Consider the following 45,708-nt stretch of genomic DNA (forward strand, 5'->3'; position numbering starts at 1 on the left):
TCGACAAGGTTGTTTGCGTTGCCGCTTGCCCTGTCGATGGAGGCGCATTATAGGGAACAGATTCTTTCTGGCAACCCCTTATCTGCAATAAAATTGCAAAAAACAGCACTTTTTTAGTTATTCATATCCAACCACAGCTTTTATACAAACTTATCCACAGAAACACCCTTCTGGTTGCTAGAATGGCCGAAAACAAGGAGGCCAAGATGGACTTGCGACTGAGACCCTACAAGGGAAAACGCCCGCAACTGGGCAAAGGAGTATATGTAGATCCCTGCGCGACACTGGTGGGCGATATCGAGCTGGCCGACGACGCCAGCATTTGGCCCATGGTGGCGGCACGGGGGGATGTGAACCATATCCGCATCGGCGCCCGCAGCAACATTCAGGATGGCACCGTATTGCACCTGACTCGCAAGAGCGCCAGCAACCCGACCGGCTATCCGCTGCTGATCGGTGAGGATGTCACGGTCGGCCATAAGGCGATGCTGCACGGCTGCACCATCGGCAACCGGGTGCTGGTCGGCATGGGTGCCATTCTGCTTGATGGCGTCGTGGTTGAAGATGATGTGATGATCGGCGCAGGTTCGCTGGTGCCACCGGGCAAGCGACTCGAGTCGGGCTTTCTATATATAGGGAATCCCGTCAAACAGGCTCGCCCGCTCAAGCCCGCCGAGATCGCCTTCCTCAAGACCTCGGCCGACAACTATGTGCTGCTCAAGGATGAGTATCTGCAAGAGACCTGATAGGGCTGGCAGAAACAGGAAGCCCGGCATAATGCCGGGCTTCGCTTCTTATATAGCTATATAACCGTGCAGAACGGCTGACCGGAAATCAGTGAGCCTGATCCCAGTTGTCACCGGTGCCCGCCTCCACCAGCAGCGGCACATCTAATTCGGCTGCGGCAGACATCTTCTCCTTGATGATGGCGATGTACTCCTCCAGCTTCTCTTCGCGGATCTCGAACACCAGTTCATCGTGTACCTGCATCAGCATGCGGATCGACTCATCTTCAATCCCGCGGATCCAACCATCCACGTTGATCATGGCGCGCTTGATGATGTCGGCTGCCGTACCCTGCATGGGGGCGTTGATGGCGGCCCGTTCGGCTGCCTTGCGCAGACCAGCGTTGCGGGACTTGATATCCGGCAGATAGAGGCGACGGCCGAACAGGGTCTCGACATACCCCTGGGCTTCCGCCTGCTGACGGGTACGCTCCATATACTCCAGCACGCCCGGGTAGCGCTCGAAGTAGAGATCCATGTACTTCTGCGCTTCGGCACGACCGATCCCCAACTGCTTGGCCAGACCGAAGGCGCTCATGCCGTAGATAAGGCCGAAGTTGATCGCCTTGGCGCTGCGGCGCATGTCGGTGGTGACCGCATCGAGCGCCACGCCGAACACCTCGGCGGCAGTCGCCTTGTGGATGTCCTTGCCCTCGGCAAAGGCGGTCAGCAGCCCCTTGTCACCGGAAAGGTGCGCCATGATGCGCAGCTCGATCTGGGAGTAGTCCGCCGCCACCAGCTTGTAACCGGCGCTCGGGATGAAGGCCTGACGGATCCGGCGCCCCTGCTCGTTGCGCACCGGGATGTTCTGCAGGTTGGGATCAGATGATGACAAACGGCCCGTAGCCGCCACCGCCTGATGATAGGAGGTGTGTACCCGACCGGTCCGGGGCTTGATCATCAGCGGCAACTTGTCGGTGTAGGTGGACTTGAGCTTGGCCAACCCACGGTGCTCCATCAGAAGGCGCGGCAGCTCATAGGTCTCCGCCAGCTCGGCCAGCACCTCTTCCGCAGTGGATGGCGCACCCTTGGGGGTCTTTTTGATGATCGGAAGCCCCAGCTTGGTGAAGAGGATCTCCCCCAGCTGCTTGGGCGAGGAGAGGTTGAACTCCTGCCCGGCCAGCTCATGGGCCTGCTTCTCCAGCTCCGCCAAGCGCAGCTCGATCTCCTGGCTCTGCTGGTGCAACAGCTTGGGATCGATGGTGGTGCCGAGCAACTCCATCCGCGCCAATACCGGCAGCAGCGGCAGTTCGATCTCGCTGAATACCTTGGCAAGGCCCGGCACGGCCTCCAGCTGACCCCACAGGATCTGGTGCAAGCGCAAAGTGATATCAGCATCTTCCGCCGCATAGGGAGCGGCCTGCTCCAGCTCGATCTGGTTGAAGGTGAGCTGTTTCACCCCTTTGCCTGCGATATCTTCAAACGAGATGGTCTCGACTCCGAGATAACGCTTGGCCAGCGAATCCATGTCGTGACGGCTGGCGGTAGAGTTGAGCACATAGGACTCGAGCATGGTGTCGTAGGCAATGCCCTGCAGGTCGATGTCGTGGTTGAGCAGCACGTTGCGATCGTACTTGAGGTTCTGCCCCACCTTGAGACGGGTCGGATCTTCCAGCAGCGGTTTGAGCTTGCCCAACACCACGGCCTCGCTCAGCTGTAGCGGCGCCCCCAGATAGTCATGGCCAAACGGCACATAAGCAGCCTTGCCCGGCTCAACCGCGAAGGAGACGCCGACGATCCGCGCCTCCATATAGTCGAGACTGGTGGTTTCGGTATCGAAGGCAAACAGCGGTGCCGATTTCAACTGTTCCAGCCAGCCGTCAAACTCGGCTTCGTCCAGAATGCAGCGGTAGTCGGTTTCGATGGCGGCAACCGGAGCAGCGCTCTCATCGCCAGCTTCGTCCTGTCCGGCGCTCTCGCTCCCCTCTTCACCACCGGATTCCAGCTCCTTGATCAGGTTGCGCAGCTCGTATTCGCGATAGACCGCCAGCAGGGACTCCTTGTCGACCGGCTTGAGCAGCAGCTCTTCCAGACTCTGTTCCAGTTCGACGTCGGTCTTGATGGTCGCCAGTCGATAGGAGAGACGAACCTGCTCCTCCTGCTCGCGGAACTTGTCGGCGAACGCCTTGGAGCCACGAAAGCCGAGCGCGGCCACCTTGTCGAGGTTGGCAGCAATCTCGTCGATGCTGCCAATCCCCTGCAGCAGGGCCAGCGCGGTCTTCTCGCCGACACCGGTCATGCCGGGAATGTTGTCGACCTTGTCACCCATCAGGGCCAGATAGTCGATGATGAGCTCGGGCGGTACGCCAAACTTCTCGATCACCCCTTCCCGATCGGTCTTCACATCTTTCATGGTGTCGATCAGGGTGACATGGTCGGAGACCAGCTGCGCCATATCCTTGTCACCGGTGCTGATCAGTACCGGCAGCTGCTTCTCGGTCGCCTGGCGGGCCAGGGTGCCGATCACGTCGTCGGCTTCAACCCCTTCCACCATCAGGAAGGGGAAGCCCATCGCCTTGATCATCTGGTGGATAGGCGCGACCTGGCTGCGCAGATCGTCCGGCATGCTGGCACGGGTCGCCTTGTACTCGGGATAGATGTCGTCGCGGAAGGTCTTGCCCTTGGCATCAAACACCACGGCCACATGACAGTCAGGATATTGCTTGCGCAGGCTGCGCATCATGTTGGCCATGACACGGACGGCGCCGCTCGGCAAACCGGTCGATGTGCGCAGATCAGCCTGCTGGGAGGCGAAGAAGGCGCGGTAAAGATAAGAGGAGCCGTCGACCAGAATAAGGGGATTGCTAGGGGCCATGAAATCGTCCTGCCAGAGATAAACAGCCGCTAGGATGCCACAGGGCCCCCCTCACACCAAGGGGCGCAGCAACAGCACACAGCGCCTGATTAAGGGACTCAGTCTGTGGATAACTCTGTGTTCAAAAATGGGACGCATCAGAGCGCACAGTGATAAAACTGTGCATAAGAATATAAAAACCCATTAAAAACAATGCATTGAGATCGTAAAAACCGATCGCGAGACAGTTAGAATGATCTCGATCAATGTGGAAAAAGATTTAAGGGAGTAGGTACGGCAGGATCCAAAACGAAACAATCCTAGCACAGCAAGATGACTTGACCAGCGGAGGGTGAGCGATAACCATACAAAAGTACAACAATCCATCCTGGCTCACATTTTCAACAACGAGGAGTTTGCCATGAAAAAAGTGGCCGTGATTTTGAGTGGCTGCGGTGTCTTTGACGGGGCCGAAATCCACGAGGCCGTCATCAGCCTGCTGGCGTTGGCCCGTCAGGGAGCCGCCGTCCAGTGCTTCGCCCCGAACGTGGCGCAGCTCCATGTCATCAACCACCTGACCGGTGAAGTGAGCGAGGGGGAGAGCCGCAATGTGCTGGTCGAAGCGGCCCGTATCTGCCGTGGCCAGATAAAGGATGTGGCCGAGCTGGATGCGGCCGATTACGACGCGCTGCTGGTGCCCGGCGGCTTTGGCGCGGCCAAGAACCTGTGCGACTTCGCTATCAAAGGGGCCGAGTGCCAGATCCAGCCCGATGTGCTGAAAGCGTGCCAGAGCTTTGCCAACGCCAACAAACCGGCCGCCTATATCTGCATCGCGCCCGCCATGATCCCGCTGATCTATGGTGCCGGTACACTGGCGACCATCGGCCATGACGAGGGTACCGCCAACGCCATCGAGGCGATGGGTGGCAGCCATCTCAACTGCCCGGTCAACGAATTCGTGGTGGATCAGGAGCGCAAGGTGATCTCCACCCCCGCCTACATGTTGGCCAGCAACATAGTGGAAGCTGCAGACGGCATCGAGAAGACAGTCAAGCAGCTGCTGACGCTGTAATCCCCTCCCTGCCAAAAACAGACGGGCCGCTCATGGAGCGGCCCGTTTTCAATTCTGCCTGAAGGCGATGAATTAGATGGTTTCGCCCATCTGATCCATTTTGCCCAGCAGGGCACGCAGACGCTCCTGCCATGCAGTGTGCTCGTTGCGCAGCTGATGGTTCTCGTCTTGCAGCTTGCTGTTCTGCTCTTTCAGCTCGTCCAGCTCCATCTTCAGCAGGGAGATGTTGTCGACGGCGGATTGTACTTTGGATTCGAGTTGCTCAAGGACTTCTAGTGACATATGCATACCTGTATGTTCAATTGCGATGCCCCACAGAGGGCGATTCAAGCGCGTGAAGCCAGCATACCCCGAGCGCATCGGCACAAACAAGCCAGTGCGCTGTAAAATGCGCCTTCCATAGATGTATTGTCTAAATATGCGTCTATTTTTCTCGCATCCTGCGCCAGAGCCGCGACAACACTCGGAACAGTACGTAAAAGGCACCGCCACCCGCGCATCATTTGCACCCTCTCGACGGAATCGCCGTTATCCATGCAAGGCGATATAAGCCCCTAGCAACAGACAGGCGACGACATACATCAGCAGGCCGTAGAGCAGGTTCCAGCGCAGGATCAGCCCGGCACTGAGGTTGTAGCGTGAGGCCAGCGCCAGATTGGATCCGGAGAGCGGACTGGTGCCAGTAGCAAGCCCCCATCCCAGAAGGAAACACATGCCGAGCAGGCTGGGATCCGGCGCCAGCGGCCAGAGCAGCGGCGCCAACCCGGAGATACTGATGAGCGGATGCACCCCGACGATGGCCACCAGCAGAATCAATAGCAGGGTGACGGATGCCTCAAGCCAGCCAAAGTGGTTGAACAGTGGCAAGCCGTGACCGGCACCGAGATCAATGACCGACAGCGCACTGTTGATGCCTGCCGCCAGCAAACCGGCCCCCAGAAACAACACCAGCTGACCGCCGATGGCGGGGAAGCGCTCCACCACCTGCCGCTTGAGGGCCGCCTTGCGCCCGGCCCTCGGCATAAAGAGCAGCGCCAGCAGCGGGGCCACCAGCGCGATCACCGCCAGAATGCCGAGCTGGGGCCAAATCTGCTTGATGAGCAGCACCAGCAGCGCCAGCGTGACCGGCAACCCCAGAGTCTGCAGCCGCAGCGGATAACCGGCAAAGTCGGCCACCCCGATCCGCTCCACCTGCCAGGCGGTCAGCCCCATCGCCAGCAAGGCGGCGAGGATCCCGAACGGCAAAATATAGGAGAGCTGCAAGCCCGGCGCATAGGTGAGCGCTACCGCCATGGCGACAAAGAAGGGCGACCAGAAGGCAGCGGCACAGAAGATCCGGCTCAGTACCATCACCTGACGCCGCTCCAGGGTGCCATGGCGCTCCAGCCGATCGCCGATGATAAAGAGCACCGAGAGGTTGATGACCGCCCCCAGCAGATTGAGGCTGGCCATGGTGCTCCACAGCCCCTTGCGTCCGGTCCAGGAGGTGGTGCCGGTCAGCAAGCCGGAGGTGGCAAGGTTGAGGGTGCTCACCGCGGCAAACATGGTGAGCATATTGATGTTGGGCAGCAGCCAGTCACCGGCGGTGAGGGTCGCTCCCTGCCACCAGGAGAAGAAGAGCAGCAACAGCGCCGCGCCATACAGGGCCAGCGCCTGCCGCTTGGCGGCCCCCACCAGCCAGGGCCAGGTGAGCAGTGATGCCCCCCAGGCCGCCATGGCCGCAGGCCAGGGGGAGAGCCCCAGATAGAGATGCAGCAGGTTGAGCAGCCACATCCCCAAAATCAGATAACCCGACCAACGTTTGGCCATCGACTACTCCGGCCGGGAGATCAGAGACACTGATCCATATCCAGTGAAGGCTTGTCGCACTCCGGACGGCCGACGATCTTGGCGGGTACGCCAGCGACCGTGGTATGAGGCGGCACCGGGTTGATCACCACGCTGCCCGCGCCAATTTTGGCGCCCACGCCCACTTCGATATTGCCGAGCACCTTGGCGCCCGCCCCTATCATCACCCCTTCGCGGATCTTGGGATGGCGATCGCCGCTCTCCTTGCCGGTGCCACCGAGGGTCACGCTCTGCAGGATGGAGACATCATCTTCAATCACCGCTGTCTCGCCGACCACTATGCCGGTGGCGTGGTCGAACATGATCCCCTTGCCGATACGGGCGGCCGGGTGCACATCCACCCCGAACACCACCGAGATCTGGTTTTGCAGATAAAGGGCCAGCGAGCGGCGCCCCTGACGCCACAGCCAGTTGGCGACCCGATACCCCTGCAGGGCATGGAACCCCTTGAGGTAGAGCAGCGGGGTGGAAAAGAGATCGACCGCAGGATCGCGCTCCTGCACGGCGCAGATGTCGGCCGCCACTACCGTCAGCAGCTCGGGCTCGCTGCGCAGGGCCAGCTCGATCACCTCGCGCAGGGCGATGGCGGGCATGGTGGCGCTGTCGAGCTTGTTGGCCAGCTGGAAGCTGAGGGCCGAACGCAGATTCTTGTGATTGAGAATGGTGGAGTGGAAGAAGCTGGCCAGCATCGGCTCCTGGGCCGCCATGCACTCCGCTTCTTGCTGAATTTTGTGCCAGGTTTTGGCAACCAGTTCATCCATGTTGCAGCCTACTGTTGTTCTGGGTGAGGGCTCTGTTGTTCTTTTGTCAGCACCGAGATGGGGTCCATGTGGATGATGACATCCATCCGCTCGAATGCCTGGCGTACCGCCAGCTCGGCTTCATCGGCGATCTGATGGGCCTTGACCAGGGGGATCTGATCATCCAGTTCAAGATGCAACTGTACGAATCGGGTCGGCCCGGATTGACGGGTGCGCAGGTCATGTACACCGTGTACACCTTCTACGGCACAGCAGAGCGCCATTATTCTCGCTTGTTCTTCCGCTGGCAACTGACGATCGAGCAGGGCCTGCACCGACTCGTAGCCGATGTGTCCCGCCCCCCACAGCAGGAATAGCCCGATCAGGATGGCAAACAGGCCGTCGGCCCAGTACCACCCCTGCCCCGCCAGCACCAGCGCCAACAAGACACCGGCATTGAGCAGCAGATCGGAACGGTAGTGCAGCATGTCAGCCTTGATGGCCACGCTGTTGGTCTTGCGAATAACGAAACTCTGGAAGCTGACCAGCAGCAGGGTCAGCACGATGGAGCCGCCACTGACCCAGAGACCCGCCTCCAGCCGCAGAATAGGCGCCTGATTGAGCAGGGATGAAATGCCGTGCATCACCAGCAGCAAGGCGGAACCGGAGATAAAGGCCGACTGGATGAGGCCCGCCAGCGACTCCGCCTTGCCGTGACCGAAACGGTGCTCGTCATCGGCGGGGGCCAGCGCATAGCGAATGGCCAGCAGGTTGATGATGGAGGCACTCACATCCATGAAGGAGTCGGTAAGCGACGCCAGCAGGGTCGACGAGTCGGTCATCAGCCAGGCGATCAGTTTGCCGATGATCAGCAAGGTAGCGGTGGTGACCGCCGCTATGCTGGCAAAGGTCACCCAACGGGAATATTGTTGATGGCTCAAAACCGGCTTTCCTCTGGCGATGAAAAACTTATTATACCCTGACCCCGGCGTCAGTTTGGCGCGAAAATCTGCGGAATAACACCAGATGAACAGAATACTCCTGGTCGACGACGATCTTGAATTGACCCAACTGCTCACCGAAATTCTGACCCTGGAGGGATTTCAGGTCACGGTCGCCGAGGATGGTGAAGAGGGGCTGCAACGGCTGGCGGAGCAGAGCTTCGATCTGGTGTTGCTGGATGTAATGATGCCCAAACTCAACGGCTTTGCCATGCTGACCAAGCTGCGCAAGACCCACGATACCCCGGTACTGATGCTGACCGCGCGCGGTGACAGCCAGGACCGGGTTAACGGTCTGGAAGCGGGCGCCGACGACTATCTGGCCAAGCCGTTCGATGACAGGGAGCTGCTGGCCCGGGTTCGCGCCATCCTGCGCCGAACCCAGAGCGCCCCGCCCCAGCGCGGCAACTCCTCCGACGAAGTGCACTTCATGGATATCGTGCTGCAACCCGGCCTGCAGCAGGCCCGCTGCGGCGAACAGCTGCTGGAGCTGACCGCCACCGAATTCGGGCTGCTGGAGTGCCTGCTGCGCAATCCCGGCCAGATCGTCAGCAAGAGCCACCTCTCCGAGCAGGTGCTGGGCAAGAAGCTGGAACCCTTCGATCGCGCCATCGACATGCACCTGAGCAACCTGCGCAAGAAGCTGCCGGACCGCATCGATGGCCAGCCCCGTTTCAAAACCGTACGGGGGCGCGGTTACCTGTGGCTAGAGCAAGAATAGAGCGCATCAACTCCCTCAACGGGATCTCGACCCACATCTTTCTCTGGTTCTGGTTCATGCTGCTGGTGATGCTGGCCGCCGTGATCAGCCTGCCGACCCTGGATCCCCGCAACCAGATCCCGCTGCCGACCCACGAAGTCGCGCGGATGCAGAACAACGTGCAGGCCCTGCTCAACGCCGCCGAGCCGGATCAGGATTTCGATCTGGCCAAGGCGATGGACAAGATCGCCATGCTGCCGGTGGACAACGTCTACCTGCGCGACGAGAAGGGGCAGATCCAGTCCACCACCCATCCGCGCAAGTTCGTGGTGCGCTTTATGGTGGATGCCGATGACCCGGCCAATCCCATGCTGGGCAACGAGGATCGCAAGGCGATCGCCGGCCCCTTCCTGATGGAGCACCACGGTCATCGCTATCACGTCTATTTCGGCCTCAATGCCGAGAATCCCTACCTGTTCCTGTTTATTCAGGTGCTGGATCACCCGATCCGCATTCTGGGCATCTCGATGCTGGTCAGCACCCCGCTCTGCCTGCTGCTCGCCTGGCGGCTGACCCGCCCCATCCTGCAGTTGCAGAAGTCGGTCTCCCAACTGGCGGCCGGCAATCTGGAGGTACAGATACCCAACCTGGGACGGGGCGACGAGATCGGCCAGCTGGCGGATAACGTCAGCCGTATGGTGGAGACGCTTAAGAGCATGATCCAGAAGCAGAAACAGCTGCTCTCCGATATCTCCCACGAGCTGCGCAGTCCCCTCACCCGGATGCAACTGGCGCAGGCGCTGATCCGCCGCAAGCAGGGTGACAGCGCCGAGCTGGCGCGGATCGAATCGGAGATCGGGCGGCTGGACAAGCTGATCGGCGATCTGCTGGATCTGTCGCGAGTGCAGCAGCATGTAGAAGCGCCGGTGGTACATCCGCTGGCCGACCTGCTGGAACCCATCCTCGAAGATGCCATGTTCGAGGCAAACCAGAGCGGCAAACAGCTCAGACTGCCGCCACTGCCCGCAGAGTCGATCCAGATGTGGCCCGAGCTGCTGGCCCGGGCGGTGGAGAACCCCCTGCGCAATGCCCTCAAATATGCCCGCGAGTTCATCAAGGTGGACTGGTATCGAGAGGGACTGGAGTGGGTGATGACTATTCGTGATGACGGGCCCGGCGTCCCCGACGAACAGCAGATATTGCTGTTCCAACCCTTCTTCCGGGTCGATGATGCCCGCAACGCCAAGACCGGTGGCACCGGGCTGGGACTGGCTATCGCATCGGAGGCGATCCAGCGTCACGGCGGCACCATTACGGCCAGCAGCAATCATCCAACCGGACTGACCATCACGATCAAGCTGCCCATCGCCTGATCCTTTTCATCCGGACGGGCGCTGGGTATGCTGGCGCCCCTTCTTGCCTTTACATCTCTTTGCAGGAGCGCGTCATGCTCGATATCGTCCTCTACCAGCCGGAAATTCCGCCCAACACCGGCAATATCATCCGGCTCTGCGCCAATACCGGTTACCGGCTCCATCTGATCGAGCCGCTGGGATTTGAGTGGGATGACAAGCGGGTAAAGCGGGCGGGACTCGACTATCACGAGTTTGCCGAGGTGAAGCGCTGGCCGAGCTATGAGGCCTTTCTGGCCACCGTGGCGCCCAAGCGGGTGTTTGCCTGCACCACCAAGGGCCGCACCGCGCACTCGGCAGCACAATATGCCCTTGGCGACGCCCTGCTGTTTGGCCCGGAGAGTCGCGGCCTGCCCATCGAGATCATCGAGAGCCTGCCATTCGAGCAGCGGCTGCGCATTCCGATGGTGCCCCAGAGCCGCAGCATGAACCTATCCAACGCGGTGTCTGTCTTTGTCTACGAGAGCTGGCGCCAGCTCGGCTACGACGGTGCCATGTAAGCGCCACCGATGATCAGTGGCGGGCGTCGAGCAGATGCCCGCTGCGCTCCAGCCGCCAGCAAGTGACCCCAAGCGACAGACCGCGCCCCACCATCAGCGCCGCCATCGCCGCCCATAACGCGGCCACGCCCCACGACTGACAGAGCCACCAGATCGGGAAGAAGCCGCCAAACGCGGCCAGCAACATGCTGTTGCGCATCTCCCGCGCCCGGGTCGCCCCGATGAACACGCCATCCAGCAGGAAGCACCAGACCGCCAGCAACGGCATGGCGATCAGCCAGGGAAGCTGACGATTTGCCTCCGCCACCACGGCCGGAATGTCGGTGATATAGCCGATAAGGTGGGCACCAAAGAGGGCAAACAGCAGGGTAAAACCACTAGCGATGAGGGCAGCCCAGCCCAGATTGAGCACGATGGCCTCCCGCAGTTTCTGCCGATCCCGCTGACCGATGGCTCGTCCAACCATGGCCTCCACCGCATAGGCAAAACCATCGAGTCCGTAGGAGATAAGCATCAGGAAGTTGAGCAGCACCGCATTGGCGGCCACCGCCACATCCCCCAGTCGTGCCCCTTGCAGAGTCATGAAGGCGAAACAGAGCTGCAAACAGAGGGAGCGCAGGAAGATATCGCGGTTGAGACCGAGCAACCGCACCATGGGCGCAAGCTGCCGCCAGCGCTGCCAACCATCCTGCCACACCGTCGGCGCCAGTTGCCCCAGCTGACGGCGTACCAGCCAGATACCGACGGCCAGCGCGCAGTAGTCCGCCATGACCGAGGCTGCCGCCACACCCCGCACCTGCCAGCCGAGTCCCAGCACAAACAGGGCATCGAGCGCCATATTGACCAGATTGGTGAGGATCAGCATCACCATGGGGCTGCGGGCATCCTGCATCCCCAACAGCCAGCCCATGATCACCAGATTGCAGAGCGCCGCCGGGGCGCTCCAGATCCGCACCGCCACATATTGGCCCGCATAAAGCTGCACCTCGGGCGAGCCGCCACTCAGGGCGATCAGCCGTGGCAACAGCGGGAAGAGCAACAGCAGCAGCGTCAGGCCGAGAGCAATGGCCAGCCCCAGCGCCCGCAGCAGGGTATCGAGCTGGGCACGACCGTCGGCGGCGCCGTGCGCCTGCGCCGTCAGGCCGGTGGTCGACATCCGCAAGAAGCCGAGCAGCCAGAAGATGAGGTTGATCAGGGTCGCACCGACCGACACGCCCCCCAGAAACCAGGCCTGACCGAGATGACCGATCACCCAGGTGTCCACCAGCCCCAGCAAGGGGGTGGTGATATTGGAAAAAACCATGGGCAGGGCGAGCGCAAAGACAGCGCGGTGGCGAGAGGGATCTCGCCACCAGGGGGCAACAGCTGGGGTCACGCTCAGTGGCCTGCCAACTTCAGGATGCGGGCGAAATCAGAGAGCATGGTGGCCATCTGCACCCTGGGCACCTGACCCGGCGCCACCTGCGGGCGGAATACCGCCTGCAGCTTGCCCTTGGGATTGATGAGCACGATGGAGGCGGAGTGATCGATCAGATAATCCTTCTCCCCCTGATTGGCGATGGAGTAGATCAGCCCCAGATTGCGCACAAACGGGAACAGCTTGTCGTGGGGGGCGGTAGCCGCCTTGAATTCGGGATTGAAGAAGGCGGTATAGGTCTTGAGGCGTGGAATATCGTCACGCTGGGGATCCGCCGAGATAAACACCACCTGACTGTCGGGCGCCATCTTCTTCAGCTGGTCATAGACGGAGCGCATATCTGCCAGCGTGGTGGGGCAGATATCGGGGCAGAAGGTGTAGCCGACGAACAGGAAGGTCCAGTGCCCCTTCAGGTTGGCAGGAGTGAACGGCTGGTTGTCCGCATCGGTAAAGGCAAAATCATTGATGTCCCGCCCCGCCGGATAATAATCGGCCTGTTCCGGCTGCTCTGGCTGCGTGGCGTAAAACACCAGGATCAGACAGGCTGTCAGCAGCAGAAAGAGCAGGGGATAGCGGAGCTTCATCATAACAAGAGACCCTTTCAGTTCGAGGCAGATGGCCAGCAGTGACCGGACAAGAGGGAGGCATTGTACCCCAGCGAGCCGCCAAGGTGGTTCAATCTTGTGCAACGCCCTGTCAGGAGTCGACCATTTGGCATAATTAATCGCCAGTTGCGGCCATAAAAAAACCGGCCCCCTCGGGTGCCGGTTATGGATGGATTTGTTTGTCTCTTCTGCTCAGGGGCGAGCGTTACGCCCCTGCTGCAACATCTTGCCGATGGCCCGCACGCCGATGGGAATCACGGGGGCCAGCCAGCCCTCTTCCCCCTGGCGATCGCCGTGACCCCGTTTGAACAGCAGCACCAGACGCACCACCTTCTCTTTCGGGCATCCTAGCCAGAGCGTCCAGTGCGAACCACGATGGTGCAGCCAGACACCGTAAAACCAGGTCATCCGGCTACCTTTGACAAAACGGGTGATTGACGATTCCGCTGGCGCAGCCCCAGCCTCTGAATCCCATGGCGATCTTGATGCCATACCAGTCCTCCTTGACCGACAGGTCATGTTGCTTCGTCGGCCTGAACTGGGAACAGGCCCGTCACGACTATCTGCAACCATTACGAGTGGTCCCCTTTGCCCGATAAGGCTCGGGATCTCCCCACTCCCCCTTCATATCCCGTGAAGGTGTACTGCCCGATTCTCGTTGTTACCGGCCCTCCCGTCCTGCGCATTGCGATGGTCAGAGGGAGGCGCCAAGCCCAGTCTCGGCGACAGGGCACTGATCTGAGCATATATCTGAAATGGATGATTGGTAGCCGGTCGCGCAGGACAAAAATGCCGCCGCCGATGATCTGTTTGATATGACAGGGAAAGTGCGCCAGAAACAGCACGGCCTCCCGAAGGAGGCCGTGTGACAAACGCAGTTGGCGGGGATGATTACATCCAGTCGGCGTTGCGGATCACCCCGACCGCCAGCCCTTCGATGGTGAGCTGCTGGCAGGAGAGGTCCACCTCGATGGGGGAGAGCTCTTCATTCTCCGGCAGCAGCCATACCTGACTGCCCTTGCGCTGGAAGCGCTTGACGGTGACATCCTCATCGAGACGGGCGACGACCACCTGACCGTTGCGCACCTCCTGGGTCTTGTGCACCGCCAGCAGATCGCCATCCAGAATACCGATGTTCTTCATGCTCATCCCCTGCACCCGCAGCAGAAAATCTGCGCGCGGATGGAACAGGGCGGGATCAACCTGATAGTGGCTCTCGATATGCTCCTGAGCCAGAATGGGTTCACCGGCGGCAACCTTGCCGATGAGCGGCAGGCCGCTCTCTTCCAGCACCTCTTCCTCTTCGAGCAACAGGCGAATGCCGCGGGACGTGCCCGGCATGATCTCGATGACCCCTTTTTTGGCCAGGGCCTTCAGATGTTCTTCGGCCGCATTGGCCGACTTGAAACCAAGCTTCTGGGCAATCTCGGCACGAGTCGGCGGCATGCCAGTCTCGCTCATGTTCACCTTGATCAGCTCCAGCACTTCGGCCTGGCGGGGGGTAAGGGGTTTCATAGAATTGGCACCTGTCTTTTTATACAGCACACTGGCAGTATATACAGTGCAGTGGCCAAGGCAAGGCGCAGCTGACATTTGTCGCAACCAACCCCTCATTTACTACTGTTTTGATCCTGCGCAGCCGACTCATCGTACCTCTCGGCGACAAGGGGCTGTCGATTTGCTATGCTCACGCCGCATTTTTTTGGAGAGCAGACGCACATGTCCCTAGGACAGAAGATTTCCAGAGCCATCTTGCAATGGCCGGTCAGCGGCTTGGTCAATCACAAGAGCCTGCCGGAAAATCCCATCACAGAACTCAATCTGGATCCGGCCAGACGCATCGTCTATGCCCTGAAAACCAGTTCGATCACCGACCTGATGACCCTGCAGCAGTGCTGCGAGGATCTCGGTCTGCCCGGCCCCTTCACGCCGCTGGAGCTCAACGGCCAGCTGCTGCCGCGCTATGTCTGTCTGGACCGTCCGCCTCCCCTGTTTGGCAAACGCAGCAAACCGCTCCCCTTCCTGCAGGAGTTCCACCAGCTGCTGGATCTGCACAAGCAGGATCCCGAGCTGGATATCCAGGTGGTGCCCGTCACCCTGTTCTGGGGCCGCGCTCCGGGTCGGGAAGGGGAAGAAGCCTCCGGCCTCAACATCATCAGCAGCCTGGCGCCGAACCGGCTGAAGAAGGCGCTCATCGTGATCCTCAAGGGTCGCGAGAATCTGGTGCGCTTCTCGCCGCCCCTCTCCCTGCGCTATATGGCGGACAAGCACGGCACCGACGAGGCCATCGCCCACAAGCTGGCACGAGTGGCCCGTACCCACTTCAGCCGCCAGCAGCTGGCCGCCACCGGCCCGAAACTGCCGAACCGCAACCTGCTGTTCAAGCAGCTGCTCGACTCCGCGGTGATCCAGCAGGCGATTGAAGAGGAGGCCCAGCGCGAGGGGATCAGCCTCGAGAAGGCGCAAAAGCGCGCCCATGGCTACATGGACGAGATCGCCTCCAACTTCTCCTACCGGCTGATCCGCCTAGGCGAGAGCTTCCTCGGCTGGCTGTGGAACAAGCTCTACCGCGGTTTGTCGGTCAATGGCGCCGAGAAGGTGCGCCAACTGGCGCAGGAAGGGCACGAGATCGTCTATGTCCCCTGCCACCGCAGCCACATGGACTACCTGCTGCTCTCCTACGTCATCTACCACCAGGGGATGGTGCCGCCCCATATCGCGGCAGGCATCAACCTCAACTTCTGGCCGGCGGGCCCCATCTTCCGCCACGGCGGCGCCTTCTTCATTCGCCGCACCTTCAAGGGCAACCCGCTCTACAGCACGGTATTCCGGGAATACCTCAACCTGCTGTTTGCCAAGGGTTACTCGGTAGAGTTCTTCACCGAAGGCGGTCGCTCCCGTACCGGTCGCCTGCTGCCGCCCAAGACCGGCATGCTGGCGATGACCCTGCAGGCGATGATGCGCGGGCTGGACAGGCCGGTCACTCTGGTGCCGGTCTATCTGGGTTACGAGCACGTGATGGAGGTGAACACCTACCACAACGAGCTCAAGGGTAGCCGCAAGGAGAAAGAGAGCTTCCTGCAGGTGCTCGGCATCCTGCGCAAGCTGCGCAACTACGGCCGTGGTTTCGTCAACTTCGGCGAACCGCTGATCCTCAACAGCTACCTGAGCGAACACATCCCCGACTGGAAAAAGCACATCGGGGAAGAGGAGCGTCCGGAGTGGATGGCGGGCACTGTCAACAATCTGGCCGAACTGCTGATGACCCGCATCAACGGCGCTGCCGCGGTCAACGGCCTGACCCTGAGCGCGCTGGCGCTGCTGGCCGCCGAGCGCCACGCCCTGACCCGCGACGAATTGCAGGCCCAGCTCAACACCTATCTGGATCTGCTCAAAGCGGTGCCTTACAGCCCGCAGAGCACCATTCCGGATGAGGATGCCAAGACCCTGCTGGATCAGGCGATGGAGCTCAACAAGTTCGAGGTGAGCGAGGACAAGCTGGGGCAGATCATCAGTCTGGACCGCTATCAGGCGATCCTGCTGACCTACTACCGCAACAACATCCTCCACCTGTTCGCCATGCCCTCTCTGGTGGCGGCACTAATCGAACGCTGCGAGGGGATCTCCCGCAGCGAGATCATGGCTCGTTGCATCGACATCTATCCGCTGCTCAAGACCGAGCTGTTCCTGCGTTATGAAGAGGAGGAGCTGCCGGCGCTGGTCGACAGCCTGCTCGACGCGCTGCAGACCCAGCAACTGATCGAGACCCGCGATGACGGCTACTGGGTCAATCCGGCCAACCAGATGCGCCTGCTGCTGCTGGCGGAGAGCATTCAGGAGACCCTGCAACGCTACGCCATCGTGCTGACCCGGGTACTGGCCCAGCCTCATATCGAAGCGGAACAACTGGAAGCGGACGGCCTGATGATGGCAGAGCGCCTCGGCACCCTGCACGGCATCAACGCCCCCGAGTTCTTCGACCAGAAGCTGTTCAGCACCCTGATCCACACCTTGCGCAAAGAGGGTTACCTCTCTCCCGAGTGCAAGCCGGATCTCGGCCGCTTCCAGGCGCTGGCCGACAACATAGTGCCGCTGCTGAGCAACAAGATCCGCCGCACCATTCAGGCGGGCAATCAGCTCTGATCTGCAACGCAAACAAAGAAGGCCGCATCATGCGGCCTTCTTTTTTATCGGAGTCTGCGCGGGAACATGTCACGCCAGCAGGTAATCGAGCACCAGACCGGCAAACACCAGCGCCCCCACATAGTTGTTGTTGAGAAACGCCTGGAAGCAGGCTTCCCGCTGCCGCTCGCGAATGAGCCGCTGCTGATAGACAAACAGCACCGCCGCCCCCAGCAATCCCCAGTAATACCAGCCCCCCAGCGTCATCAGCTGCCCGACCGCCAGCAACAGCAGCAGCGTCGAGAGTTGCAATGCGCCGATGATCCGCTTGTCGTAACGACCAAACAGGATGGCGCTGGATTTGAGGCCGATCTTGAGGTCATCATCCCGATCCACCATGGCATACTGGGTGTCGTAAGCCACGGTCCAGAGCAGGTTGGCGAAAAAGAGCAACCAGGCCACCAGCGGCAGGGCATCCGCCTGCGCCGCATAGGCCATCGGGATCGACCAGGAGAAGGCCATCCCGAGCACCAGCTGGGGGTTGGAGATAAAGCGCTTCATGAAGGGGTAGCTCACCGCCAGCAGCAGGGCGACAAACGACAGACCGATGGTGAGCGGATTCATGGTCAGCACCAGACCAAACGAAATAAGCGCCAGCACGAAGAAGAGCGCCAGCACCTCCCACGGCTTGACTCTGCCCGTGGGCAAGGGGCGACCGGCGGTGCGTTTGACGTGGCCGTCGAAGTTGCGATCCGCATAGTCGTTGATCACGCACCCTGCCGAGCGCATCAGAAAGACGCCGACCACAAACACGGTCAGCACCCAGAGATTGGGCAGGCCACCGGCGGCCAGCCAGAGCGCCCACAGGGTTGGCCACAGTAGCAGCAGAGTGCCTATGGGTTTGTCGACGCGGGCCAACTGCATGTAGGCAAGTCCCCGCTCCTTGGTTAACAGATTCACTCCAGCTCCTTGTCACAGACGAGAGAGGGCAGAAACAGCTCGTGCACCAGCAGTGGCCACTGCCCCAGAAACAGACGGGAACGACGCCCCCAGACAGTGGCGGCCGGGCAACGGGGATTGGCGGCGATATCGAAACGGGCCAGCTGCAGATGATCGCGGCGGGCAGGCTCATGGCCAAATACCCGCTCACCCAGCGGCTGCTCGCCAAGCTCGGCAATGCCGCTCCCTTGCAGTGCGTCATCGGCAAACAGGGTCCAGCCCAGCACGGCGGGCCCACGATCCCCATGCAGGATCACCTCGCGGCAGGTACCGGCCGGCGAGGCCGAATCCACCAGCCACTGCTCATCGGCAGTAAGGGCGACCGGGTGATTGCCCAGCCACTCCACCGAAAAATGGCGATTGTGCTGACGCAGCCGCCGGGTCATGGAGCCGGGCTCCAGCAGCCAGGGGCGCAAGCTGGCGGGCAATTCGCAACATTCAGGGGCCAGCCACCCGCTTAACGGCGTGAGGGGAACAGTCAACTCGGACTTCACAGCTTCACCATCCAGAGATTTCCGTGTTCAGGTTAAAATCCGGTTTATTATCCGTAAATCAATAGCGAAATGTAAGAACATCCGTGCTTGACGGCCCCGATGGCAACATCAAAAATGGGTTATCTCTTGCTGATGAGCCATCTATATGAAGATCTTCAAAATTCTGCTGGTGTTGTTACTGAGCTGTGGCGCCCTGCAGCAGCAAGCTCTGGCTGAAGATGAGCCGCCCGCCGAGGGCGCAGAGGGGGCTGCCAAGCCCGGTTTCTCCTACCACGCGCTCGATCCCGACATCATCACCAACTACCTGAGTGATAGCAAAACCCTCGGTTATATCCGGGTCACGGTAGAGCTGATGGCGGAAAACGAAGCCGACCTCAAGCTGCTGGAGCAGCATGACCCGCTGATCCGCGATGCCATCATCCGTCTGATTGGCAGCAAAAATGCCGATCAAGTGAAGTCCCTGACCAACCGAGAAGAGCTGCGCAAGGAGTGCGAGACAACCGTCAACGAACTGCTGGTGAAAGAGACCGGCAAGAAAGCGGTGCGCGAGCTTATCTTCACCAAGTTCCTCTACCAGTAATCCCTCCCGAAACAATCGCTTATTGGCATATCGGCCAATAAGCGAGCTTTGCCGGTTTATTCGAAATGAAAATCGATTACAATACGGCCGTCAAGTCGTAGAGGTAGTCGTTATGGGCAGCAAAACCCTGTGTGAATGGCGCCGTCACGAGATCCCCACCGATCTCAAGGCGTTGCGCAAGATAGTCCGCAAACCCAAGTTTGTCTGCAGCAAGTGTGCCCGCAGTGCCAATGACAAGGGTTACCTCTGCCAGCCGCTGCGTTTGAAAGAGGAGTAACGCCCCTCCCTGTCAGGGCGTTATTGATCGGTCCACCCCTGACGCCCCTGTTCGAACAATCTGCGCGCCTGGGTATCATTCGGACAAACGCCGCGATACTCCTCGCCTGAGCGGCCAGCCAGATAGAGGTGCTCGGGGCGGCAATACCATGCCAATCCCTTCTGATGTCCCTGCTTCCACAGTTCAGGATCCACCTTCTTGCCACACTGGCCCTGATGGAACTCGATCCGCTCGGTGGTGAAGCCCAGCTTGCCATCCGCCTCCCCAACCTCACTCCATACCTTCTCGCAGGGATCATCGTTGGAGACACAGCCACCCAGCAGGGCAGCCAACAATATGATGGAGAGTCGCATAGTCATCCTTGAGCGTCATTTGGGCAGTTCATTCTACCCAGCGCCCCGCCCCTGACCAAGGACGAACGCTCAGCCATGTGAGCGCGGCAAAAAAATCAGGCGGGCCCAAAGCCCGCCTGTTCGTTCAATGCCGTGGTTCACTGGTCATCGAAAGTGTCATCATCTTGCCAGCTTTCATCTTCCCACTGATCCAGCTCTTCTTCCCAGGAATCCGGCTCCCAATCATCATCAGAGGAGTCGTAATCCGGCTTGTGTCCACCCATCTTCACTCTCCTTGGATAGTTCACCCGCACTCCAATTTTATCCGGAATTGTCGGGCTCGCCAGTCAGAGAGAGTTCAAAGTTTGACCAGAGTGCGACCGGCGATCTGGCCTTGCGTGATGGCCTCGGCGGCCTCCACTACCTGCTCCAGCCCAATCTCGGTGACCGCCTGCTCAAAGAAGCTGGCAGGAAGATCCCGTGCCAGTCGCTGCCATGCCAATTGACGACGTTCAAACGGGCACATCACCGAATCGACCCCCTGCAACCGCACGTTGCGCAGGATGAAGGGCATCACACTGGTAGGCAGATCAAAGCCGCCCGCCAACCCACAGGCCGCCACGGCGCCGCCATAGTTCATCTGGGCCAGCAGCTTGGCCAGCACCTGACTGCCGACGGTATCGATGGCACCGGCCCACAGCTGCTTCTCCAGCGGTTTGGCAGGCACCAGCAGCTCGCTGCGCGGCACGATGCGGCTGGCACCCAGCGCAGTCAGCATGGCGCCCTGCTCTTCCGGACGACCGGTCAGCGCAGCCACCTGATAGCCAAGGGCCGCCAGCAGGGCAACCGAGGTGGCCCCCACACCGCCTGCCGCACCGGTGACCAGCACCTCGCCGTTATCTGGAGTAATGCCCGCCTCTTCCAGCGCCAGCACACAGAGCATGGCGGTGAGCCCGGCGGTACCGATGCACATGGCCTGCCGTTCATCCAGCCCGGCGGGCAACGGCACCAGCCAGTCCCCCTTGACCCGCGCCTGTTCGGCCATGCCGCCCCAGTGCCCTTCGCCCACGCCCCAACCGGTCAGCACCACCTTGTCGCCGGTCTGATAGCTGCTGTCGGCAGATTCGAGCACGGTACCGGCGAAGTCGATGCCGGGCACCAGCGGCCACTGGCGCACTATCTTGCCCTTGCCGGTGATGGCCAGCCCGTCCTTGTAGTTGATGGAGCTGTAAGCGACCGCCACCCGCACCTCACCTTCCGGCAACTGGCTCTCGGCCAGCCGGGTCAGAGTCGGAACAGTCTTGCCGTCTTGGTTTTCCAGTAACAGAGCCTTGAACATGGTTGCCTCTTTGATGACGTGTGAAATGGGGATCAGCTGCTTTGACGCTTTTGCAGTTGAAAATCGAGAGCCAGCGCAGTGCCCATCACGGGCTCCCCGGCCAGTTGGCGCAGGATCAGCTCGGCAGCCTCCTGCCCCATTTTGCGATAGGGGATCCTGACCGAAGTAAGGGTCGGATAACAGGCGCGCGCCACATCCAGATCGTCAAATCCGGCGATGGCGAGTTTTCCCGGCACATTCAAATGGCGACGCTGGCACTCGAACAGTACCCCGGCCGCCAGTTCGTCGTTAACGCAGATTAGCGCGTCCAGCTCGGGCCAGCGCAGCAGAAATTCACCCAGCATGGTGGCACCGGTGCTGAAGCTGGGCCGCTCCGAGGTGTTGATGATGGCATCGGGGGAGAGGTAGTTGTCGAGCAGCGCCTTCTGCCAGCCCTGCATCCGCTGTTGCAGCATCCACTGCTCCTGACGGGCACAGAGAAAACCGATATTGCGGTAGCCCCGCTCGATAAGGTGGTGGGTGAGCTGATAACCGGCATCGAAGTTGGAGACCCCCACGTTCATGTCGATGGGGCTGCGGGCCATGGCACCCACTTCCACCACCGGCAGGCGGGAGGCTTTCAGGCGGGTACGGATCGTCTCGCCGGGATCGCCACCAAACAGCACCACCGCCGCCGGATTGTGCTGCAAAAAGCTGGTCAGCAAGCTCTCTTCCTGCTGTTTCAGATGCTGGGCATCCCCCAGCATGATCTGATACCCCTCCTCAAGCAGGGTCTGTTGCAGGCCAGCGATCATCTCGCCACAGCCCGCTTCCGCCAGACTCGGGACGATCACTACGATGGTCTGGGAAGTTGCAGAGGCCAACGCCCCGGCGGCCCGATTGGGGATATAGCCGAGCTCTTCCACCGCAGCTTCGATGCGCTCGCGCATCCTGTCGGAGACCATCTCCGGCGTGCGCAGGGCACGGGAAACCGTCATGGCCCCCACACCAGCCAGCTGGGCCACATCGTTGAGGGTCACCCGACCCGTGCTACGGCGCTTCTTTGCTTCTGACATCCATCCCATCCTCGACTTGCGGCTGCTCACTTTAAGGCAAAAGAGCGCCACTGACCATTTGCTCAAGGCCGATTCTACTCTCTTTCCCCCACAATGAGGGCAGGATGACTCCCGTTAATGGGTGAAGTGATAGCGCTATCACAGTTTGATGTTAGCGCTATCTGATAGCGCTAACTTTCGCGATCACCCTCACAGTTTCACCACCGCAAGATCGATAGATTGGCGCCATCTTAACTAGCCGGATCACCACCATGCTGACTCAACTGCTGACCGAGGATGTCATCCGCATCGAACCCGCCGCCCGCGACTGGCGCCACGCCATCGAGCTGGCCACGGCGCCCTTGCTGGCCAATGGCACCATCGAACCCTCCTACGTGGCGGCGCTGTTTCGCTCTCATGAAGAGCTCGGCCCCTACTACGTACTGGGCCCCGGTCTGGCGATGCCCCATGCCCGCCCCGAAGACGGCGTCAACCGGCTGGGTCTGGGGCTGACCGTCATCAAGCAGGGGGTCAACTTCGATTCCGAGGGCAACGACCCGATCCGGCTGCTGATCACCCTGGCCGCCAGCGACAGCAACTCCCACGTGGAGACCATCGCCCAGCTGGCCGAGCTGTTTATGAATGAAGAGGACGTGGCGGCCATCATCGCTGCCGATACCAAAAACGACATCCTGCGCATTCTGGCGCGCTACTGATCTGCGCCACTGCGCACCTGACAGAGGAAGAGACAATGAAAATTCTGGTTGTATGCGGTCACGGTCTGGGCACCAGCCTGATGATGGAGATGAGCATCAAGAGCATCCTGAAAGAGCTGGCAGTCACCGCCGAGGTGGATCACCGCGATCTGGCCTCCGCCGGCAGTGAAACCGCCGAGATCTTTGTCGCCACCCGCGACATCGCCGAGCAGCTGCAATCCATGGGCGTCAACGGCCGTCTGGTGGCCCTCGACAACATGGTCGACAAGGCCGCGATGAAAGAGAAGCTCGCCACCGCACTGCGCGAACTGGGCGCCCTCTAAGGACCCTCCATGCGGCCTGCGGGCCGCATCTTCCATTGCCAGGAGCTGACCATGGAATTTTTCAACTTTCTGATGTTTGACGTGCTGTCCGAGCCCGCCGTGCTGGTCGGCCTGATCGCGCTTATCGGCCTGATTGCCCAGAAGAAACCGGTGACCGAGTGCATCAAGGGCACGGTCAAAACCATCATGGGTTTCGTCATTCTGGGGGCCGGTGCCACCCTGGTGATCAACTCGCTGGGTGACTTCGCCGTTATCTTCCAGCACGCCTTCGGCATCAAGGGCGTTGTGCCCAACAACGAAGCCATCGTCTCCATCGCCCAGACCTCGTTTGGCAAGGAGATGGCGATGATCATGTTCTTCGCCATGCTGGTGAATATCCTGATCGCCCGTCTGACTCCGTGGAAATTCATCTTCCTGACCGGTCACCACACCCTGTTCATGTCGATGATGGTGGCGGTGATCCTCTCTGCCGGCGGCATGAGCGGCGTGCCGCTGATCGCGGTGGGCAGTCTGGTGGTCGGCGTCGCCATGGTCTTCTTCCCGGCCATCGCCCACCCCTTCATGAAGCAGATCACCGGCTCAGATGACGTGGCACTGGGCCACTTTTCCACCTGCTCCTACGTGCTCTCCGCCCTGATCGGCGCCAAGTTCGGCAACAAGGCCCACAGCTGCGAAGATGTGCAGGTACCCAAGAGCCTGCTGTTCCTGCGCGATACCCCGGTGGCCATCTCCTTCACCATGGGCATCATCTTCCTGGTGACCTCCGCCTTCGCCGGCCCCGAGTTTGTCTCCAGCGTCGCCAAGGGCAAGCACTGGTTCATGTTCTCCCTGATGCAGTCCATCACCTTCGCCGCCGGTGTCTACGTCATCCTGCAAGGTGTGCGGATGGTCATCGCCGAGATCGTTCCGGCCTTCAAGGGGATCTCCGACAAGCTGGTGCCGAACGCCAAGCCGGCACTCGACTGCCCCATCGTCTTCCCCTATGCCCCCAATGCCGTGCTGATCGGCTTCCTGTCGAGCTTTGCCGCCGGTCTGGTGGGGATGGCGCTGCTCTACGCCATGGGCCTGACCGTCATCATCCCGGGCGTGGTACCGCACTTCTTCGTCGGCGCCGCTGCCGGGGTCTTCGGCAACGCCACCGGTGGTCGTCGCGGCGCCATCCTGGGCTCCTTCGCCAACGGCCTGCTGCTGCTCACCATTCTGCCGGTGTTCCTGCTGCCGGTGCTGGGCGACCTCGGCTTCGCCAACACCACCTTCAGTGACTCCGACTTCGGTGTGGTCGGCATCCTGCTGGGGCTGATCGTTCGCTAATCCCGGCCACTGCCAAAAACAAAACGGAGCGCATCGCGCTCCGTTTTTTTATGGCTGAGATGTATGAAAGGCTGAAACTCAGTCGTTCTCCAGCGCGGCGAGGCAATAAGAGAGGGTGCGCGCCAGGGCTCCCTGATTGCGCAGCACCACGGCGCGGGCCTGCTCGCCCATCTCGCGGCGGGTGCTCTCGTCGGCAAACAACTGGCTCACCTGCTCGCCCAGCTCGGCGGCATCGGCCACGATGGCGGCGCCCCCCTGAGCCACCAGCTGGCGAGTGATGTCGCTGAAGTTGAAGTAGGCAGGGCCGGTCAGGCAGGGCTTGCCGAGCGCTGCAGGCTCCAGCAGGTTGTGACCGCCGATCTTCACCAGACTGCCGCCGACGAAGGCCACATCGGCCGCCGCCAGCATCAGCGGCAGCTCACCCATGGTATCGCCGAGATAGACCTTATCCCCTGCACTCACCGCAGCACCATCAGTGCGCCGCACACAGCCATAAGGGGCGCACAGCTCGGCTACCCGATCGAACCGCTCGGGGTGGCGCGGCACCAGAATGAGCAGCGCCGCGGGATGGCGTTTGAGCAACAGATCGAAGGCGGCCAGTACCTGCTCATCCTCACCCTGATGGGTGCTGGCGGCAATCCAGACCGGCCGCTCGGCGCCCAGCTGCTGGCGCAGGGCGCGCCCTTTGGCCTGCACCTCATCACCAAACTGGATATCGAACTTGATGGAGCCGGTCACCGCCAGCCGCTCGCGGCCGATGCCGAGACGGACGAAGCGGTCGGCATCATCCTGATGCTGGCAGAGCAGATGGGTCAGCGGCCGGCTCAGGGCGTCGAAGGCGCCGTGGAAGCGGGCATAACGCTGGCAGGATCGCTCGGAGAGGCGGGCATTGATGATGGTCACCGGCAAGTGGCGCGCCTCACAGGCGGCCAGCCAGTTCGGCCACAGCTCGGTCTCCATCACCCAGAGCGCGCGCGGCTTGAAAGTGTCGAGAAAGGCGGCAATGGCCCAGGGGTAGTCGAGCGGCGCGTAGCGATGGATCACCAGATCCCCCAGCCTGGCAGCCTGATCGGCGCCGGTGCGGGTGGTGGTGGTGAGCAGGATCGGCAAATCGGGCCGCTCCGCCTTGAGGGCGCGAATGAGCGGCGTGATGGCCAGCGTCTCCCCCACGCTCACCGCATGGATCCAGAGCGGCGCCTCCTGTCCGGTGGCGGGCAGCCGCCCGAGATGCTCGGCCCAGCGCTTGCCAAAACCGGGCTTACCTTTCTTCGGCTTGTAGAGGGCCAGCAGCGCCAGCGGCAATCCCAGATGGATCAGCAGGTTGTAGAGCAGACGGTAGGGCATCTTACTGACTCTGCTCCAGCTTCTTGCAGGCATCGACCACCTGCTCCGGCGCCAGGTCGATCAGGCACTTGAGATGGCCGAACTTGCAGGTGCGCTTGAAGCAGGGGCGACACTCGATGTCGGTGTGAACGATCTCGACCCGATCCGCCAGCGGCGGGGTGTAGAGCGGCGAAGTGGAGCCATAGACGCCCACCAGCGGCCGGTTGAGGGCGGCGGCGATGTGCATCAGGCCGGAGTCGTTGGAGATGACCCGGCCGGCCAGCGCCATCAGATCGATCGCCTCGTGCAGGCTGGTCTTGCCCGCCAGCACGTGGCAGTTGGGGCGAGTCAGCAGGTTGACCCTATCCCGGATGGTGTTGGCCACCGGCACATCCTTGTTGGAGCCGAAGATCCACACCTGCCACCCCTCGTCCAGATGCTGCTGGGCCACCACGGCGTAGTGTCCCTCCGGCCAGCGCTTGGCCGGACCAAACTCGGCACCGGGGCAGAGCACCAGCACCGGGCGGGCACGATCCAACCCCAGTCGCTCCAGCGCCTTGCTCTGGTTGACCAGATCGACGTGCAGAGAGGGGTGCGGAATGGTCGGAATATCGGCCCGGCTCTTCATCTGCGCCTTGGGATAAGCGAGCGCCAGATAGCCCTCCACCATCAGCGGGAAGGCGGATTTGTTGCTGCGCATATCGTTGAGCAGGCCGAAGCGGTGCTCCCCTTTCCAGCCGGTACGCACCGGAATGCGGGCAAACCAGGGGATCAGCGCCGACTTCATGGAGTTGGGTTGAACGATGGCCTGATCGTACTTCTCGGCCGCCAGTTGTTTGCCGAGGCGGCGGCGCGCCACCAGCTTGAAGTCACCGTGGCCGAGGGGCATGGTGATCGCCTTGTCCACCTCCGGCATCCGCTCCAGCAGGGCGCAGCACCAGGCGGGGGCCATCACGTGCAGTTCGCTCTCGGGATGGTTGGCCTTGATCGCCTTGTAGAGACTCTGGGACATCACCATATCGCCGACCCAGGAGGGGCCGATCACCAATATTTTCATTACGCGTCTTCTCTCGGGTCTGGCCCGGCGGTTAATCATCACTGGGCGAGATTATGCCCCAAGAATGGTCGGATAAATAACAGAAGATCCTTGGCAGACGCTGCCGTCACCCCATTTTTCCAGCGGTGCCCCGCTTCCAACCGGACGAGACGAGACAGGCAAACAGCTGATAGAAACGGGCAATGGCGGCTCTCTCTTTGACCCGTTTTTCCGTTAGAATGGCCCATCAATACGCATTCGACCCGCCAGCCGGGCAATAACCGTGAGCCCCATTTCGTGAAAAAACCGACTCTGGCTGCCGTTCTGATCGTCAAGAATGAAGCCGACAACCTGCGCAAGTGCCTCGCCTCCCTCGACGGACTGGTGGACGAGATCGTCATTCTGGACTCCGGCAGTCAGGACGAGACCCCAGCCATTGCCGCCGAGTTTGGCGCACGCTTCTTCGTCAACGCCAAGTGGCCGGGCTTTGGCAAACAGCGCCGACTGGCCCAGTCCCACGTGCAGTCCGACTGGGTGCTGTGGCTGGATGCCGACGAGCGGCTCACCCCCGAGCTGAAAACCGCCATCGCCGAGGTGATGGCCAATCCGGCCAGCGATACCATCTACTCGATCCCGCGCCTCTCCTGGGTGTTTGGCCGCTTTATCCGCCACAGCGGCTGGTATCCGGATCGGGTGCTGCGCCTCTATCCAAAGGCGCTCACCAGCTACAACGAGGCGCTGGTGCACGAAAAGGTGGAAGTGCGGGCCAACATGAAGATCGTCAATATTCATGGCGACCTGCTCCACTTCACCTATCGGGATCTGGAGCACTATCTGGTGAAATCGGCCGGTTATGCCCGCGCCTGGGCCGATCAGCGCACCGCTCGCGGCAAGAAGGGCTCTCTCAGTCAGGGGCTGATCCACGCTGTCGGCTGCTTCCTCAAGATGTACCTGCTCAAAGCGGGCTTCCTCGACGGCAAGCAGGGGTTGCTGCTGGCGATCCTCTCCGCCCATTCCACCTTCGTCAAATACGCCGACCTCTGGGTGCGCCAGCAGCCGCAGCAGCCGGAATAACCGTCATACGAAACAGGGCCCCGCGGGGCCCTGTTTGCATTACTGCATACCTTACTTGCGCCAGAAAGGCGCCGCCCAGCGGGCCATCACCGGCACCATGGCCTTGGGATCGAGCTGGCTCATATCCTCAGGATGGTCGCTATCCTCCGGCGGGCTGAAGGCGAGGTGACGCCCTTCGCTGTTGAGGGGCTTCCAGCGCAGCGGAGTAGCGGAGCGGCGCATCGGGAAGAAGCCGATGGTCGGCACATCGAGCGCGCCAGCGATATGGAGCGGGCCAGTACTGCCTGCAACGAACAGGGCGGCGTTAGCCAGCACCTGACAGAACATCGGCAGACCATCGCTGGAGCGGTAGATCCAGCCGTTGCCGCCGTGGGCCAGCAACTCGGCCGCCAGCTGTTCGGCCATCTTCTCCTCACCCGGGCCTGCGGTCAGCACGCACTGCAGCTCGGGGCAGGCCTGATTGAGCTTGATGATGATGCGGGCATACTGCTCGATGGAGAGGTTGTTGGCCGAACCGCCGCTACCGGCATGCACCATCAGCCAGGGGCGGCTGGCATCGAGCTTGAGCTTGAGTGCCAGCTGTTCGCGCACCTGTCGCAGGGTCTCGTCATCGAACTGCAGGAAGGGGGTCTGGGGCTCCACCACGGCCACCTGCTGATCGGCCAGGAAGCGGCGGATCAGCTCCAGGTTGTACTCGGACTCCGGCTTCTGGGAGCGGGAACGGCGCTGCACCAGTCGCTGGTTGTAGAGCACCTGCGCCAGCTTGGTCGCCGGGGCCAGCCGGTAAGGGATATGTGCCTTCCACACCAGCATGGCGTTGCGGGAGTTGGAGAAGAGGCAGATGGACGCGTCGAACGCCGCCGCCTTGATCCGCGCCAGCAGCGCTCGCTGTTGCTCCTTGTCGGCCCGCACGCCCGGATCGATGATCACCTCGTCAATCCAGGGGCAGAGCCGGGCCAGCGGCGCCGTGTAGGCCGGAACCAGGGCAGTCACATGACACTCCATGGAGCCTTTTAGCATGGCGAAGCTAGGCCACGCCAGCATGAAGTCACCAATCTTGTCATTGCGAACGACCAGAATACGTTTCATAAAAAATCCCTTTGCTCCCTGTCACCAATGCAAGGAGGCTTGATGCGCGATGGCGTATTCTTGCCTGATGCACTGCTATTCTCAAGCGACGACCTTATAATGCGACCAAATTTCCAGGTTGCAGGACCGCAAAGATGACTACCAGGGTGATTTATCCCGGGACATTTGATCCCGTTACCAATGGCCACGCCGATCTCATCGGCCGCGCCGCCAAGCTGTTTGACGAGGTGGTGGTCGGGGTCGCCAACAGCCCGAGCAAGCGCCCGCTGTTCGATCTGGCAGAACGTGTCCAGCTTGTCCAGCAAGTGACCAGCACGCTTCCCAACGTCAAGGTGGTGGGCTTCTCCGGGCTACTGGTCGATTTTGCCAAAGAGCATCAGGCCAACGTGCTGATCCGCGGCCTGCGCGCCGTCTCCGACTTCGAGTACGAGTTCCAGCTGGCCAACATGAACCGCCGCCTGATGCCGGAGCTGGAGAGCGTCTTCCTCACCCCAGCCGAGGAGAACTCCTTTATCTCCTCCACCCTGGTGAAAGAGGTGGCGCTGCACGGTGGCGACATTCGTCAGTTTGTCGATCCCGTGGTGGCCCAGGCCATCGCAGCCAAACAGCAACAGCGCTAATTCCTCCCCTGATGGCAGATACAACAAGGGCTACCCACGGGTAGCCCTTGTTGTATCTGTCTCGTTATAGAGAGGTCAGCCTGCCCTGCCGGTTACTGACGGGCAAACCGCTCATTCATCTCCTGCACCAGCAGATCGAGCCACTCGTAGCGGCGCCGATACATGGCCCGCTTCTTGGAGGCGATCTCCTCCAACGGCTTGCGCGGCTGGGCTTGCAGAGCGACGAAGTTGGCATCCACATCCTGCGCGCCGAACTCCTGCCACAGCTCGTCGTAATCGGCCTGCAGGTTGGCTTTCTGCTTGCTGCTGTAGCGCTTGGCCTGAAACACGTGGGCCCGCTTGCGCACCGCCAGCACCTCCGCCGCCCCCATGCTCTGTGCCAGTTGCAGCACCAGCTGCACCAGCAGGGATTTGGGCCGTAGGCCGTGTCCCTCTTTGGTCAGCTCGCGCACCCGATCCTGGGCATTGTCGACCGCAGGCTCCGGCCCCTGCATGGAGCCGATCATCAGAATCAAACGATCCACGCTGCCCGCCAGCGAAAAGGCGCAGCTGTAGAGGCGCTGTCCCTCGCCGTTGACGATGGAGAGCGCCAGCTCGGCCTCGCGGCGGAAGGTGCCATCGTGACGCAACAGAATGCGGCAGCCGCTCTGGGGATAGTGCCCAAGTTCGATCCCCTCGCCCAGATAGAGGGGGTCGATCAGCTGCGGGTAGCACTCCAGCAGCAAACGGTAGTGATTTTCCAGCATCTCGGCCCGCTCACGGGCGCTGGCACAGGCGAAGCGATAGGGGCGCATCGGCTTGTCGAGCAGCTCGGGATAGACCGCTGGCAGCGCCTTGAGCGAGTCGCACTGAAACAGGCTGAAGACCCGGCTCAGCGACTTGCGATAGAGCAGGCTGCGCAGCACGAACTTGCCGCGATTGAAGGTTTTCCGGTCACATCCCTCGGGGTAGAGGAAGCGGGCCATGGATTTTGCGCAATAGCGCTCCTGCCGGGATAAATATTCCCAGTCTATTGATTTAACTGTCATTTTTATATTCTCAAACCGCCTGAACGGTCGGGATACTAGTGACAGCTGTGCAAATCTTCAACAGAGTGGAAATACGCTGTTACAACTTCCCCCGGATCGGGGCAAAAAGTGCGCTCAGCGCTGGCAATGACTGCAAAAAACCGTGGTGCGCTGGCCCATTCTTGTCTCGGTCAGCAGGGTGTGACAGTGGAAACAGGGCTGACCGCCACGGCCATAAACCTGCAACTGCTGCACGAAATAGCCCGGCTTGCCATCGGCGCTGGTGAAATCCTTGAGAGTAGTGCCGCCCTGGCGAATCGCCTCGGCCAACACCCGCTTGATCTCGGCCACCAGGGTTCCCAGCCGCTCGGCACTGATATTGCCCGCCGCCCGTTTGGGGTGAATGCCGGCAGCATAGAGCGCCTCGTTGGCGTAGATGTTGCCCACCCCGACCACCACCTGATTGTCCATCAGGAACTGTTTGATGGCGGTGCTGCGTCCCTTGGCGCGCTCACGCAGGTAATCAGCACTGAAGGCATCGGTGAGCGGCTCGGGCCCCAGCTTGGCGAGCAGCGCATGAGCTTCGGCCGGTTCGCGAGTCCAGAGCAGGGCGCCGAAACGGCGCGGATCGTTGAGCCGCAGCAGCTTGCCATTCTCCAGCTCGATATCCACGTGGTCGTGCTTCTCGGCTGGCGTGCCGATATCCAGCACCCGCAGGCTGCCGGACATCCCCAGATGAAGGATGGCGGTGCCGAAATCGGTCTCCAGCAGCAGGTATTTGGCACGGCGACGCACCCGATGGATGGTGAGGTCCACCAGCTCCTGAATCTCACCGGGGATCGGCCAGCGCAGGCGGCCATCCCGCACCACCATACGCGTCACCTTGATACCGGTTAGCCAGGGGGAGATCCCCTGCCGGCTGACTTCTACTTCTGGCAATTCGGGCATGGGCACCTCGCAAGGAAAAGGAACTCAGGGAGCAGGACGCAGCAGATCGCGATACTGCTCGGCAGTGAGGGCGAGCCAGAGACCGGAGGGCAGCTGAGCGCCATATTGGCCGCTGTTCTGATAGAGGCCGATCTCGACCGGATCGTTCTGGCCGGCAATCCACACCTTGATGGTCACCGGGGTACCGCGCACCACCTCGCCGGGGGGCAGCAACCAGCTCTGCCAGCGTGCCAGACGGGCATCCAGCTGAGCAGTGTCGAGCCCCAGATCCGGCATGCTGCGCCAGCCCTGACCGATCCGCTCAATCTGCCAGCTCGGTCCCTGCCAAGTGAGCACCACAGACGCATCCGGCAGCAAGGGGCGAGCCCGCTTGGCGCTGTTCTCCTGCTGGGCAGTCTCCATACGATGCAACAGGGTGATCACGATCAGCACCACCACAATGATCACGTTATTCCAGCCTTTGCGGCTCAATTTGAACATGGCAAGCCTCCCTTTGAACCGGCAGTGTACTGAATTCGGCGCATAAAAAAACCCGGCACGAAGCCGGGTTTTTGGGAATGCAGCATCAAGTAATTACTTGATTTTGCCTTCCTTGTAGATCACATGCTGACGAACAACGGGATCAAACTTTTTGATCTCCATTTTTTCGGGCATGGTGCGCTTGTTTTTGGTAGTGGTATAGAAGTGACCAGTACCGGCGCTGGAGTTCAGGCGAATTTTCTCGCGAATACCTTTAGCCATGATCTAATTCCTTATACCTTAACACCGCTGGCGCGCAGTTCAGCCAGAACCACTTCAACGCCACGCTTGTCGATGATACGCATGCCTTTTGCGGATACGCGCAGGCTTACGAAGCGTTTTTCACTCTCAACCCAGAAACGGTGAGTGTGCAGGTTCGGCAGGAAACGACGCTTGGTGGCGTTGTTAGCGTGCGAACGGTTGTTACCAACTGCCGGGCGCTTGCCGGTTACTTGGCATACTCTAGACATGTCAGTCTCTCCAAATCTTACTTCATTGCTCGAGCAAATATCTGCCCCGCTGGCCTTCGATTGCGGGGCAAACAGAAGGCGGCATTTTATACAGCATCCGTGATCAAAGATCAACTAATACGGTGCCAGAGCACAGTTATAGCCAACCGCGCTCGGCAAAAGAAACCGTGATGCCATCACCGATCACCAAGTGATCCAGCACTCTGATATCGATCAGGGCCAAAGCGGCCGTGATCCGATCCGTGATCTGGCGGTCGGCCCTACTGGGCTCGGCGACGCCGGACGGGTGATTATGCGCCAGAATCACCGCGGCTGCATTATGTTTGAGCGCGATCTGCACGATTTCTCTTGGCCAGACGCTCGCCGAGTCGATGGTGCCGAAAAAAAGCTCAACAAATTGAATGACTCTGTGCTGATTGTCGAGCAACAGCAGGGCAAACACCTCGCGTGGCCGATCCCGCAGCTGGGCCTGCAGATAGTCGCGGGTCAGCTGGGGTGAAGTGAGGGCATCGCCCCGTTGCAGCTGCTCGGCCAGATGGCGTCTGGCCATCTCCAGCACCGCCTGCAACTGGGCATATTTGGCCGGGCCAAGGCCGTGCGCCTCGCAGAATGCCCGTTGATCCGCCCCCAGCAAACTGCGTAAAGAGCCGAATTGATTCAATAGATTACGTGAAATATCCACTGCACTCAGGCCATTGACGCCAGTGCGCAGAAAGATGGCGAGCAGCTCGGCATCGGAGAGCGCCGCAGGCCCCTGACGCAGCAACTTCTCTCTGGGGCGTTCATCTTCCGGCCACTCTTTGATGCTCATTTGTCTCTCCCTCATCCCTGTTGAGAAAAAACATAGCAAAAAATTGCGCGCGCCCGACCACACCCCTTGATGCCAACCCCTGTCGTCATCCATTGCCTGTGGTATCTTAGCCGACCAGTCAAAGTGAGCCGGATAGAGAAACAGCAGATGAGATTGGCCGATAAACGCATCCTGTTGGGTGTCAGCGGCGGGATCGCCGCCTACAAGAGTGCCGAGCTGGTACGCCGCCTGAAAGATCAGGGCGCCGAAGTGCGGGTGGTTATGACCCGCTCCGCCAAGGAGTTCATCACCCCGCTGACCCTGCAGGCGGTCTCCGGTCATCCGGTGGCCTACAGCCTGCTGGACCCCTCTGCCGAAGCGGGCATGGGCCATATCGAGCTGGCCAAGTGGGCCGATCTGGTACTGATCTCCCCCGCCAGCGCCAACCTGATGGCGCGGATGGCTGCAGGCATGGCCGACGAACTGCTGACCACCCTCTGTCTGGCCACTCCGGCGCCCATCGCGCTGGCACCAGCAATGAACCAGCAGATGTATCTCAACGCTGCGACCCAGGCCAACCTCAAGACCCTGGCCAGCCGCGGCATTCTGCTGTGGGGGCCGGATGCCGGCAGCCAGGCCTGTGGCGATGTGGGCCCGGGCCGGATGCTGGATCCCCTCGAACTGGTGGATCGCTGCTGCCAGCAACTGGCCGCCGAGCCCTTGCTGGCGGGCGTCAGGCTGCTGCTGACCGCAGGCCCGACCCGCGAGGCGCTGGACCCGGTGCGCTACATCAGCAACCACAGCTCCGGCAAGATGGGCTTTGCCATCGCCCGCGCTGCCCGTGAAGCGGGCGCCCAGGTGACGCTGGTGAGCGGCCCGGTGGCACTGGCCACTCCGGCAGGCGTCACCCGCGTCAATGTCGAGAGCGCCGAGCAGATGCATCAGGCGGTGATGAGCCGGGTGGGAGAATGCGATCTCTTCATCGGTTGCGCCGCGGTGGCCGACTACCGCCCCGAGCAGGTCGCCAGCCAGAAGATCAAGAAGAGCGGTGACAACGATCAGATGGTGGTGAAGCTGGTGAAAAACCCCGACATCATCGCGGCCGTCGGCGCCCTTTCAGACAAACCCTTCACTGTCGGATTTGCCGCCGAAACCGTGGATGTGGAACAATACGCCCTCGATAAATTGCAGCGTAAGCGGTTGGACATGATCGCCGCCAACGATGTATCCCGCGAGGGGCAAGGCTTCAACGCCGATGACAACGCCCTGACCGTGTTCTGGCAAGGGGGCCAGGCGCCTCTGCCGCTGGCCGACAAGCTGACGCTGGCCCGTCATCTGGTTGCCCTGATTGCACGCCACTACCGGCACTGAGCGTCCCGAAAGAACAAGACTCACGGCGCCCCGCCTTGCCAAGAGGGGCGCCAATACAAGATCCAACTGAAAAAGCGATTCATGACTACACAAATTGAACTGAAGATTCTGGATGCCCGTATCGGTACCGAGTACCCGCTGCCCGCCTACGCTACTCCCGGCTCTGCCGGCATGGACCTGCGCGCTCTGCTGGATGCGCCGCTGACTCTGGCTCCGGGCGATACCACTCTGGTACCGACCGGTCTGGCTATCCACATCCAGGATCCGGGTCTGTGTGCCACCATTCTGCCCCGCTCCGGTCTCGGCCATAAGCACGGCATCGTGCTGGGCAACCTGGTCGGTCTCATCGATTCCGACTATCAGGGTCAGCTGATGGTCTCGGTCTGGAACCGCGGCAAGGATGAGTTCACCATGCAACCCGGCGAGCGCATCGCCCAGCTGGTGATCATGCCGGTAGTTCAGGCCAGCTTCCAATTGGTCGATGAGTTCAACCAGAGCGAACGGGGTGAAGGCGGTTTTGGTTCTTCTGGTCGCCAATAACAGACCACACCAGCCTGATGGGCGGTGCCTAATAACAGAATCAAGCCATTGTTTTTTTTAGGGGAATCCATGGCAAGCAGTAATCAGAAACAGAGTCGGCGCGATCAGATCCTGCAAGCGCTCGCCCATATGCTGGAAACCAGTCCGGGTCAGCGCATCACCACGGCCCGTCTGGCTGCCGAGGTCGGCGTCTCTGAAGCAGCCCTCTATCGACATTTTCCCAGCAAGGCGCGGATGTTCGAGGGGCTGATCGACTTTATCGAGGATTCCCTGCTGTCACGGGTCAATCTGATCATGGCGGAAGAGAAGGACACCATGGCGCGCTGTCACCATATCCTGCAGCTGCTGCTGGTGTTCGCCGAGCGCAATCCCGGCATCACCCGTATCCTCAACGGCGACGCCCTGCTGGGTGAGCACGATCGGCTGCGGGATCGCATCAGCATCCTGTTTGACAAGCTGGAGACCCAGATCAAGCAGGTGCTGCGCGAGAAGCGGCTGCGCGAGGGTCAAGGCTTCCAGCTCGACGAGACTATGCTGGCCAATCTGCTGCTGGCCTACACCGAAGGCCGTATCAGCCAGTTCGTGCGCTCCGAGTTCAAGCTCAAGCCGACCGCCGGTTTCGAAGATCAGTGGCAATTTATCCGCAGCCAACTGCTGCAGAGCTGATGGTTTTTTCGCGTCATTCAGCAAAAAGAAGGGAGGCTTTGGCCTCCCTTCTTTTTTGTGTCAGGTTTTTATGGCAGAAAAGAAGTACCAGATGCGACCCGTACTGTCGCGCTGCGGTGTTAGATTTATCCACCATAAACCTTTTAGAACCTGACAGGACATCCTATGGAACCCGAAATCATTACCGAAGCGCAGACCTGGCTGGTCAATAATCAGGGACTGCTGATCGAATACGGCGTCAATATCGCCGCCGCCCTGCTGACCATGCTGGTCGGCTATATCGCAGCCAATCTGCTCAGCGGTGGCGTGGTAAAAGTGATGCAGGCGCGCAAGCTGGACACCACAGTCACTCACTTCGTCGGCAGCATCCTCAAATACGCCATTCTGGTGTTCGTGGTGATCGCCGCGCTGGGCCGTGTCGGGGTGCAGACCGCCTCCTTCGTCGCCATTATCGGTGCCGCCGGTCTGGCCATCGGTCTGGCGCTGCAAGGCTCGCTCTCCAACTTCGCTGCCGGCTTCCTGCTGATCATCTTCCGCCCCATCAAGGCGGGCGAGTTTATCGAAGTGGCAGGCACCGCGGGTGTGGTGCAGTCCGTTCAGCTCTTTACCACTACCCTCACCTCAGGTGACAACAAGATGGTGGTAGTACCGAACTCCGCCATCCTCAACGGCACCATCGTCAACTACTCGCGTATGGATACCCGCCGCGTCGACATGACCTTCGGTATCGGCTACGGCTCCGACCTGCGCAAGGCCAAGCAGATCCTCGAACGTCTGGTAAGCGAAGAGCCGCGCATCCTGAAAGATCCGGCAGCCACCATCGCCGTTGCCGCGCTGGCCGACTCCTCGGTCAATATCGTGGTGCGCCCGTGGGTCAAGACCGCTGACTACTGGGGGGTCTGGTTCGACTTCCACGAGAAGGTGAAACTGACTTTTGATGCCGAAGGCATCGAGATCCCCTTCCCGCAGATGGTGATGCACATGCAAAAACCGCAGGCGTGATCGCGGTTCTGCTGCAACAGACAATGCCAGCCTTCGGGCTGGCATTGTCGTTTCTGGCCCCAGCCCATGGCCATGTCGATGCATAACCACGTCAACCGGATGAAAACAATTTCAGGCTATCGGGGTGGCCCCAATCATGAGCAAGCGCAAGATCCGCCTTGCTTTCGTGACACATAATCCCAATGTTCTGGTTGTATGCTCCCGACAGTGACCCATTGCGGTAAAAGACAATCGGTAAAAATCTGTTACACGGGCCGCCCGATCGGCTCGCTATAATGCTCGGATAATAAGGTTTGGCGGGACCTTGCCTGCAAGGTTCAAACACAACTTGGCATTTCAGGAATCCTATGAAAAATATCAATCCAACCCAAACCCAGGCCTGGCAGGCACTGGAAGCCCACTTTGCAGCAAACAAAGAGACACGACTCAAGGATCTGTTCGCGCAGGACCCGAAGCGCTTTGACAAGTTTTCCCTTACCTTCGGCGGCGACATCCTGGTTGATTACTCGAAGAACCTGATCACCGAAGAAACCCTCAAGTTGCTGGTTGATCTGGCCAAAGAGACCGATCTTCGCAGCGCGATCGATGCCATGTTCAATGGCGACAAGATCAACATGACCGAAGGCCGCTCCGTACTGCACGTGGCCCTGCGCAACCGCTCCGACCGCCCCATCGAGTGCGACGGCAAGGATGTGATGCCGGAAGTGAACGCCGTACTGGCCAAGATGAAAGGCTTCTGCGAGAAAATCATCTCCGGCGAGTGGAAAGGCTACACCGGCAAGGCGATCCAGCACGTGGTCAACATCGGTATCGGTGGCTCTGATCTGGGTCCGGTGATGATCACCGAGGCTCTGCGTCCCTACAAAAACCACCTGCAGATGCACTTCGTCTCCAACGTCGATGGCACCCACATCGCCGAGACCCTGAAGAAGATCGATCCGGAAACCACCCTGTTCCTAGTGGCCTCCAAGACCTTCACCACCCAGGAGACCATGACCAACGCCCTGACCGCCCGCGACTGGTTCATCAACATCGCCGGTGACAAGGCCCACGTTGCCAAGCACTTCGCAGCCCTCTCCACCAACGGCAAGGCCGTGGCCGAGTTCGGCATCGACACCAACAACATGTTCGAGTTCTGGGACTGGGTTGGCGGCCGCTACTCCTCCTGGTCTGCCATCGGCATGCCCATCGCCCTGTCTGTCGGTTTCGAGAACTTCGAAGCCCTGCTGCAAGGCGCTTTCGAGATGGACATGCACTTCGCTACTGCCTCCTATGAGCAGAACGTGCCGGTACTGCTGGCGCTGATCGGCCTGTGGTACAACAACTTCTACGGTGCCGAGTCCGAAGCCATTCTGCCGTACGATCAGTACATGCACCGCTTCCCTGCCTACTTCCAGCAGGGCAACATGGAATCCAACGGCAAGTACGTGGATCGCAACGGCAAGCCGGTTGACTACCAGACTGGCCCCATCATCTGGGGTGAGCCGGGCACCAATGGCCAGCACGCCTTCTACCAGCTGATCCATCAAGGCACCAAGCTGATCCCCTGTGACTTCCTGGCGCCGGCCATCAGCCACAACCCGATCGGTGACCACCATCCGAAACTGCTGGCCAACTTCTTCGCCCAGACCGAGGCACTGGCCTTCGGCAAGAGCAAGGAACAGGTTGAAGCCGAGTTCCTGGCTGCTGGCAAAACGCTGGAACAGGTCAAGGATCTGGTGCCGTTCAAGGTGTTCGAAGGCAACCGCCCGACCAACTCCATCCTGTTCAAGAGCCTGACCCCGAAAACCCTGGGTGCCCTGATCGCCATGTACGAGCACAAGATCTTCGTACAGGGCGCAATCTGGAACATCTTCAGCTTCGACCAGTGGGGCGTGGAGCTGGGCAAACAGCTGGCCAACAAGATCCTGCCGGAGCTGGGCAACAACGAGGCTGTCACCAGCCACGACTGCTCCACCAACGGTCTGATCAACACCTGGAAAGCGTGGAAAGCCTGATTTATCGGGCCTTTCTGAATGCAAAAGCCCCGCTCGATGAGCGGGGCTTTTTTATGACTGTCAGGCTGATTTTTCTGGCTGGCCGGTCGGGTGTCCAGTCCGACCGGCGACGGGGATCGTCATCCCCGCCCCTTCATCATCCAGCTCGATGCAGGCTTAACCGCCAACAGCGATGCGTTTCATATCCTTCATGTAGCCGCGCAGTACCTGACCGATTTTTTCGATCGGGTGGTTGCGAGTCGCTTCGTTGGCCGCCAGCAGCGCCAGGTTATCCACGCTCTGCCCTTCCGCCTTGCTGGCACCCAGATCGCCCGCTTTCAGGGTCGGCATGAAGTGCTCGCGCAGCAACGGCACAGCGGCGTTGGCGAACAGGTAGTTACCGTACTCAGCGGTGTCGGAAATAACCACATTCATCTCGTACAGGCGCTTGCGGGCAACGGTGTTGGCGATCAGCGGCAGCTCGTGCAGGGATTCGTAGTAGGCAGACTCCTCGTAGATACCGGAAGCCACCATGGTCTCGAACGCCAGCTCGACACCCGCCTTGACCATGGCCACCATCACAACGCCATTGTCGAAGTACTCCTGCTCGGCAATCTTGCCAGCGAACGCCGGGGCGTTTTCGAAGGCGGACTTGCCGGTCTCTTCGCGCCAGCCGAACAGCTTGGCATCGTCTTCGGCCCAGTCGGCCATCATGCCGCGGGAGAACTCACCGGCGATGATGTCGTCCATATGCTTCTCGAACAGCGGGCGCATCAGGGTCTTGAGCTGCTCGGAGAGCTCGAAAGCGCGCAGCTTGGCGGGGTTGGAGAGGCGGTCCATCATCAGGCTGATACCACCCTGTTTCAGGGCTTCGGTGATGGTCTCCCAGCCGAACTGGATCAGCTTGCCGGCGTAGGCCGGGTCTGTGCCTTCGGCAACCAGCTTGTCGTAGCAGAGCAGGGAACCGGCTTGCAGCATGCCGCAGAGGATGGTCTGCTCGCCCATCAGGTCAGATTTCACTTCCGCCACGAAGGAGGACTCCAGCACCCCGGCACGGTCGCCGCCGGTGGCAGAGGCCCACGCCTTGGCGATGGCCATACCTTCGCCTTTCGGGTCATTTTCCGGGTGAACGGCGATCAGGGTCGGTACACCAAAGCCACGCTTGTACTCTTCGCGCACTTCGGTACCCGGGCACTTCGGCGCCACCATCACGACGGTGATGTCGGCGCGGATCTGCTGACCCTCTTCCACCACGTTGAAGCCGTGGGAGTAGCCCAGCGCGGCGCCCTGCTTCATCAGCGGCATCACGGTTTTCACCACGTCGGAGTGCTGTTTGTCCGGAGTCAGGTTCAGCACCAGATCGGCGGTCGGGATCAGCTCTTCATAGGTGCCGACCGCGAAGCCGTTGTCGGTGGCTTTCTGCCAGGAGGCGCGCTTCTCGGTGATGGCGGCCTTGCGCAGGGCGTAGGAGATATCCAGCCCGGAGTCGCGCATGTTCAGACCCTGGTTCAGACCCTGGGCACCACAGCCCACAATCACCACCTTCTTGCCCTTCAGCACGTTGCAGCCGTCCGCGAACTCTTCGCGCTGCATGAAACGACACTTGCCCAGCTGAGCCAACTGCTGACGCAGGTTCAAGGTGTTGAAATAGTTAGCCATGGTGATTGCTCCGTTCGATTGATTCCATGCCGGATAGCGGCGTTGTCTGAACCACTATAGCGCGGGACACTTATTGCCTGAACTGATATATTCGAAACAGTACGTTGCAATAAATGAAACGATCACCCTTCATAATTGCCTGCTGAATGTACCGCGAGATGGCAGAAACAAGCCGCCAACCGCTGGATATCGGGCACACCAGCCGCGCCAGGAGCTGAAAGATGGACCTTCGCAATCTCGAGCTGTTTCTCCACCTCGCCGACTCCCTCCACTTCGGCAAGAGTGCCGATGCCATGGCGGTCAGCCCTTCCACCCTGAGTCGCGCCATCCAGCGACTGGAGCAGGAGACCGGCTGCATCCTGTTCGAACGGGACAACCGCTCGGTACGGCTCACCCCCGCCGGCGAGAAGCTGCGCGAATTCGGCGGCGGCCTGTTGCAGGAGTGGCGTCAGCTCAAGCAGGAGCTCAAACGCAGCGATGAACCGCTGCAAGGTCGTCTGCGGGTCTTCTGTTCGGTCACCGCCAGTTACTTTCTGCTACCCGAGGTACTGGAGCGCTTTCGCCGCCGCTACCCCCAGCTGGAGATCAAGCTGGAGACCGGTGACCCGGCGCTGGCGGTGGACAAGATCCTGGCCGACGAGGCTGATCTCGCCATCGCCGCTCGCCCCGATGCCCTGCCCGCTAAGCTGGAGTTCGCCAGCCTGCAGCTGGTGCCGCTGGTCTTTATCGCACCGCGCAACGCCCCGCAACTGAACCAGTGGTTCCGTCAAGGCGAGCCGGATTGGGAGCAGCTGCCAGTCATCCTCTCCGAGCAGGGGCTGGCCCGCAAACGCAGCGATCAGTGGTTTCGCAACAAGGGGATCGCCCCCAACATCTATGCCGAAGTGGCGGGTAACGAGGGGATCGTCGCCATGGTGGCGCTCGGCTGTGGCGTGGGACTGGTGCCGGCGGCGGTGATCGACCACAGCCCGCTCGGTGACAAGGTGCGGATCATCGACCTCAAGCCCGCTTTCAAGCCATTTGATGTGGGGATCGGGGTGCTCAAGAAGCGACTGGAAGAGCCGCTGATCCGCGCCTTCTGGGATACCGCGCAGAACCAGAACTCACTGCGTTGAGACGGGCTGGTAGATGAGCGTCGGGTCGGCCATCATCTTGCGACTCGACAACGGCAGATCAGGATTGTTCAGCTCGAGGCGCACCCGCTCATCCAGTTTCAACCGCCGAATGGTGCTGCCAAATCCCTCTTCAAAGACCCGGTCAAAAGCACCAGACTGCCGCGCCCGCAGCAGGCCAAGCTCGATGCGCTGGGCCAGCTCCGGATATTTTGGCGAGACAAAGAAGAGCAGCGCCAGCGGATAGCGAAACACCAGACGGGGCTCGATGGCGAGATCGGGATGCTGCCTTAGCTCATCCTCGACCTCGATGACCGAGCGCAGGAAGCAGTCAAAGCGCTTCTTGCGCAGCATGTTGAAGAGCGCCTCATAAAGATTGCCCACCGTTACCTTGAGGCCGTTGGCCCGCAGCAACTGGGTGTCTGGCCAGGATCTGTGCTGACCGATGGAGAGCCCGGCGCGATGCCAGTCTGCCAACGACTCGATCGCGGCAAAACGCCCTTCATCCCCCTGCCGAACCAGACACACTCGCCATCCCAGCAGCCCCTTGGCCAGCGGAATGTGGATTGCCAGCAACTCCCGCTCTCGCTCACCATCGGGCGCAAAGACACCGATCTGAACCAGCTCGCCGCTACGCAGCTCCTTCACCGCCCGCCCCTGCTCCATCTGCGGGCTGGATACCAGCTGATAGGGGCCATATTCGGGCACGGTGAGATCGAGAGAGAGGCGCAACAACTGGATGACGGCGGGGTTGGGGTGATCCAGCAGCAGATTCCAGGCGCGGATAGGCTGCTCGGTTGCCGATACGCCAACCGTCCACAGTGCCATGCACCACCACCAGACTCTGATCATCCTGTGCACCATCCGTGCCTCGTGCTCCTCGCCATACTATAACGCCAGCCAGCGTCTCAACGGCGCCCTCTCTGAAAGATGTGTGAGCGCTCTCGTGTCAAATCTCGTGTCAAAAGTGACAATAGGCAAACCCGGCAGGTCATAGCAGACTGGACGTTCATCAACAAACGCCAAGGCGCAGGGAGGAGAGCCATGAAACAGCATCTGGTAGAGATCAAGGGTTCAACCCTGTTTGACGAGTATCTGCAGAGCATGGGCGTGCCCAGCACGGCGCACGATCGGGAGCAGGATATCTATCTGCAGGAACGCCACCTGGGAGCCATTCGCCGGGTGCAGGGCGAACTGCGCTTTTATCTGCGTGCCAATGCCCTCAACAAACGGTGATCAGGATCCGGTCACAGAACCCGCAGCAAAGGCGTATTAGACTGGTATCTTCCCCCTTTCGACGGGAGTGCCCATGAAAGCAAGCGGTCTGGATCGGCTGTTCAAACCCCACTCAATCGCCGTGATCGGCGCCTCGACCGACCCGCTCAAGGCGGGTCATGTGATCGTGCGCCACCTGCTGGCAGGCCAGTTCAAAGGGCCCATCCTCCCCGTCACCCCGCGCAACAAGTCCATCGCCGGCGTGCTGGCCTATCCCGATATCGCCAGCCTGCCGCTGACCCCGGATCTCGCCATCATCTGCACCAGGCGGGAGCGAGTCTTGCCGTTGCTGGAAGCGCTCGGCCAGAAGGGGGCGGGCACAGCCATCATACTGGCCGCCGACTTTTCTCCCGAAGAGCGGCTGGAGCTGAAACGGGTCTGCCAGCAATATGGCATTCGCCTGCTCGGCCCCAACAGCATGGGGATGCTGCTGCCCGGCCAGGGGATTAACGCCAGCTTTTCACCCATTGCCGCCAAGCCTGGGCAGGTCGCCTTTCTGTCGCAATCCGCCGCCGTCAGCACCACCATTCTGGATTGGGCCAAGCAGCATGAGCTGGGCTTCTCCGCCTTCATCTCCCTAGGTGATCACTGCGACATCGACTTCGGCCAGCTACTGGATCAGCTCTCCCGCGACAGCGTCACCCGCGCCATTTTGATCTACATGGACAAGTTGCACGACGCCCGCCACTTTCTCTCGGCGGCGCGGGCCGCCTCGCGCAACAAGCCGATCCTGGTACTGAAAAGCGGACGCCATGATCCGGCCCACGGTCTCGACAATGTTTATGACGCCGCTATCCGCCGTGCCGGTATGCTGCGGGTACGAGATACCCACGAGCTGTTTGCCGCGGTGGAAACCCTCAGCCACTCCATGACCCTCAAGGGAGAGCGGCTTGCCATCATCTCCAACGGTCGCGGGCTGGCCAATATGGCGGTAGATGTGCTGCTGGAGAGGGGCGGCAAGCTGGCTTGCCCACCGCTCGATATCGGCAGCGATGCCACCATCACCACCTATCAGGAGGCGCTAGACAGCGTGTTGCAGGAAGATGGCATCGACGCCATCCTGATCATCCACGCCCCCTCGCTCACGGCACCGAGCGCGCCGCTGGCCAGTCATCTTATCACCCATCTGAAACAGCATCCCAGAGCGCGCCGTTTCAATATCCTCACCAACTGGGCGGGCGAATACTCGGCGCAGGAGGGGCGCAAACTCTTTACCGAAGCGGGCATCCCGACCTACCGCACGCCGGAAAGCGCCATGGCCGCCTTCATGCACATGGTGGAATACCGCCGCAACCAGAAGCAGTTGATGGAGACACCGGCGTCACTACATGGCAACCAGCTCAATGTCGAGCTGTGCCAGCAGCTGATCCGCCAAGCGCAGGAGCGCAAGCAGCTGAGACTGGATACACATCTCGTTCACCCCATTTTGCAAGCCGCAGGTCTCTCGACCCTACCAACCTGGATCGTCACCGACGCCATCGAGGCGACCCTCACCGCCGAGCAGATCGGCTACCCGGTGGCGGTAAAACTGCGCTCGCCCGATATCCTGCACAAGTCTGCCGTGCACGGCGTGGTGCTCAATCTGCGCACCTCGGCCGAAGTGGCGCAAGCCGCAGATGCCATTCTGGACAGGGTCAAACAGCATGATCCGGGCGCCCGTATCGAAGGGCTGCTGGTACAGCGCATGGCTCGCCGCAGCGGCGGCCTCGAACTGCGGGTACGCATCCAGCAAGACGCCATCTTTGGCCCCGTCATTCTGCTGGGTGAGTCGGGTGCGGAACCGCAGGAGATGGTGGCTGCCTTGCCACCGCTCAATCAGGCGCTGGCCCGTTACCAGATCATCGGTGCACTCAAGAGCCGCAAAATCCGCGAACAGGCCACGCCGGAACGACTGGATATCGATGCCTTGGGCCAAGTGCTTTGCCAGCTCTCCGAACTATTGCTCGACTTTCCGGAAATTCAGGAGCTGGATCTACACCCGCTACAAGCGTGCGGTGCCGAAATGGTGGTGCTGGATGCCAGCCTCACGCTGGCTGACCCCGCCCTCCCGGCCAGCAACCGACTGGCTATCCGCCCCTATCCTACCGAACTGGAGGAGGGTGCCTGGCTTAAAGATCAGCACCATATCCTGCTGCGCCCGATCCGGCCGGAAGATGAGCCTGCTCACAAGCAGTTCGTACTGCAAGTCTCCGATGAAGACAGGTACAAACGCTTCTTTGCCGATGTGGGCGAACTGGGCCATGAAGAGCTGGCTCGTATGACCCAGATCGATTACGACCGGGAGATGGCATTCGTTGCTGTAGGTCAAGATGGCGAGCTGCAGGATCAGATCCTCGGCGTGGTGCGCGCTATCTCGACCCCGGACCTGAGCGATGCCGAGTTTGCCATTCTGGTGCGATCGGACTTGAAAGGGGTGGGCCTCGGCAAATTGATGATGGAGAAGATCATCCGTTACGCCAAAGAGCAAGGGATTGGCCAGCTATCCGGCATGACCATGCCCAGCAATCGTGGCATGGTCAACCTCGCCAAACGGCTTGGCTTCAAGATCGACGTGCAAATGGAAGAGGGAGTGGTCAATATGGAACTGCTCTGTAGCCAGCAAGCGACAGAAACCTGATTTAACCGCCTGAAGAGGCGTCCAAGCGGACGCAAATGAGGCTATCAAGGCTCTGATATAGCCAGAAAATGGTGAGCAGAACAGGCTTTTTAGTTCTCTTCCGGCAGGTAAAAGCCAAGTATTGGCTATTCAACACTCTAAAAGCACCATAGCCCAGTCGTCAGACTGGGCTATGTGTTGGCTCCGGTGAGCAACCATCGGGGGAAGTTCGCA

47 protein-coding genes are annotated in these 45,708 nt (G+C 60.6%); 21 read left to right on the forward strand and 26 right to left on the reverse strand.

Features of this window, described 5'->3' with window-relative positions:
* Window positions 1–206: 206 nt before the first annotated feature.
* Complete coding sequence (locus tag LRL22_RS19320) at window positions 207–746, forward strand: gamma carbonic anhydrase family protein (RefSeq protein WP_159164585.1); 540 nt, start codon at window positions 207–209, stop codon at window positions 744–746.
* An 88-nt stretch (window positions 747–834) separates the two neighbouring features.
* Here LRL22_RS19320 and polA read toward each other — a convergent pair whose 3' ends face one another.
* Window positions 835–3,600: a DNA polymerase I gene (gene polA / locus LRL22_RS19325; RefSeq protein ID WP_270906147.1), complete on the reverse strand. Its 2,766-nt coding sequence runs from the start codon at window positions 3,598–3,600 to the stop codon at window positions 835–837.
* Window positions 3,601–4,000: 400 nt separating this feature from the next.
* Between polA and elbB the strand changes: the two genes are divergently transcribed.
* The gene (elbB, locus tag LRL22_RS19330) at window positions 4,001–4,651 is read left to right on the forward strand and encodes an isoprenoid biosynthesis glyoxalase ElbB (protein ID WP_270906148.1); all 651 of its coding nucleotides are present in this window, start codon (window positions 4,001–4,003) and stop codon (window positions 4,649–4,651) included.
* 72 nt (window positions 4,652–4,723) lie between these two features.
* Here elbB and LRL22_RS19335 read toward each other — a convergent pair whose 3' ends face one another.
* The 4 genes from LRL22_RS19335 to fieF all read right to left on the reverse strand — a co-directional run bounded on the left by LRL22_RS19335 (window position 4,724) and on the right by fieF (window position 8,180).
* A complete protein-coding gene (locus LRL22_RS19335; protein ID WP_005339554.1) occupies window positions 4,724–4,933 on the reverse strand; it encodes a cell division protein ZapB in 210 nt (69 codons plus the stop codon).
* A gap of 246 nt (window positions 4,934–5,179) precedes the next feature.
* Window positions 5,180–6,460 (reverse strand): hypothetical protein, encoded by a 1,281-nt coding sequence (locus LRL22_RS19340; protein WP_270906149.1) that lies wholly within the window; start codon window positions 6,458–6,460, stop codon window positions 5,180–5,182.
* A gap of 20 nt (window positions 6,461–6,480) precedes the next feature.
* Complete coding sequence (gene cysE, locus LRL22_RS19345; RefSeq protein WP_005339552.1) at window positions 6,481–7,260, reverse strand: serine O-acetyltransferase; 780 nt, start codon at window positions 7,258–7,260, stop codon at window positions 6,481–6,483.
* Window positions 7,261–7,268: 8 nt separating this feature from the next.
* A complete protein-coding gene (fieF, locus tag LRL22_RS19350; protein ID WP_005339551.1) occupies window positions 7,269–8,180 on the reverse strand; it encodes a cation efflux pump FieF in 912 nt (303 codons plus the stop codon).
* 85 nt (window positions 8,181–8,265) lie between these two features.
* Between fieF and LRL22_RS19355 the strand changes: the two genes are divergently transcribed.
* The 3 genes from LRL22_RS19355 to trmL all read left to right on the forward strand — a co-directional run bounded on the left by LRL22_RS19355 (window position 8,266) and on the right by trmL (window position 10,852).
* Window positions 8,266–8,961 carry a response regulator gene (locus LRL22_RS19355; RefSeq protein ID WP_236317850.1) on the forward strand — a complete coding sequence of 232 codons (696 nt, stop codon included), beginning with the start codon at window positions 8,266–8,268 and terminating at the stop codon, window positions 8,959–8,961.
* A complete protein-coding gene (locus LRL22_RS19360; protein ID WP_270906150.1) occupies window positions 8,943–10,313 on the forward strand; it encodes an ATP-binding protein in 1,371 nt (456 codons plus the stop codon). The genes LRL22_RS19355 and LRL22_RS19360 overlap by 19 nt, the downstream gene beginning before the upstream one ends.
* 74 nt (window positions 10,314–10,387) lie before the next feature.
* Entirely contained in the window at window positions 10,388–10,852 is a 465-nt protein-coding gene (gene trmL / locus LRL22_RS19365; protein WP_064339004.1) for a tRNA (uridine(34)/cytosine(34)/5-carboxymethylaminomethyluridine(34)-2'-O)-methyltransferase TrmL, read from the forward strand.
* A 13-nt stretch (window positions 10,853–10,865) separates the two neighbouring features.
* On the opposite strand, the gene dinF is transcribed toward trmL, so the two are convergent.
* From dinF to lexA, 4 genes are all read right to left on the reverse strand, one after another.
* Window positions 10,866–12,227, reverse strand: a complete 1,362-nt coding sequence (dinF, locus tag LRL22_RS19370; protein WP_216979854.1) for an MATE family efflux transporter DinF — start codon at window positions 12,225–12,227, stop codon at window positions 10,866–10,868.
* 2 nt (window positions 12,228–12,229) lie between these two features.
* A complete protein-coding gene (locus LRL22_RS19375) occupies window positions 12,230–12,856 on the reverse strand; it encodes an SCO family protein (protein ID WP_005339543.1) in 627 nt (208 codons plus the stop codon).
* A 210-nt stretch (window positions 12,857–13,066) separates the two neighbouring features.
* Window positions 13,067–13,282: a hypothetical protein gene (locus LRL22_RS19380; RefSeq protein WP_240337223.1), complete on the reverse strand. Its 216-nt coding sequence runs from the start codon at window positions 13,280–13,282 to the stop codon at window positions 13,067–13,069.
* Between the two features lie 483 nt (window positions 13,283–13,765).
* Window positions 13,766–14,389, reverse strand: a complete 624-nt coding sequence (lexA, locus tag LRL22_RS19385; protein WP_005339540.1) for a transcriptional repressor LexA — start codon at window positions 14,387–14,389, stop codon at window positions 13,766–13,768.
* A 204-nt stretch (window positions 14,390–14,593) separates the two neighbouring features.
* Here lexA and plsB point away from each other — a divergent pair, with 204 nt between their 5' ends.
* Window positions 14,594–17,017: a glycerol-3-phosphate 1-O-acyltransferase PlsB gene (plsB, locus tag LRL22_RS19390; protein WP_270906151.1), complete on the forward strand. Its 2,424-nt coding sequence runs from the start codon at window positions 14,594–14,596 to the stop codon at window positions 17,015–17,017.
* Window positions 17,018–17,086: 69 nt separating this feature from the next.
* Here plsB and ubiA read toward each other — a convergent pair whose 3' ends face one another.
* A complete protein-coding gene (ubiA, locus tag LRL22_RS19395; protein ID WP_005339536.1) occupies window positions 17,087–17,956 on the reverse strand; it encodes a 4-hydroxybenzoate octaprenyltransferase in 870 nt (289 codons plus the stop codon).
* Complete coding sequence (locus LRL22_RS19400; RefSeq protein ID WP_005339534.1) at window positions 17,953–18,489, reverse strand: chorismate--pyruvate lyase family protein; 537 nt, start codon at window positions 18,487–18,489, stop codon at window positions 17,953–17,955. Before LRL22_RS19400 ends, ubiA begins: the two co-directional genes overlap by 4 nt.
* 145 nt (window positions 18,490–18,634) lie before the next feature.
* On the opposite strand from LRL22_RS19400, the gene LRL22_RS19405 reads away from it, so the two are divergent.
* The gene (locus LRL22_RS19405; protein WP_005339527.1) at window positions 18,635–19,069 is read left to right on the forward strand and encodes a flagellar basal body-associated protein FliL; all 435 of its coding nucleotides are present in this window, start codon (window positions 18,635–18,637) and stop codon (window positions 19,067–19,069) included.
* 112 nt (window positions 19,070–19,181) lie between these two features.
* On the forward strand, window positions 19,182–19,346 hold the full coding sequence (locus LRL22_RS19410; RefSeq protein WP_005339525.1) for a hypothetical protein: 165 nt from the start codon (window positions 19,182–19,184) through the stop codon (window positions 19,344–19,346).
* A gap of 20 nt (window positions 19,347–19,366) precedes the next feature.
* Here LRL22_RS19410 and LRL22_RS19415 read toward each other — a convergent pair whose 3' ends face one another.
* From LRL22_RS19415 to LRL22_RS19430, 4 genes are all read right to left on the reverse strand, one after another.
* Complete coding sequence (locus tag LRL22_RS19415; protein ID WP_042054791.1) at window positions 19,367–19,699, reverse strand: DUF2799 domain-containing protein; 333 nt, start codon at window positions 19,697–19,699, stop codon at window positions 19,367–19,369.
* 137 nt (window positions 19,700–19,836) lie between these two features.
* Window positions 19,837–19,962 (reverse strand): hypothetical protein, encoded by a 126-nt coding sequence (locus LRL22_RS19420; RefSeq protein ID WP_005339521.1) that lies wholly within the window; start codon window positions 19,960–19,962, stop codon window positions 19,837–19,839.
* Between the two features lie 74 nt (window positions 19,963–20,036).
* Window positions 20,037–21,017, reverse strand: a complete 981-nt coding sequence (acuI, locus tag LRL22_RS19425; RefSeq protein ID WP_270906152.1) for an acrylyl-CoA reductase (NADPH) — start codon at window positions 21,015–21,017, stop codon at window positions 20,037–20,039.
* Between the two features lie 32 nt (window positions 21,018–21,049).
* On the reverse strand, window positions 21,050–22,072 hold the full coding sequence (locus LRL22_RS19430) for a LacI family DNA-binding transcriptional regulator (protein WP_101531026.1): 1,023 nt from the start codon (window positions 22,070–22,072) through the stop codon (window positions 21,050–21,052).
* 251 nt (window positions 22,073–22,323) lie between these two features.
* Here LRL22_RS19430 and LRL22_RS19435 point away from each other — a divergent pair, with 251 nt between their 5' ends.
* From LRL22_RS19435 to LRL22_RS19445, 3 genes are read left to right on the forward strand one after another with little or no spacing between them, the layout of a single operon-like run.
* Window positions 22,324–22,767, forward strand: a complete 444-nt coding sequence (locus LRL22_RS19435) for a PTS sugar transporter subunit IIA (protein ID WP_270906153.1) — start codon at window positions 22,324–22,326, stop codon at window positions 22,765–22,767.
* A 35-nt stretch (window positions 22,768–22,802) separates the two neighbouring features.
* Window positions 22,803–23,090, forward strand: a complete 288-nt coding sequence (locus LRL22_RS19440; protein ID WP_005356014.1) for a PTS sugar transporter subunit IIB — start codon at window positions 22,803–22,805, stop codon at window positions 23,088–23,090.
* 51 nt (window positions 23,091–23,141) lie between these two features.
* On the forward strand, window positions 23,142–24,401 hold the full coding sequence (locus LRL22_RS19445; RefSeq protein WP_005357405.1) for a PTS ascorbate transporter subunit IIC: 1,260 nt from the start codon (window positions 23,142–23,144) through the stop codon (window positions 24,399–24,401).
* Window positions 24,402–24,479: 78 nt separating this feature from the next.
* On the opposite strand, the gene waaA is transcribed toward LRL22_RS19445, so the two are convergent.
* Window positions 24,480–25,745, reverse strand: a complete 1,266-nt coding sequence (gene waaA, locus LRL22_RS19450; protein WP_270906154.1) for a lipid IV(A) 3-deoxy-D-manno-octulosonic acid transferase — start codon at window positions 25,743–25,745, stop codon at window positions 24,480–24,482.
* A 1-nt stretch (window position 25,746) separates the two neighbouring features.
* Window positions 25,747–26,781 carry a lipopolysaccharide heptosyltransferase II gene (gene waaF / locus LRL22_RS19455; protein ID WP_270906155.1) on the reverse strand — a complete coding sequence of 345 codons (1,035 nt, stop codon included), beginning with the start codon at window positions 26,779–26,781 and terminating at the stop codon, window positions 25,747–25,749.
* Window positions 26,782–27,057: 276 nt separating this feature from the next.
* Between waaF and LRL22_RS19460 the strand changes: the two genes are divergently transcribed.
* A complete protein-coding gene (locus LRL22_RS19460; protein ID WP_005357395.1) occupies window positions 27,058–27,834 on the forward strand; it encodes a glycosyltransferase family 2 protein in 777 nt (258 codons plus the stop codon).
* A gap of 51 nt (window positions 27,835–27,885) precedes the next feature.
* Here LRL22_RS19460 and LRL22_RS19465 read toward each other — a convergent pair whose 3' ends face one another.
* Window positions 27,886–28,923, reverse strand: coding sequence for a glycosyltransferase family 9 protein (locus LRL22_RS19465; protein ID WP_216979848.1), 1,038 nt, complete (start codon window positions 28,921–28,923; stop codon window positions 27,886–27,888).
* A gap of 134 nt (window positions 28,924–29,057) precedes the next feature.
* On the opposite strand from LRL22_RS19465, the gene coaD reads away from it, so the two are divergent.
* A complete protein-coding gene (gene coaD / locus LRL22_RS19470) occupies window positions 29,058–29,543 on the forward strand; it encodes a pantetheine-phosphate adenylyltransferase (RefSeq protein WP_111901322.1) in 486 nt (161 codons plus the stop codon).
* A 92-nt stretch (window positions 29,544–29,635) separates the two neighbouring features.
* On the opposite strand, the gene LRL22_RS19475 is transcribed toward coaD, so the two are convergent.
* From LRL22_RS19475 to radC, 6 genes are all read right to left on the reverse strand, one after another.
* A complete protein-coding gene (locus LRL22_RS19475) occupies window positions 29,636–30,508 on the reverse strand; it encodes a VirK/YbjX family protein (RefSeq protein WP_216951668.1) in 873 nt (290 codons plus the stop codon).
* A gap of 177 nt (window positions 30,509–30,685) precedes the next feature.
* Window positions 30,686–31,498, reverse strand: coding sequence for a bifunctional DNA-formamidopyrimidine glycosylase/DNA-(apurinic or apyrimidinic site) lyase (gene mutM, locus LRL22_RS19480; protein ID WP_270906156.1), 813 nt, complete (start codon window positions 31,496–31,498; stop codon window positions 30,686–30,688).
* A 24-nt stretch (window positions 31,499–31,522) separates the two neighbouring features.
* Window positions 31,523–31,978 (reverse strand): hypothetical protein, encoded by a 456-nt coding sequence (locus LRL22_RS19485; RefSeq protein ID WP_120415864.1) that lies wholly within the window; start codon window positions 31,976–31,978, stop codon window positions 31,523–31,525.
* 93 nt (window positions 31,979–32,071) lie between these two features.
* A complete protein-coding gene (rpmG, locus tag LRL22_RS19490) occupies window positions 32,072–32,239 on the reverse strand; it encodes a 50S ribosomal protein L33 (protein ID WP_005307500.1) in 168 nt (55 codons plus the stop codon).
* An 11-nt stretch (window positions 32,240–32,250) separates the two neighbouring features.
* Window positions 32,251–32,487, reverse strand: a complete 237-nt coding sequence (rpmB, locus tag LRL22_RS19495; protein ID WP_005307492.1) for a 50S ribosomal protein L28 — start codon at window positions 32,485–32,487, stop codon at window positions 32,251–32,253.
* 136 nt (window positions 32,488–32,623) lie between these two features.
* Window positions 32,624–33,298, reverse strand: a complete 675-nt coding sequence (gene radC / locus LRL22_RS19500) for a RadC family protein (RefSeq protein WP_270906157.1) — start codon at window positions 33,296–33,298, stop codon at window positions 32,624–32,626.
* Between the two features lie 147 nt (window positions 33,299–33,445).
* Here radC and coaBC point away from each other — a divergent pair, with 147 nt between their 5' ends.
* From coaBC to pgi, 5 genes are all read left to right on the forward strand, one after another.
* Complete coding sequence (coaBC, locus tag LRL22_RS19505; protein ID WP_270906158.1) at window positions 33,446–34,648, forward strand: bifunctional phosphopantothenoylcysteine decarboxylase/phosphopantothenate--cysteine ligase CoaBC; 1,203 nt, start codon at window positions 33,446–33,448, stop codon at window positions 34,646–34,648.
* A gap of 81 nt (window positions 34,649–34,729) precedes the next feature.
* Window positions 34,730–35,188, forward strand: a complete 459-nt coding sequence (gene dut / locus LRL22_RS19510; protein ID WP_005339498.1) for a dUTP diphosphatase — start codon at window positions 34,730–34,732, stop codon at window positions 35,186–35,188.
* A 69-nt stretch (window positions 35,189–35,257) separates the two neighbouring features.
* Window positions 35,258–35,854 (forward strand): nucleoid occlusion factor SlmA, encoded by a 597-nt coding sequence (gene slmA, locus LRL22_RS19515; RefSeq protein WP_005339495.1) that lies wholly within the window; start codon window positions 35,258–35,260, stop codon window positions 35,852–35,854.
* 165 nt (window positions 35,855–36,019) lie between these two features.
* Window positions 36,020–36,856 carry a mechanosensitive ion channel domain-containing protein gene (locus LRL22_RS19520; protein WP_270906159.1) on the forward strand — a complete coding sequence of 279 codons (837 nt, stop codon included), beginning with the start codon at window positions 36,020–36,022 and terminating at the stop codon, window positions 36,854–36,856.
* A 347-nt stretch (window positions 36,857–37,203) separates the two neighbouring features.
* Window positions 37,204–38,853 (forward strand): glucose-6-phosphate isomerase, encoded by a 1,650-nt coding sequence (pgi, locus tag LRL22_RS19525; RefSeq protein ID WP_270906160.1) that lies wholly within the window; start codon window positions 37,204–37,206, stop codon window positions 38,851–38,853.
* A gap of 156 nt (window positions 38,854–39,009) precedes the next feature.
* Here pgi and ilvC read toward each other — a convergent pair whose 3' ends face one another.
* Complete coding sequence (gene ilvC, locus LRL22_RS19530; protein WP_011704175.1) at window positions 39,010–40,491, reverse strand: ketol-acid reductoisomerase; 1,482 nt, start codon at window positions 40,489–40,491, stop codon at window positions 39,010–39,012.
* A gap of 221 nt (window positions 40,492–40,712) precedes the next feature.
* Here ilvC and ilvY point away from each other — a divergent pair, with 221 nt between their 5' ends.
* Window positions 40,713–41,606, forward strand: a complete 894-nt coding sequence (gene ilvY / locus LRL22_RS19535; protein WP_005339488.1) for an HTH-type transcriptional activator IlvY — start codon at window positions 40,713–40,715, stop codon at window positions 41,604–41,606.
* Here ilvY and LRL22_RS19540 read toward each other — a convergent pair.
* Window positions 41,595–42,455 carry a hypothetical protein gene (locus tag LRL22_RS19540; protein WP_270906161.1) on the reverse strand — a complete coding sequence of 287 codons (861 nt, stop codon included), beginning with the start codon at window positions 42,453–42,455 and terminating at the stop codon, window positions 41,595–41,597. The two genes, ilvY and LRL22_RS19540, sit on opposite strands and share 12 nt — an antisense overlap.
* 192 nt (window positions 42,456–42,647) lie before the next feature.
* Between LRL22_RS19540 and LRL22_RS19545 the strand changes: the two genes are divergently transcribed.
* Together LRL22_RS19545 and LRL22_RS19550 are read left to right on the forward strand one after the other, a co-directional pair.
* The gene (locus LRL22_RS19545) at window positions 42,648–42,839 is read left to right on the forward strand and encodes a hypothetical protein (RefSeq protein ID WP_270906162.1); all 192 of its coding nucleotides are present in this window, start codon (window positions 42,648–42,650) and stop codon (window positions 42,837–42,839) included.
* A gap of 73 nt (window positions 42,840–42,912) precedes the next feature.
* Window positions 42,913–45,495, forward strand: a complete 2,583-nt coding sequence (locus LRL22_RS19550) for a bifunctional acetate--CoA ligase family protein/GNAT family N-acetyltransferase (RefSeq protein WP_270906163.1) — start codon at window positions 42,913–42,915, stop codon at window positions 45,493–45,495.
* The last annotated feature ends 213 nt before the right edge of the window (window positions 45,496–45,708 follow it).

Origin of the sequence: Aeromonas sp. PI_26, assembly GCF_027854445.1 — a bacterium.
Classification (GTDB): Bacteria; Pseudomonadota; Gammaproteobacteria; order Enterobacterales; family Aeromonadaceae; genus Aeromonas; species Aeromonas veronii.

Excerpts from the sequence above, each read along its gene's own strand:
- LRL22_RS19320 (WP_159164585.1), top strand. The coding sequence starts at position 207 with ATGGACTTGCGACTGAGACCCTACAAGGGAAAACGCCCGCAACTGGGC.
- polA (WP_270906147.1), bottom strand. The coding sequence starts at position 3,600 with ATGGCCCCTAGCAATCCCCTTATTCTGGTCGACGGCTCCTCTTATCTT.
- elbB (WP_270906148.1), top strand. The coding sequence starts at position 4,001 with ATGAAAAAAGTGGCCGTGATTTTGAGTGGCTGCGGTGTCTTTGACGGG.
- LRL22_RS19335 (WP_005339554.1), bottom strand. The coding sequence starts at position 4,933 with ATGTCACTAGAAGTCCTTGAGCAACTCGAATCCAAAGTACAATCCGCC.
- LRL22_RS19340 (WP_270906149.1), bottom strand. The coding sequence starts at position 6,460 with ATGGCCAAACGTTGGTCGGGTTATCTGATTTTGGGGATGTGGCTGCTC.
- cysE (WP_005339552.1), bottom strand. The coding sequence starts at position 7,260 with ATGGATGAACTGGTTGCCAAAACCTGGCACAAAATTCAGCAAGAAGCG.
- LRL22_RS19355 (WP_236317850.1), top strand. The coding sequence starts at position 8,266 with ATGAACAGAATACTCCTGGTCGACGACGATCTTGAATTGACCCAACTG.
- trmL (WP_064339004.1), top strand. The coding sequence starts at position 10,388 with ATGCTCGATATCGTCCTCTACCAGCCGGAAATTCCGCCCAACACCGGC.
- LRL22_RS19375 (WP_005339543.1), bottom strand. The coding sequence starts at position 12,856 with ATGATGAAGCTCCGCTATCCCCTGCTCTTTCTGCTGCTGACAGCCTGT.
- LRL22_RS19380 (WP_240337223.1), bottom strand. The coding sequence starts at position 13,282 with ATGACCTGGTTTTACGGTGTCTGGCTGCACCATCGTGGTTCGCACTGG.
- lexA (WP_005339540.1), bottom strand. The coding sequence starts at position 14,389 with ATGAAACCCCTTACCCCCCGCCAGGCCGAAGTGCTGGAGCTGATCAAG.
- plsB (WP_270906151.1), top strand. The coding sequence starts at position 14,594 with ATGTCCCTAGGACAGAAGATTTCCAGAGCCATCTTGCAATGGCCGGTC.
- LRL22_RS19405 (WP_005339527.1), top strand. The coding sequence starts at position 18,635 with ATGAAGATCTTCAAAATTCTGCTGGTGTTGTTACTGAGCTGTGGCGCC.
- LRL22_RS19410 (WP_005339525.1), top strand. The coding sequence starts at position 19,182 with ATGGGCAGCAAAACCCTGTGTGAATGGCGCCGTCACGAGATCCCCACC.
- LRL22_RS19415 (WP_042054791.1), bottom strand. The coding sequence starts at position 19,699 with ATGCGACTCTCCATCATATTGTTGGCTGCCCTGCTGGGTGGCTGTGTC.
- LRL22_RS19420 (WP_005339521.1), bottom strand. The coding sequence starts at position 19,962 with ATGGGTGGACACAAGCCGGATTACGACTCCTCTGATGATGATTGGGAG.
- acuI (WP_270906152.1), bottom strand. The coding sequence starts at position 21,017 with ATGTTCAAGGCTCTGTTACTGGAAAACCAAGACGGCAAGACTGTTCCG.
- LRL22_RS19430 (WP_101531026.1), bottom strand. The coding sequence starts at position 22,072 with ATGTCAGAAGCAAAGAAGCGCCGTAGCACGGGTCGGGTGACCCTCAAC.
- LRL22_RS19435 (WP_270906153.1), top strand. The coding sequence starts at position 22,324 with ATGCTGACTCAACTGCTGACCGAGGATGTCATCCGCATCGAACCCGCC.
- LRL22_RS19440 (WP_005356014.1), top strand. The coding sequence starts at position 22,803 with ATGAAAATTCTGGTTGTATGCGGTCACGGTCTGGGCACCAGCCTGATG.
- LRL22_RS19445 (WP_005357405.1), top strand. The coding sequence starts at position 23,142 with ATGGAATTTTTCAACTTTCTGATGTTTGACGTGCTGTCCGAGCCCGCC.
- waaA (WP_270906154.1), bottom strand. The coding sequence starts at position 25,745 with ATGCCCTACCGTCTGCTCTACAACCTGCTGATCCATCTGGGATTGCCG.
- waaF (WP_270906155.1), bottom strand. The coding sequence starts at position 26,781 with ATGAAAATATTGGTGATCGGCCCCTCCTGGGTCGGCGATATGGTGATG.
- LRL22_RS19465 (WP_216979848.1), bottom strand. The coding sequence starts at position 28,923 with ATGAAACGTATTCTGGTCGTTCGCAATGACAAGATTGGTGACTTCATG.
- coaD (WP_111901322.1), top strand. The coding sequence starts at position 29,058 with ATGACTACCAGGGTGATTTATCCCGGGACATTTGATCCCGTTACCAAT.
- LRL22_RS19475 (WP_216951668.1), bottom strand. The coding sequence starts at position 30,508 with ATGGCCCGCTTCCTCTACCCCGAGGGATGTGACCGGAAAACCTTCAAT.
- mutM (WP_270906156.1), bottom strand. The coding sequence starts at position 31,498 with ATGCCCGAATTGCCAGAAGTAGAAGTCAGCCGGCAGGGGATCTCCCCC.
- LRL22_RS19485 (WP_120415864.1), bottom strand. The coding sequence starts at position 31,978 with ATGTTCAAATTGAGCCGCAAAGGCTGGAATAACGTGATCATTGTGGTG.
- rpmG (WP_005307500.1), bottom strand. The coding sequence starts at position 32,239 with ATGGCTAAAGGTATTCGCGAGAAAATTCGCCTGAACTCCAGCGCCGGT.
- rpmB (WP_005307492.1), bottom strand. The coding sequence starts at position 32,487 with ATGTCTAGAGTATGCCAAGTAACCGGCAAGCGCCCGGCAGTTGGTAAC.
- radC (WP_270906157.1), bottom strand. The coding sequence starts at position 33,298 with ATGAGCATCAAAGAGTGGCCGGAAGATGAACGCCCCAGAGAGAAGTTG.
- coaBC (WP_270906158.1), top strand. The coding sequence starts at position 33,446 with ATGAGATTGGCCGATAAACGCATCCTGTTGGGTGTCAGCGGCGGGATC.
- dut (WP_005339498.1), top strand. The coding sequence starts at position 34,730 with ATGACTACACAAATTGAACTGAAGATTCTGGATGCCCGTATCGGTACC.
- slmA (WP_005339495.1), top strand. The coding sequence starts at position 35,258 with ATGGCAAGCAGTAATCAGAAACAGAGTCGGCGCGATCAGATCCTGCAA.
- LRL22_RS19520 (WP_270906159.1), top strand. The coding sequence starts at position 36,020 with ATGGAACCCGAAATCATTACCGAAGCGCAGACCTGGCTGGTCAATAAT.
- pgi (WP_270906160.1), top strand. The coding sequence starts at position 37,204 with ATGAAAAATATCAATCCAACCCAAACCCAGGCCTGGCAGGCACTGGAA.
- ilvC (WP_011704175.1), bottom strand. The coding sequence starts at position 40,491 with ATGGCTAACTATTTCAACACCTTGAACCTGCGTCAGCAGTTGGCTCAG.
- ilvY (WP_005339488.1), top strand. The coding sequence starts at position 40,713 with ATGGACCTTCGCAATCTCGAGCTGTTTCTCCACCTCGCCGACTCCCTC.
- LRL22_RS19540 (WP_270906161.1), bottom strand. The coding sequence starts at position 42,455 with ATGATCAGAGTCTGGTGGTGGTGCATGGCACTGTGGACGGTTGGCGTA.
- LRL22_RS19545 (WP_270906162.1), top strand. The coding sequence starts at position 42,648 with ATGAAACAGCATCTGGTAGAGATCAAGGGTTCAACCCTGTTTGACGAG.
- LRL22_RS19550 (WP_270906163.1), top strand. The coding sequence starts at position 42,913 with ATGAAAGCAAGCGGTCTGGATCGGCTGTTCAAACCCCACTCAATCGCC.